We start from the raw sequence: 57,671 nt of genomic DNA on the forward strand, positions 1-57,671 counted from the left end.
CTTCATGGATGGCTAACGGGTTAGGATAGTTGAAGAGTGCTCTTTGACTTTTCTTCAACTATTGGGACAGTTTGTTGAAGAAGGATGTTTTCTGTTTTTAGAGAAATAGAATTTAAAAAAGCCATCCTCAAAAATAGGTGGCTTGTGATATTTGTCATTCTTGTTTTATAAATAAAGAATCTGCTGGCATACCCTCTGTTAATTTTCATGAACAGCAATTTTCCAATTACTTAGGAAACTTTATAAATAATAACACCACTAATCCTGAGATATATTAAAAACAGCAATAATGCAACAATGCATATCGTTCCGATTGAAGCTAAAACATTAAGGATTTTATTTGCTTTTGTACTGAACAGCTTACAAAATACAATATTAACTCCAACTCCGATAATTCCACCTAAAGTATTCCCCATAAAGTCAGTTATATCACTAGCGCCTATAGCAAAGATGAATTGCAATCCTTCAAATAACAAACTAACTCCTGCTATTACTGCAATCTTTTTCAAGAAAGACCAATTTGGTTTTAGCATACTGATATAAATTCCCAATGGGATAAATGCAAGTACATTATAGATTATTTCATTAAAATCTATTTGATTATTAACATTAGCTGAACCAGCCAAAGGGATTAAGTTGATTTCCCTAAAATCCGGCAAGCCTTGGAATGAAAATTGCATTTTAAAGACTATAATCCATGTTAATGCAAATAAATATATGGCCAACAAGCCAGCAGTTACTTTATTTTGATTGTTTTTTGATTTTTCCATATATAGATCCCCAATTCCTAATTCATTTTCAATTTATATTCTATGCTTTAACCTACTTTACACTATGCTATCATCTCCGAAAGTTTTTCGGATCCTCTACTTTATCTTGGGATATCGGTAATAACTTAAAAATAAAAGATAATGCAAAAAACCAATAAAAACCCCCACCTTTTCATTTTTAGTCTCCTCCATGAAGTGACTTGTTTATAGGATAGGAAAAACTTTTAAAATAAAAAGTGGTGTAAACATTAAATTTTTCTTAAATTTTTACTTTGGATTTATTGTTAATCTTCTTGGGGATCCGCCATTGGTAATTGTGTCTTGAAATGCGAAGTTTTGTATAAAGTTGTGATAATTTTCTTTTCAATCAAAGATTTCTACATGAGTTTTGATTAAACTTTTAGAAGACGAAGAGTCCATTCAAAAGGAAAGGAAACCATTGTGATTACTTTTATTAGCCACAGCTTGGAGTTTACAGAAAAAATTTTAATCAAACTTTATTCAAAATGAATTTTGGCATACGGCCAGAGAAATTGTAATCACGTCGATAAAGTTGTTCCGATAAGAATCGCTTTTCTTAATGAACGAACGGGGGCGTTAGCTGAAGAAGACCCGTTTGCTTTATGGTATAGTTCATTAAATTCAGTTTGTAGATTATGGGGAAATTTAGTGACAAATAAGTTGAAATATGTAATGGGATTGTTTTTTGAAGAAAGAGAAAGTACTAAACCATTCATACTGATTAGATATTTAAAGAGCTTAATTTTAATTTCATGAAAAATATATATCTTTTATTAGGAATTGGTTCAATAATGGATGGATTTGAAAGTTTTTTTAAAAAGGAAAATAAGAGGCAGATGTTATTGAATTTTGGTATTGCGTTTATTTGTTTCGTAAAACAATCCAGAACCTAAGTTAAACGACAAAAAGTAGAAATCTTGCGCTGCTTCTTTCGTCATTAGAATTTCTCCTCCTCTTTCTTTTCTTTACTAATACATTATTCTTCGATTCTAACTTTTCGCCTGTTACATACGGTAGTGTCAAAGTGTCATGATTTATAGGTCATGAATATAAAACTATCGGTACTACGCTCTATGTCATGCATGAAGATGACGAAAGGTCACTAGCTACAATGACTTTCCGCTTGCTACACTCGGTTTATACACTGACGAGCTGACCACTCGTTGTGCTGACAAGAAATTTTCAGTCCAAACAAAGGAGAGTCCGAAAATGAAAAAAGCAATCAATACACTCAGTCTCGCAATTCTTCTCACTTCAACTAGCATGATTTCTGCGTGTTCCCCACAATCATTAGAAGTTGGAGAATCAAAACCATCGACATCCACGCCCGATGTCCAAATGACGAAAGCTCCCAATAATGCAAAAGAAATAGAATCTTTTGCTGATCCGTTATTTGAGGAAAAAATGAAGGAGTACAATGTAAACGGTTCAAGTTTTGTCGTCGTCCATGATGGAAAGGTCGTCATCAATAAAGGGTACGGTTATGCAGATAAAGAAAAGAAGATTCCCGTCAATAAGGAAACGGTCTTCCAAATTGCTTCAGTCTCGAAAACTTTTACTGCCTTGGCCGTGATGCAACAAGTCGATAAAGGAAAGCTTAAACTAGATCAAGATGTACAACAATATCTCGGTGGATTGAAAATACCCAATAAAACAGGAAAACCCCTCACCCTGTTTGATATGCTGACCTATACCAGCGGCGTGGATTTTCCCGATATCACTACAATAACCGGACCCGAATACGTTAATCAAGATATCCCGATGAAGGAGTTTTTCTCTAAACATATGCCGACGGTGGTACGGCCGCCCGGTGAAGCTTATACCTATGACAACTTCGCATTTTCACTCGCAGGATATGCAGTGGAGAATGTTACGGGCTCATCTTTCTCAAGATATATGGAAAAGAATATTTTTAAACCATTAGGCATGAAGTCTACAAATGTACGTTTTACGCCTGATCTTCTCAAGAGAATGGCTACACATTACGGTCCCACTGGCGATCCTATTCCAACAAGTGGGCATGGTCTAACAGATGCACCACAAGGAAGCATTTTGTCCACTGGAGAAGACATGTCAAAGTACATGATTATGCAGCTACAGAATGGAAAGTTTGGAGGTAAAGAAATCGTAAGTAAAAGAAGCATGGATATGATGCATGCCTACCAAGTTTTCGCAGATAAGACGATTCCTATTGCGACAGTTGGATTTGAAACGTATTTCAATGATCTTGCTAACGGTCAACACGTGGCATTAAAGGGAGGGAATATGCCGGGACATTCTTCTTTGATGGTTTTGGTTCCTGAACAGAAAACCGCATTTTTCATGTCTTACAATAATGATGCCACTATGATGAGTAAAGACGTGTATGAAGAGTTTATGGATCACTACTTCCCTGCTCACAAGGTGGAGAAACCAATAAATCTCCCGTTAGAGGGAAAAGAAGCTCAAAAATACTTGGGCTTGTACCAAAACACACGGATATTTGCGATTCGTACCCACTTTACCTATGAAAATGGGGCGCTGGTCATGGAGGATGAAAAAACTGGAAGGCATGTCCTCAAAATGATCCATCCGTTGTTGTTTGAGGATTCGGAAGGAAATAAGGTTGCTTTCAAAAAAAATACGGCTGGAGAAATCGCATATTTTTATTACACCAACCCTAAAGGGGTAGGCTTTACCGCTCACTCCCAGAAAATCAACATCAAATCGCCTTTTGCTGATATCCCGCAAAATAGTAATTATAGAAGCCATATCGACAACCTTCATGCTTTAAACATCATGAATGCTAAAGCAGGCAATCTATTCGATCCGATGGGCACCATGACACAAGGAGAATTTGCTGATGCCTTGTTGCTTGCACATGGATGGAGCAATTTCCCAGATGACGCCAAAGAGGCCAAGAAGCAATTTATAACTGGTATACCAGGATATGACCATGCGACTCCGATTACCAGACAAGTCGCAGCAGCCATGATTCAAAACTTAAGGCAGATTCAGTCTGAACAAGCCAATCAAGTAAAATTGCTTGATGCTGCGGATGACTGGGCGGTCCAATCCATTCAAGCACTTGCCTCACAAGGAATCGTAGACCCTGATACTACCATCCACACCGACGGAACCTTTACCTTCCGTCCCAAGGATCTGTTACTACGTCAAGAAGCGAGTGCCTTACTCGATTTGGCTTTTGGTTATCATGCTTTGCCTATTAAGCAGAAGTAAGGATTCATCCAAACATGAGTCATAGCAAATATTTAAGGGGAGTACAATCATTCTTACAATAGGAGGAAAAGTAGCATTTCCTATAGGAGAGATACTTTTCTTTTTCGTATTCCTTCATTTTTCTATAAAACGTGTTAATCTTTTGTTCTAATTTCCATAAACATAACAGCTGTTATTTCTCCATCCTCCATTTTGAATGAGTTTCTTCTATGTTTAATCAATTCAGAAAGACTTAGTATATGATTATGGAAAAAACGCATGCTAAGCCCTCCAAATTAACTGGAGGGCTTTTTGGTAGCTTTGAAAAAAAGTCACGATGTTTTAAAAAAAATGCGATATCAATACTTGATTTTGGTCTTCCGCGTAATGAACTATCGGGGCAGGATAGCATTCCTGTAGTTAATCTATTAAACATTCTGACTTAGATACATATAAAAAGGGTTTAATAAGAACCGTGTTAAAAATAAAAAAACATACAAGGCGCTTAAAAATTTAACTAGTGTGTTGATTCAAGGAGGATTAATGTGCTTTTTTTTGAAAAACAGTTTAAATTTCTATAATTACTCAAACTACTATTATGTGACTTTAATTGTTAAGGTTGATAAACGATTTGATTATTGCGGGGAAGAAGCATTTGAAAAAAACAAGAGAAATATCGAAAAAGTTCTCCTGCTCCTACACGATATTCTCCGTTTGCGCCATTTTTATTGCTTCTTCACGGTTGTTGACGTCGAGCTTCGAGTAGAGCTTCGAGCAGTAATTGCGGACCGTTCCCTCCGATAAAAATAGCCTTGCGGCGATTGACTTGTAGCGCAGGCCGTTTGACAGATGCTCCAGAATCTCCATTTCTCGTTTCGTAAGCCCATACGGGTAGCTTTCCTTACTTGAGCCGATCTTCTCCAATTGCTCGCGTTGACGTTTCATCTCTTCGAAAACTCGCGTAGCGACCGATTGGTCGATCCAGGTTCCACCGTTATAAATAAGTTTCAAGGCTTCCTTCATCTCCCGCGGATGAATCGACTTCAGCATGTAGCCTTCCGCCCCGTGCTCCAATGCAGTTGTCGCCTGCAAGGTATCCTCAAACGTTGTCATGAGCACAATCTTCATATCAGGCCACCGTTGTTTCATCTCAAGTAAAGCCTCAAGCCCGTCCATTTCCTGCATGCGAATATCCATTAGCACGATATCGGGCTGCAATCGCTCACAATGTTCTAATGCTTCGCCCCCGTCCCCCGCCTTACCAACGACGGTGAAATCAGCATGCTGATCCAAAAGTTGCTTCAAACTGTCGGTAATGATCGCCTGGTCATCAACGATCAACAGGCGGATTGTGTCATGTACTGGCTCTGTCTGCAACAGAATATTACATATGACTAAAGTTCCTTGCCCAGACCCGGAATGAATGGACAGCGTGCCGTGAAATAGTTCAAGCCGTTCCTTCATCCCATTGAGCCCAAATCCGAATTGGGTTTCTTCCATTCCGATGCCGTTATCCTCGATCTGTAACCGGACCTGCTGACTATCGAAATGAAGCTGAACGGATATCACGTTCGCCTGGCCGTGCCGAACCGCGTTTGTAAGAGACTCTTGAAGGCAGCGATACAGACAAAAGTTTATTTTTTGCATAACGAGAGTCTCACTGCCAATCACACGAAATTTGACCGTTACACCTGTCGACTTCATAAACTTTTCGGTTAATTGCCGCAGCGATTCACTTAACGAATGGCTTAACGGAGTATGAGAAAGCTGGTGCAGATGCTTTCGGATATCATCCAGACTGTGCTGGGCAATACCGACAAGCGAATCGACTCTCTCGATCTGCGAAGCAGGTACGGAAGATCGCAGCGATTCGACACCGAAGATGTGCGAGGTAAGTGCATGGCCAATCGTGTCATGCAGCTCATGTGAAAGCCGGCTGCGTTCCTCAATCAGTGTAAGCTCCTCAATCCGCCCAATATGCTGCTCCAGCAACTGCTTCTGCTCTTGAATAATTTGGGCTTGCTTATGGGACTGAATTAATATATTAAACGCGATGCCGATGGCAAAACCCAGGGTGCAGCTAATGATAAACTCATACGGGAGACGATCAGCAATCCAACCGTTCAATGCCGGGAATGCGATTCCACAGAGGAGACCTGTCCACATATAGGTTTTTCGACTGCTCGCCAAGCCGATAATCATCACGAGTAAAACGAAAGACCAAAGCAAACCTGGTGCTGCGTAGGCCAAATAAAGATGAAAAATGCCCGCTGCCGTGACATCGACTGCAGGATACCGGTCTTCTTTCTTATAGCGGACGATTAATGGAACGAGGTAAACGAAAAAGGCAAGAGAAAGAACAATCCAAAGAGATGCATCGATTAATGAAGGGTTGATAAAATCAGCGCTTGCGATTATGATCAGCCAAAGCGTTCGTATGGCCAAAAATATCCAATCATACCAGAACCATTTTTTCATTATGGAGAACACGGATTATGTACACCTACTTGTTGTTTTTTTTTTGCAAACCAATTTCGAATGATTCAGAGCTATCATGTACCATAACTACCGATGCGTCAAGCAAAGGAGGGGGGAATGGTTTAGAAATTGGCTGTCAACACGTCACATGAGATTGTTGACAGTTTGTCATGCTATGTAATGAAGGGGTCGAGCGCGATGTCATCAAAAGTTTGGCGGTTTCATCACTGTCCGATTTAACAACTTTGGGGATAAGGTTAGGGAGTGAAGCAACACAACATTCCAAAATAATAGGAGCGATGCATTATGAAATCATTCATCATTCAAAAAGGAGCAGCACTTACCTTAACAGCTATATTGGCGGGTACAATGGTATACCCTAGTTATGGAACTGTACAAGCGGCGTGTACGCCAACCCAACATGCTATCGATAAAGCTGCCAATACCGACAATATTCCAGGCGTTATCAATACCGTAAAGAAAGGAGATTCGAGCTGGTCATATGCTTCCGGTGAAGCGAATATTGAAAGAAACCATAAGGTGGACGCCGACTCCGCTTTCCGGATAGGAAGTACAACGAAGTCGTTTGTCGCTACGGTTGCCTTGCAGCTTGCTGGCGAGAAGAAGCTAAGTCTCGATGATACGGTGGAGAAATGGCTGCCGGGGCTTGTGCAGGGCAAGGGTTACGACGGCAATAAAATTAAGATTCGTCAATTGTTAAATCATACAAGTGGAATTCCAGACTACTTGACTCCAGAACTCAAGACTAAATTACTCGATAATCCAGGCAAAAATTATACACCCGAACAGTTAATTGCCCAGGCCCTGGAGCTAGAGCCGGTAACGGGATGGGCATACTCAAACACGAATGCGGTTATTATGGGGCTCATTATCAAGAAGGTCACCGGGGAAACATATGCCGAACAGATTAAGAAGCGAATTATTGAACCGCTTCAACTTAAAGAAACGTTCCTCCCTGGTAGCTCGGTGGATATTCCGAAAAAAAATGCACGAGGCTACTTGAACAGTGGAGGTAAATTAGTAGATATTACTGTGCTTAACCCATCATTCGCTAACGCCGGCGGGGAAATGATCTCGACAGGGGAAGACTTGACGACGTTTTTCCGCGCTTTATTAGGCGGAAAGCTGTTGAAACCAGAGATACAGAAGGAAATGATGACCAGCACAGTCGACTCCCCATATGGAAAGTATGGACTTGGCATACACGGAACAAAACTGCCGGACGGTACCATCGTATGGGGACATGGCGGCGGTATTCCCGGATTCACCAACTTTGCAGGCGGAACGGAAGACGGTCAACATGTCATCTCTATAAATATCAATGTACTAGGAAATGCGGATAAACATATCAACGAAATTTTAGCGTCGGAATTCGCAAGAGAAGCCAAAAAAGAACTCAAGGGGAAGGAAAAGAAAAGCAAGCATCGGGAAGAAGTCAAATGCGTCATGGATGAGGTTATAACCAACAAAAGAGTCCCGAGTGTCGTGGCTGGAGGGCTACAGGACGGGAAACGCTGGTCCTACGCTACAGGTACAGCCAGCTACGAAGTACCACGCCCGGTGGAGCCGAACTTTTCATTCCGTATTGGAAGCATCACGAAGACGTTCACCGCATCAGTTGTATTGCAGTTGGCTGAGGAGAAACAATTGAACCTGAATGATTCGGTCGAAAAATGGCTGCCGGGTGTCATAAAGGGTAACGGGTATGACGGCAGAAAAATTACGATTCGTCAGTTATTAAACCATACAAGCGGGCTTGCAAGCTATACGGATTCGAATATGCGGGATATTACCTTGCCTCAAAATCCATTTCGTTATTATACCGTCGACGAGCTTATCAGTTTGGCCCTTGCAAAGCCACCTGTATTTGCACCAGGGGAGGGATGGAATTATTCCAACATCAATACAGTACTAGCCGGTCAAATTATTCAGAAGGTAACAGGAGATACGTATGCGGAGCAGATCAGGAAAAGGTTCATCGAACCGCTCGGGCTGACAGGGACATTCGTGATGGGGAATAGTTCCTATATTCCAGGTGAGCATGCCACAGGATATAATATGGACAAATCGGGTCATTTGTATGATTTGACAGAAGTGAATCAATCATGGGCAAATGCAGCCGGAGATATGGTTTCAACAGTCAATGATTTGACTACCTTCTTCAGTGCGCTTTTAGGTGGAAAACTTTTAAATCAAGAGATGATGGACCAGATGCTCACAGCAGTAGATTCACCTATGGGTAAAGTCGGACTAGGGATTTATGAAGGAAAAACGCCGGACGGGCAACCCTATTGGGGGCATGCCGGCGGTACTTTTGGATTTGAAACGAGAGTTGGCGGACCTATAGGCGGGAAGCATATTTTGGTAACGGCCATCAACTCGGTGGCCCCGGAAGTCTCGACGGCTCGCGATAAAATATTCAATAAGGAATTTGGCCGTTAAGTTTAAAGCCGACATCGTGCCCTTTATTCGGGCGGTGTCGGTTTTCTTGCTGAGATTTGCAGTCTGTTCATGTAAGGAAGGGGTACTGCCAACATTTCGGGAATTTTGTAAAGTAAGCAAATTTCACCTTAAAAAAAGCCGTTAAGGAATCAACCTTTTATTTTTCTTGTTGTTCCAAACGTTAAGTTGAATGGTTCTCAAAAAACAAATTATATGTTTTTGTACAATTACCAATGAGTAAAAAGAATGTTCATGTAAAGGTAGCTCTTACAAGGAACATTCATTAAATTATCGTTGTTAATTTTTGATATCTATTGGATTTCATTAAGATACTTCATTTACTAACATGTGCGTACAAAAAAGACTGATTTTTCTTATGCAACTATCGGGGCAGGATAGTTGAAGAACGAATGTGGGTTTTTATGGTAAAATTAACGTAATTATCTTCATTAAGGAGTCTATCTGCAATATAGAAAATAAATTAGGAGTTGTTTTTATGTTTGATATTACCTTGATTTTGATTATAGCTTCTGCTGGGGGAGTTATTGCTATTACCGGCTTCCTCGTTATATTAGGTCGAAGAATTTCAGAACCTAAGAAAGAACTTCAACAAAAAATCGATAAACTAGAAGAAGAGGTTCAAATATTAAAAAATCACAAGTAAAAACTAACTTTAATGAACTAACGGGTGCGTTCGTATTATAAGGTCGACCAGTAAAAATTACTGGTTGACCTTTTTTTAATAGAATCTATTATATCAGTAGCCAGGGTAGGACGTACGGGTGCGTGGGACTTGATCCCGTGAACTAAACTGTCCGCCCCCTACTTGTAGAAACATGTTTGAGGCTGGTTGGGACGCAGATCTCGTATAACAAGCGAAGCTATGACACTACATGGAGGACTAGGGGTACTGGTTAGTAAGTAGAGGAGGAAAAAACAATGAATCCAGTTGTTGGTCTGGATGTGGCAAAAGGAGAGAGCCAAGTTCAGGCATTTTTAGATCAATCTAAACCGTATGGGAAGAGCTTTTCAATGAAGCATATCAAAGAGGAGTTAGATCATTTTTTAGAATTTCTAAAAGAAATGGAAGAGGTGACAGGGCAAATGCCTATGGTCATTTTAGAATCTACAGGGCATTACCATTCTCCTGTTATTCAATACCTGGAGGAACAAGGGATTCCATATATTTTACTAAATCCGATTATTTCTTACCAGGCAAAGAAGTCCAGCTTACGGAAGGTGAAAACGGACGCTATCGATGCGTACCAGTTGTGTGTGCTGTATTACAAAGAGGATTTAGAACCTCATAAAATGAGGGGAATTCAGCTATTAGACCTTCGGAATTTGTCCAGACAACAGGAAATCGTAACGAATATGTATGTGGAAGCTAAACTTCAGTTTCACACCATTTTAGATCAAGTGTTTCCTGAATACCGAAAGGTTTTTGGGGATCTATATTCAAGGATTTCTTTATTGATATTAAAGGAATATCCCACTTCAGAGGCGGTATTAGCAGCCGGGGAAAGTAAACTAGTAGAGAGTGTTATAGAGTTCTGTCCTAGCCGATCGGGTGAATGGGCATGGGAAAAAGCAAAAAAAATAATGGACTCCGCGTCTCGAAATCCATTTCAAATAAACGTGTATCAAAGTCACGTAATCAATCTTCGTATGTATATTGAGTTGCTTTTTCATTACCAGGGACACCTCTCTGAGTTGGAAGATCGTATAGTGGCCCTGGCAAATGAACGGGAAGAATATAAGATCATCCAATCGATTCCCGGTATCGGAGAAAAAATCGCAGCCACGATTATCTCTGAAATTGGTGAAATCGATCGGTTTAATCACCCGAAAAAACTAGTTGCCTTCGCTGGGGTAGATCCAAGTGTTCACTCATCAGGTAAATTTACGGCAACCATTAATCGTATTACTAAAAGAGGTTCGAGCAGACTACGTCATTCTCTGTATCTTGCCGTACTATGTGGCATAAGAAGTTCAAGGAACAAAAAGCTTAAAGCCTTCTATGATAAGAAAAAATCAGAAGGAAAACCGGCCAAAGTGTCAATCGTTGCCTGTATGAATAAGTTGCTTCAATGGATTTACGCTTTATTAAAGAGAAAAGAAGCATTCCTAGATTTAGCCTGATTAACGGTTTTGTGAAAAAGAGAAAAATCCTTCCAAAAGGGTTTTGGAGGGTTATTTGTCATGAACAAAAAAAAATAGTATATCATAAGGGAAATGAAAATTTTAGAGAAAGATATTGACATCCTATTAGCTGGTTTAGTTCATTAAGGAATAGTATTTAGTTTACGTATCTCGATAGACTTATATATAATAGATGAAAACCATTAGGAGTTGACTTTATGCTTAATCGGATTCGAAATAAATCGATCCCCGCACAAGAAACGGTAGAAGAAGTAGATAATATCTACGCTATTTTACCTCCGCCAGGAACCATTATCGAAGAGGCAACTGATGAAGAAATGGAAAAGGCAGCTGAGCTTGAAATTAGACATATGGCTTTCATGAGGTTGCAGGAAATGAATATACAATTCGACGGTTCGTCATATAAAGAACTATTAAAAGAGTTTCAAGATTTTGAAACCGATTCGAGTAAATTTTGGAGAGGTGTAGCAAGCCGTTTATCCGTTCCGTATGAATGGCCAATCAGAATTGATTATGCAAACGGCCCTATTTATATTGGTGAACACGATTTATATGAAGAAGATAATGAAGATTGATATTAAAATCTACGCTTGGCATAGTCATGTATTAGTTATTAATGTATGTTAAATCGATTTTAGAGTGTTGACCAAAAGGGTTAATGCTCTTTTTGTTTACAAAATTAGCAGTATAGTGATGTAAGTGGATCTTTCCGTCTAGTTGAACAAACAGGTGCTTTAGCTGATCGGAGCTGCTCTTAAGGCAGCCTTTTTTTATGCAACTAACGGGGCAGGTTAGTTGCATAAGAAATTAAAGAAAACAGAGTATTATTACTTTTATAAATAACCAAAAAAACGTTTATTATAGGAGTGTTGTTTAAAATTTGAAAAATTAAAGGTGGCAAGACAATTTGAAAAAATGGGAAAATGTAGCGTTTGGTAGTTCAATTTTTATTGTACTAACTTTCCTTCCTCCGTATCTTGATAAAATTGGCTTTTCTCTTTGGCTTAAATCAGTATGTATATTTACTGTACTTTTTGGTGTTCTTTTTATTGTATCTAAAATCAAATTCCTTCAGAAATCGGTAACAAGAAAAGTAGGCTGGTCGACTTTGATTACAGTATTTATTTTTTTAGCTGTTTTGGCTAATTTAATCGACTAACAGGCGCTGTACTTCAATGCCAGAAGCTGAACAGTAGCTCTTTTCTTATAGAACTAAAGGGGCAGGATAGTTTACTAAAAATGTTATTATTAATTAAGTTAATAAAATAGTTATAAATCAAATGAGTGGGAGTAAAAAATGGCAGAAATATGGATTAAAGAAGAAAGAGTTTCAAAGAAGCTTTTAGATGATTTGGGACATTATATAAGTTTAGATGGGGAACTAGATATTGCCTATTTTATTGCTGTTGACGGAGAAGATTATGTAGAAGAAAATAAAAACTTTTTACTGGACTTCTTACTTTTCCAAAACAAGTATCCTCTATTTATTTCCTTCATTGTTTATGAGGATCAGACTGACGAATATATTACTTTCTTAAAAGAAAATAAATTTGATTTTACGTTAAACTACCTTGAAGAAAAAAGAACTTATTATGATTTCCTTGGGAAACACCTATATCATCCACCTTGCTTTACTGCGAAGATAGAAGATTCAAATTCTTTAGCTCTTATATTAAATGAAACTTTTTGGTTACCAGCTCAGAATGAATTTTACTCAATTTCCTTTTCCGATAATTTAATGTTCGAATTAGGGGAGGTTATTGAATGGGGAAGAAAAAGAAAACGGTCGATTCCAATTTTCAAAACAATGGGAGAAACTACATTTATCACTATTTTTCACGATGGAGCAGGGTGTTACTTGTTTTCAAACGATGAGAAATATTTCACCCTAGATAAATTCATTTCTAATTTACCAAGAGGAACAGTGATTACACAAATAAACGATACTTTGGTAAATGGAGATATTCTTGAAGAAGATTAATGCTTATTAAGGTAAAGGGTGCGTTAGCTGAAGATCGGAGCTGTCTTTAAGGCAGCTTTTTTCTTATGGAACTAACGGGGCAGGATAGTTCAATAAGGAATGATATTATTAACCTATCGAGGAACTTATTTTAAGGAGGAAAACATGAGCTTGGACCATGAGTTTTTCCTTATTTCCAAGACAACTATTGTTCAATTGAAAAAGCATCAGTAAAAGTGGATAGGGCACATTTGCTGATGCTTGATTTCAAAAGAAGATATTTCAGAATCCGAATATATAACAAACGTGAACTAATCTATCTTAGCAATCTCTTCAAACTCTTTGCCTAAATATTTATACCTCACCGATATTGAATGAACTTCAACACTATGTTTTATAGACAGCGCATAGACAGAAACAATTTCTTCTTTATTTTTATTCACTACTTTTTCAGGCTCAATTGCTATTGAGTCATAATCTATAAACTCATATCCTGGATTATCGAAAGTATCTGTAATAGCAAATCCTTTACCAGTTTTATTTACTTGAAGCTTAACTTTATTGGGTTTTTGAGTACCGTTAACATGAATATCGAGTAATTGAATATCACGAAATCCCGTGTTTTCTAAAGTGACTAATATGACCTTTTTATCTTCTCCTGTTCCTAATAAATTCGCTTCAAGATTTGGTTGAGCAAGTACTAAATAAAGCGCAATACCTATAATAACTATAATCCCAAACAAAAACCCAATTTTTTTCACTACGGAACCTCCCATCGTCTGAACCTTATCGTAAATATTGAATCCCGAAACATATTTTAATAATTGAACACCCTTACATATATTGTATATCAAAGGCCAAGCACCAACAAAGCTGTGGCTTGAAATAAAGTTTAATAATTTATATATGCAATCTTTATTTCAAATTAACAACAATATATTTGAATCAAAATAAAATCCCTTACATAACCATTGGTCCTGAATGTCAATGGCTAATAGTTGAGTATAGAATCAATCCTTACGGTGCTCTAGCTGAATAAGAGCTGTCTTTAAGGCAGCTTTTTCTTTATGAAACAAACGGGGCAGGATAGTTGAAAAGTGCTGTTTGATCTTTGTTCAACAATTGGGCCAGATTCTTGAGGATTTCTTTCAAAGGGGAGCGTTTAGTTATGTTAAAATATTGCAAGTGAAATACAGAGACAAGAAGGGAGGGTGCAAACATGGATAACGAATCAAATGTAGATAAATTGGAATTAATAAAGTCCTTTCAATCGACAATTAGAAAACTTGAAAACTCCTTGGATACGATGACTAAAAAAGGCGCAAATACTACGTTAGTAAAGAAACGACTCAAAGCTAATTATATCGGCTTGGCCATAATAGAAAACGTTTGGAATCAAAGACCCCATCAATACACCCAGGAAGATTTAGTAGGAGCTCGCAATGTTCTTACTGGTTTACTTCCATCAATTGAGAACAGTTATGCCAAGTTAAAGGCGGGTAGTAGTCCCCAAAGAACGCTTTTGGAACGAAGAATTAAAGCGTTGGAACTGGCTGTTCAAGCGATTGACGAACTTTCCAATGAATAACTGATCTAGCTAAAAGAAACTATCAACTTTAATTGTAAAGATTAAGTTATTTTAGGATTGAAAACACAATTTTGTTATTCAAGATAAGGGCGATTCTTTAATAAGAATAGATTTTCTTAATGAACTACGGGTGCGTTAGCTGAAGATCGAAGCTGTCTTTAAGGCAGCTTTTTCCTTATGGAACTAACGGGGCAGGTTAGTTCAACAAATAACTCAAGAACTATGATTATAATGTGGCTTGATTCATACTAATATCTAGAGATTCCAAATATTAGTATGATACAGTAAATATAAGGAATTTATAGATATCATAACGAGGTGGGACGAGAAATGATAAAAGGTCTTTATGAGGCACATTTACCTGTAAGTAATCTTGAAAACTCAATAAAATTTTATAAAAAGTTAGATCTAGAAATTGCATATCAAAATGATAAATTAGCTTTCTTCTGGATTGAGAAAGGTAAAAGTTGGCTTGGTCTATGGGAAACAAACCAGGTAGAAATTCCATACCATCCTTCAATACGACATGTAGCCTTACAAATAGATATAGAGGATATGACATCAGCAAAAGATTGGTTAAATAGTAAAGGAATTGAAATTCGTACAGCCTTTGATTTAACTGAAGAACAACAACCTTTAGTTCTTGATAACAATCCACAAGCTCACGCAGCTATTTATTTTAATGACCCAGACGGAAATTCTCTTGAATTGATTGCTCCTTTAAGATTGGACTTTGAGGAATCCTTTGGAGAGATGTCATTAGAGGATTGGTATAGACGAAATGCTGATCACAACTAATTCCGTTCTGCTACAGTAAAAGATTTTTGAATTTAAAAAGGGGATTGCTGTGGCAATCCTTTTCTTTAGTGAACTAACGGGTGCTTTAGCTTAAGATCGGGGCTGTCTTTAAGACAGCTTTTTCTTATGGAACTAAAGGGGCAGATTAGTTGTATAAGACATGTGACTATCTATAATTGGTAATATATCATAATTATAGAGGGGTTGAGAACTTGATAGAAGGAATATTTGAAGCACACTTGCCTGTAAAAAATTTAGATGTTTCAGTGGAGTTTTATAAAAAGCTGGGTTTGGAACTTGCATGGAGTGATGAAGAAACTGCTTTTTTTTGGATTCAAAAAGGAAAAAGTTGGTTAGGTTTGTGGGAGGGAAATGAGTATCAAACGCCATACCATCCTTCCTTACGACATATTGCTTTTCGAGTTTCATATGAAAATTTAAAAGAATCTTTAAAATGGTTAGATTCCATTCAAGTTAAAGTCGTGCCCTTTGGTGGTAGAAAATCTATTGAGCCATTTATTCGACCATCTCAAGAAAATGGTTCCGTTTACTTTGAAGACCCTGATGGTAACAGTTTGGAAATGATGTGTTCTGTTGAAGTTCCTAATGCTTTAAAACATATTACTGATAAGCTGTCTATTGAAGATTGGGAGGAATTAGCTAAAAGTGAATTAACAAAAGAGAAAGCATAATTATTTATTTTTCTTAATCAACTAACGGGTGCGTTAGCTGAAGATCGGAGCTGTCTTTAAGGCAGCTTTTTCTTATGGCACTAAAGGGGCAGGTTAGTTGCATAAGGGTTCAATATAGAGGTTATTCAAAATAGACAAAGAATACTAAGGATATAAGTATTTTAGCTTGGGGGATTTATATGTCATTTGAACAATGTCATAGTATTACTTCTTTAATGTAAGGATTTAATAAAACGTGGTTCATTGCAGGTGGTTGGGCAATTGACCTTTTTATCGGTAGAGAAACAAGACAACATCAAGATATTGAGATTGCCCTATTTCGAAAAGACCAATTAAACCTAAAGGAATATCTAAAAGAATGGGACTTTAAAAAGGTTATTAAAGGTAAATTCTATGCTTGGGAAAATGAGTTTTTAGAGTTACCTATTCATGAAGTACACGCTTTAAATAAGTCAAATGGAGATAAATTAGAGGTACTTCTAAATGAAACAAAGGATGATGACTGGAAGTTCAGAAGGGATTTAACGATCTCCTATCCACTTAAGTCAGTTTGGAGTTATTCGGATACCGGGATTCCTTATCTAAATCCAGAAATTGTACTTTTATATAAAGTGAAAAACACAAGAGAAAAAGACGACCAAGACTTTATGGCGATATTAGACAATCTAGATGATGAGAGGAAAAAACGGCTTAAGTATGCCATACAATTGCACGAACCAGAACATAAATGGCTTCAATTCTTAACATAACTTATTGATGAAGAGCTTAAAGAGGAAAAAGCGAATATTAGGTTTAATTCTTATAATGGACAGGGGGAGAGGGATGGATAATTTATTACAAGATATCATAAATTGGGTCAGAATGACTGATGAACAGATTGTTATTGGCATTTCAGGACATGGTGCTGCTGGAAAAACGACGTTTGCCAATAGGCTTGCAATCCTACTAAATCAAAATGGAGTGAATTATATTAATACAGATCCATATATTGTTAGTTCGAACATACGAAAGCATGCAGTTATCGACTATACATATCAAAACGAAAATCATCGTTATAAAATGACGGCTTGCCATCCATCAGCTCATCATTTGCATTCTTTAGAAAGAGATGTTCGGATGGTTAGAGATGGTTTAGATTTATATACAATAGATACGCATTATATGAAAAGTGAGTTAATTTCTTCGAAAAACAAAGTAACGATTGTAGAAGGAATGAGTGTCGCATTTATTAATCCAGATTTATTTGATTTAAAAATTTACTTCTATACAGATGGTGAAACGGAATTAATGAGAAGGTCGAGCCGTGATATTGTTGAGAGAGGAACCAATATCAATTATTTAAGGCAGTCTCATGAAGAACGTCGGACTCAGTACGAAGTATTTATGCAACCATACAGTCAGCGTTTTGATATTATTATCAAAACTTTTGATGAAGCAATATGTCTTGAAAAAAATACATTTGAATTTAAATGCAAATAATCAACTATTTGTTGTGTTTAGAACGGGTGCGTTAGCTGAAGATCGGAGCTGTCTTTAAAGCAGCTTTTTCTTTATAGAACTAACGGGGCAGCATTCCTGTAATAACTGAAAATGAGGTTTGAACGAAAAAAGACCTCCTGATAAGGAATGTGCCCTAAGCTGGCCAGCTAAAAAAGGACAAACATCTATATGGAAGTCTCACCAAGAATTATAACTAAAATCATAAAACCACTCAAATTACTTCTGAAACCTACGGAGTTACATTGCCAAGCACATCATGTAGAAAGAGCACAAGATTTTAGAGGGTTGGAAAATTTTGTTTCTACAATTAATTGGAGGATTAGAAGAAGGAAAGCTATGTATAATTAGAGATGTAAGTTTATGCTTTTTATGTAATAATTATTTTGTAGTAATGTAAAGTTAAAATTCTTACATAGTGAAGGTGGGGATCATAGTGGCAATGGGAACGCATACTGTAGTAGTTCCAGTAGATGTACAAGCAGTTTGGGATTATGTCAGTGATCTCGAAAAATGGGCAACGACAGTACCAGCCTATAAAGAACATGAAATCATAAATGACAAGCAATCTATTTGGACATTTGAAGGTAGTGTGAAAGGTATTAAAAAAACAATACAAGCGCAGGTAGATATTACCGAATGGAATGAACCTTCAAACATCAAGTTTGAACTAAAAGGTTTATCAGATAATTTTACAGGAAGCGGTCACTTCACTGCAGAAGATGTTAATGGTAAAACAATAATGACTTGTACGGTGGAAATCCATGCAGGCGGATTATCTGGTGCGGTGTTAACACCAATTATTAAATGGGCTGTTCCAAAAGTAGCATCTCGTTTAACAGAATCTATCGCACGTAAAATTGCAGTATTCTCATAGTTTTCAAAGATTGAAAGCCAATTCATTTTGGTGATACCTTCTCTGAAGTATAGATGGTAAGATTCTGAAGTAACCAATATAATGATGAGCTCTACTAGAAATTTTATAATTAGCGGAAAGGGGGCTGTCCAAAAAGGATGGCCTCTTTATTTTCAATATTCCAGAATAGCTTTTCTTAATGAACCAACGGGTGCGTTGGTTCAAGACCAGGGCTGTCTTTAAGGCAGCTTTTTCTTTATGCAACTAAAGGGTCAGGATAGTTGAAGAGTGCTGTTAGACCTCTGTTGAACAATTGGACCAGATAATTGAGCAATAAAAAAAGTTAATTAAATTGTCTTTCAAACTCTATCACTCTTACAGAGATTTCATAAATTCTAACATTGTGTTTTGAAACTTATGTTACTTTATTAATGGAGGTGACATTTATGAAAAACAAACCAATCTATGTGGAGATTCCAATTCAGGCAACTATAGACGAGGTATGGCGTATGACTCAAAAGCCTGAACTACATGAACAATGGGATTTGCGTTTTTCTTCTATTACCTATTTACCGAAAAAATCAGAAGATGATCCGCAATCCTTTTTATATGAAACGAATTTTGGATATTATGTAAAGGTCGCTGGCTGGGGTAAAAGTATCGGTACGCATAATAAGAAGGATGGTTCAAAAACATCTTCTCTTCACTTTGGTACCGATCAAAGAATTTCGCCCATTTGTGAAGGAAAAGGATATTGGCAATATATACCGACAGATAACGGAACCACATTTCTCACCCAATATGACTATGATGTACGTTATGGTTTATTTGGACGGTTGTTAGACCTCTTTTTTCGGCCAATCATGGGGTGGGCAACAGCTCTAAGCTTTGATGTGCTAAAACGCTGGATTGAAAAGGGGGAATCGCCACGATCACAGTATGTACGTTTCATTATTAACGCTATAGTAACAATGCTCTTTTTCTTTGTTTGGCTTTATCATGGGTTAATACCGAAGATGATTGCCAAACATCCTGAGGAAGTATCGATGCTATCTAGTTTAACTTCCTTGGAGGGGACTGCTGCTATAAAGGGGGTAGGGATAATAGGCGTTCTAGAGATTTTATTTGCAGTGGTGTGGCTTCTTTATCGGAAGAAAAGACATTTACTTGTTCTGCAGATGATTGCTTTTCCGATATTAACCATCAGTGCCTTGATCGCTAGTCCTTCATTCTCATTACACCCGTTTAACCCTATTACATTTAATGCTAGTCTGTGGGTCCTTTCCATTATTAGCTTCTTACTCGCAACTGATTTGCCATCGGCGACAAGTTGCAAGCGTACGAGAAAGGGTGAATCATAATGACAATCTACCAAGACCTTTTAGGTGAGGATTTTCAAAGACTTCATCCTAAGCTACAAGAGCGTTATGCCCTGCCAATTGATAAACCGTTTAATGGGGTCGGAAAGATGTCAAAGATTGAAACGGGGGCTTTCTGGCTAAAACCCTTTTTAAAATTAGCAACACGCTGGAAATTTCTTTTTCCCGAAAACGGGAAGGATGTGCTGTTTTCAATCAAAAATACCTGTAGATCATTGCCGACTGGTGCGGCAGAAATATATTGGGAGCGTTCTTTTTATTTTGAAGAGATTACTCGGCATTTTAATGCATTTATGACGGTAGATACGAAGCGTGGAGTTGTGAAGGATTATTTAGGGGAGCCGAGCTTATTTTATTCGGATTTAAAGTTTGTGGTGACACCTGAAGGGCGCATAAACATTCGCTCTGGGCCTCAACGTATCATTATAGGAAATCTAGAGTTCCCGATTATTCGGTTATTAGAAGGAGTTGTGAACGTTGAGGAAGGGTACGATGATGCCCGAGAAGTATTTACGATTCAAGTCGATATACGAAACCGAATCGTAGGAAGGTTGATGGCTTATGAAGGCGAATTTAAGGAGCAGACTGTTTAGTTCAATCACCATTGCAGGTGTGTTCCTTTTCATAGCAAGCAGCATTTTGACATCTGAACCCTATTTGTTAATGCTGTCAGCTGCACAGTTGATTTTCGTGCCACTTATGCTCCAGCTACTATTAGAAACAAAGAGGAAACATATTATTTTCAATTGGATTGCTATGCTCTCCATCTTTTTATTGCAAGTTGTCCCATCAAGTACAGGAAAGATGGTACTCGCTTTCATTTATATGATTTTAACCTTTTTTGTGGCGTGTTATGGGCTAAAGCGTTTTTTTCGGCGTGGTTTTACAAACTGGGCAGAAATATCGATTGATATCGGGATGATGTATTTATTTGTAGGCGGACTATGGTTCTTTGCTTATATTGCGGGAATTGATACAGGTTTTAGTCCACTAATCACTTGGTTAACAGCTATTCATTTTCATTACTCTGCCTTCTTATTGCCCATATCTCTTGGATTTTTTGGACGCTTACACGATTCAACATGGTATCGATTAATTGTGCCTATTATTTTAGCAGGTCCCATGCTCGTCGCCATTGGCATTTCATTTTCGCCATTACTAGAATTCATCTCTGTATTGCTATACATATTTGCCATTTACACCTTAATCGTACTTGCATACCGAACACGCTTCCTTTCACACTTGCAGACGATATTGATACGGCTATCATTCAGTGCACTAGGCATCACAATCTTATTTTCATTGCTTTATGCGACAAATAATTCGTTTGGACTTTGGTTTGTTAGTATTGATTTTATGCTAGAATTTCATGGCTTATTTAACTGTTTGATTTTTGGCATGTTAGGCGTACTCGGTTGGGTGCTTGTGCCTCCTAAAACGAAGCAGGATGTCTGGAATTTCCCAGTGAGCCAAATTCGAGGTGCGTTAAAAGGAGCAGGTAAGCAACACCCAGGACTAGTGGATGAACTAAGTGATTTTGTTGATGTCAAAACTTTACCAAAAACAATCGTCCATTTTTATGAGAACACAGATCAGTATCGGTTATTTGCTTCTGTAAAATGGGCAACTTGGTTTATACCGTTTGCGGTGTGCTATAAATTGATAAGTACAAAACTACAGCAATTGAACTTACCCATCTCAAGTAAACGTACTGAAATGACATATAAAATACGTGCTGTTGATCAAACGGTAGATGGGAGGGAAAATCCACGCGCATGGATTCGCCAGGTGAAGGGGAATACCGTATTTATGGCCATTTATTCTCAGCATAAAACGGAGGGCAGGACGTATATGAATATAGCACTTCCTCTTCCCTATTCGTCAATGATTGGTATTTTACAGCTTGACGCTATCGATGGATCACTTATTCTTTCGAGCGATGGAGAAAGTGACTCTGGTATTTATTTAGCAGCTGGCAAAGCGCTTTTCAAGCTTCCGTTATCTGAGCACTTTTTAATTAATGAAACAATTGCAGGAATACTCACAGCACATCATAAAATGAGGATTTTTGGAATTCCTTTCTTACATATTGATTACACCATTAATCAAAAATGATGATGTAGGTTATTAATGCTTTTTTGGAGGGATTTAAAGACGTGAAATTTAATAATTAGATGAATTAAAGAATAGTTTTTTCTAATTATTTATACAAGAATTGATACGACTTATTCCATTAAAGGGAACGATTCTTTAATAAGGATCGCTTTTCTTAATGAACTAAAGGGGCAGCATTCCTGTAATAACTGAAAATGAGGTTTGAACGAAAAAAGACCTCTTGATAAGATGAATGTGTCCTGAGCTGGCCAGCTAAAAAGGACAAAAACATCTATCGGAGGCCTCACAATGAATTATAACCAAAATCATAAAATCACTCAAATTACTTCTGAAACCTTAATTGTCGGAGTTGACATCGCCAAGCACAATCATGTCGCGAGAGCACAAGATTTTAGAGGATTGGAACTGGGTAAAACGTGTTTCTTTGAAAATACGAAAGCAGGATTTCATTCGTTTCTAGATTGGATTAACCAACTTGTTAAAGAGTTCAAGCTAAATCAAGTGATTGTAGGCATGGAGCCAACTGGTCATTACTGGTTAAATCTAGCTCATCTTCTAAAAGAGAATAATATTAAGTTCGTATCTGTCAATCCACTACATGTTAAACGAAGTAAAGAATTAGACGATAATTCACCTACAAAAAATGACGTGAAAGATGCAAAAGTCATCGCACAGTTAGTCAAGGACGGAAGATACGCCGAACCAACAATTCCACAAGGAATTTATGCAGAACTCCGAGTGGCCAAAAAACTTCGCGATCTTCTCAACGTTGATTTACAGGTCGTTCAGGGACAAGTTCATAACTGGCTTGATCGTTACTTTCCTGAATTTTTGACGGTGTTCAAAAGTTGGGAAGGCAAGGCAGCTATTCATTTTCTAAAGCTAGAAGCCTTGCCACATGAACTTGTAAATTATACGGATGAAGAGCTCTTACTTTCCTTAAGACAAGTGGTACAACATTATAACTTTCCTCAGATAAACACTCCTTTACTTTGATATTAAATTAAAACGATAGACGTAAAATACGGCTATCGTTTTTTGGAATCAATTATCTTGAAAGAGTTTGAGAGCGTCTTATCTTTGTCGTTATTCTGCTCTTGTTCTTTAATTTTTCTAGCTATTTCTTGAACACACTTCACTGAAAAGACTTTAGTGATTGTACCTTATCGACTTGTTTTTCTTTAGTTAAGTTATTTGCAACTGTTCTCACTTCTTCCATATCAATTTTTACTTTTGGGGTACCATGCCCATCAAGCTAAGAAAATAGGTCCCCCCAAAAAAAACGATAAATTGAGCTTATAAGTTACAGAAAGTCCAAAATTTCATTCTGGGGGTACTACAAAACTTTAACTTGATGGCAATGGGGTAACATCAGGAAAATGAGTATTTACAACGATAATCATTTTGATACAAGTCATATGGAAATTATGAACTTTATTTTGTAGGGATTGGATTGTGTCTAAAAAGGCTCTACACTATTGAGATTGTGAAAGAATGTACTTAAACTAAAGGGCAGTTTAGTTGAAGAACAATAAGTATCAGTTACTACAAGGATCAGAGACGACTATGTTCTTGGGTATTGCCGACTTAATCGTAGGCGAAGGCAACATCCCACACGTAACCCATCCCATTTACGATGAAAGTAGTAAGGAGAGAAGTAGCTGACCATTGGTGTGTACTACGTAAAGTTAAAATTGTGTTGTTTTATCAGCGAGTTTATCCCATACAAAAAGCTCTCAAACGAATATATTAAAATAAGATTAAAATTACTTTTTTAATCTAAAAAATTTTAATAGAAGGGAGTTTTTTTCGGTAATGAAATTACGAAATGACTTTCTCTACATTGGTGACGGCTCAGACAACACCGTGAAGACTTTCGATGCAGAAACGGGGAGGTTTCTTGGCAGTTTTGTTGCATCCGGCAGCAATGGCTTAAGCGGTCCTCGAGGACTGATTTTCGACCATGTGGGTAATCTCCTAGTCACGAACCAAAACGTTGGACAACCTCAGAATGGTGACGTTTTGAAGTATAATGGACAGACCGGTGCGTTTCTGGGGGAACTTGTCAAATCGAATGCACCAGGCGCCCCGTTTGCACCGCGCGGCATCGTTCTGTCGAAGAAAAATGTCCTGTTTGTGGCGGACATGGGTGACGTAGACGTGCCGGGAGAAGTACGGTTGTATAATGGCACCACAGGGGTGTTTCTTGGAAACCTCGACCACTCCGGCTTCACTGGACAGTTCCATCCTCGTGCTTTGGTCATTGGTCCCGACGGCGTGCTGTATGTATCCGTACGCAATCTGCCACAGCCGGAAGGTGGCGCTGTTCTGCGATTTAATCCGAAAACTGGGAAGTTCCTTGGAGTATTCATTGAGAGCAACACTGTTAACGACCTCAACCGTCCAGAAGGCTTAGTCTTCGGTCCCGACGACAACCTCTATATCACCAGTTTCAGAAGGGACGCGAGTGACACGGACAAAATTCTGATTTTCGACGGTGAAACGGGCAAGTTTCTCGACAAGATTAACCTTGATTTCGTCGGGCAGCCACGAGCCTTTGCGCAGGCAATTCTATTTGGTCCTGATGGAAAACTGTTTGTGCCAATTAATGGTGACGGTCCCGACACAGGTTCGGTGCGGCGATACAACCTCCATCATCATCATAAAACGTTCGATGTGTTCGTGCCACCGGCTTCAGCGGGTGGACCGTTAGGGATGCCGTGGTATCTAACATTTGGCAATACAAACCCCGGTACACTAGCTTACCAGCATGACCAGGAAGAGAGCAGTGACCATCATCACCATCATGTTGACGAGAGTAGTTAATATTTGAATATATAAGGAACGAATGTTCTAACATTTAGACCGGTCTTTTTTGGGCAAGGTGTAACCCTTCTGAAAGGTTATATTTACCATTTCTGTGATTTTTTAAACAATATTCCTTATTTAGCTAACGGGTGCTTTAGCTGAAGATCGGAGCTGCCCGTCCTTTAAGGCAGCTTTTTCTTTATGCAACTATCGGGGCAGGTTACTTGAAGAAGAGCTATGTTAAAAGTACAATCACGTTTACTAATTTATGGTAACATTAAATTAATGAATTTTATTAGGAGAGCTAAATTATGGATATTATACTTTCAATTTTTTACGGCTTTGTTGGTTTAGTTATTCTATTTTTTATTGTTCAATATGCCATAAGTATTGGGATTGACAATTCTAAAGAAGTTAAGGCTTTAAGGTCCGAACTTAAAGAAATAAAAAATCAACTCAAAGATTTAGGTGGAAAATAAACACATAAGAATTTTTCTTATTCGTTAGGTGGTAATTGGAGCTGTCTTTAAGGCAGATTTTTTCTTAATGAACTAACGGGGCAGGGTAGTTCATTAAGAAAATAATATACTAAAAGAGCCATTTCGCTAATAAATCCAGTTTAAGCAACTTATTTCACAATAATTACAAATTATAAAACCAAATTCTATCCTTTTAATGTAGAAAAAGGACTGAAGAATAACAAGAATCGACTTCCTTCAGCCCCATTAGTTAATAATATTTATGCTTATTCGAACGTAACATCTTTCTCCTTTTATTTCCTTTTTCTTTCTATTTCTTTTATAAATGATTCTCCTTCAATATCTAAATTTGGTAGTAGTTTATCTAACCACTTTGGCAAGTACCAAGAAGCTTCTCCCATTATGATCATTACTGCTGGTAAAATAGCCATTCTTACTACAAAAGCATCAAATAGAACGCCAAATGTGAGAGAAAAGCCCATTGCTTTAATTATTGGATCTGGAGCTAACATGAATCCAGTAAATACTGAAATCATAATCAACCCAGCAGCTGTTACTACTCCACCACTATCTCTCATTCCTGCTAGAACAGCTTCGCGTGCATCCCCGGTATGTGTAAATACTTCACGCATTCTACTAACTAGAAAGACCTCATAATCCATTGCTAACCCAAATAAAATCCCTATCACAATGACTGGTAAGAAGCTTAATACAGGATTAACAATGGGAAATCCAAATAAATCAATCAAATTTCCATCTTGTATAACAAATACAGTGAATCCTAATGTTGCACCTAATGAAAGTAAAAATCCTAGAACTGCTTTTAATGGAACTAGAATAGACCTGAATACTAGTACTAATAAAATGAATGAAAATCCAATAATTAATAAAGCGAATATTGGCAATGCATCACTCAATTTCTGTGATATATCAATGTTTACCGCCGTAGTACCTGTAACCATTAATTTTAACTGTTCGGATTTTTCCAAGGTCTTTGCCTTTTCTCTAATATCGTCTACAAGATCTTTTGTTTCTGAATCAGATGCTCCTGTCTCTGGAGTTATAGAAATAAGATACCATTCTCCTGAAGGTCCAGAAATTGCTGGACTAACATTTTTTACATTTGATAATCCACTTAACTCTTCTATAGTATCACTTAATGCTACTTGTGGATTGGTTGTTTCGCTTGATGTTTTAGCGGCTACAATTAATGTTGCATGATGGCCTGGGCCATAAGCTTTGCTAAGTAAATCATATGCTTTTCTTTCTGTTGTCTCTTCATTTTTTGAACCGTTATCTGGTAATGCGAGTTCCATATGGGAAATAGGGATAGCAATTATAGAAAGAAGTATAATTCCAATAACTGCTACCCTCCACGGGCGTTTTGCTATAAAATTTCCCCATCTTTCGGAAATGGTCTGTTTTTTATCGCTTTTAATAATTTTACTTAAAAAAGTATTTTTTCTATCTGGTCCCACTTTATGTCCCATCAGACCTAAAAAAGCCGGAACCACAATTATTGCAATAAATATTGCTAATAATACGCATAGAGCAGCAGATAGACCCATCATTGTTAAAAATGGTATTTTTGCAACAGATAAACCTAAGAGCGCAATGATGACTGTTATGCCAGCAAACACTACAGCACTCCCGGCTGTTCCATTTGCAATTGCTACAGACTCTTGGACAGAATATCCTTCTTTTCTTTGGTGTCTAAAACGAGTCATAATAAAGAGAGCATAATCAATGCCTACTGCCAGTCCCAACATTGCTGCTAACGTTATCGAAACAGAGGTAATTTCCAAATAATTTGTTCCAATCACAATTAGTAAAATTCCTATAGCTAGTCCAATAACCGCCGTAATAATTGGCAACCCGGACGCTAAGAAGGAGATAAAAGTAATTGCCAATATAACATAAGCAACAATTACCCCAATTACTTCTGTGATTCCTCCAATTTCCATTTCAGAAAATAAAACATCACCAGCTAATTCTGTTTGAATACCTGCATCACGTGTATTTTCAATGTTTTCAATAATATTTTCCTTTGATTTTTCCGATACCTTGTCTGCTGCTACATTATAAGTAACAATTGCATACCCTATTTTCTTATCTTTACTTAAATTCCCTAACTCTAATGGGCTTGCTACAGAAACAATATGTCCATCTTTTTCTTTTATCACTCTCAATGTATCTGTAATTACTTTATTAATCTCTTCAGAATCTAAGGTTTTATTTTCAGGTGCTTTTAATACTAACTGTACTTGGCCTCCGGTATTAGAGGGAAATTCCTTTTTAATGAGTTGAAGGGCTTTTTCTGATTCTGATCCAGGTATAGACATGTCTTCAGAAAAATTTGGTCCCAGATTCATTGCAATAATTGCTATCGCAAGGAGAACTGTTAATGAGCCTCCAATTATTTTTTTACTATTGTTTGCCGCCCATTCTCCTAATTTATAAAGATACTTTGCCATCAACAGCTTCCTTTCATCCTAATATTACATACAACACATTAAAACAACTAGTTATTATTTAAACGGTAAGTTATTAATTAAACACTTTGTTGATTTAATGGCATGGACATAGTATATTCAAGCTAATTGAAGGTAACAATAAGCAAAATGAAAACACTTGTTATTAAATAGTCATTTATTAATTTTTTGTTCATTTAAAAACATATTGAAGTGATTTGGTTAATAAGTAGGAGGGAAAAACGTGGTTGGTACACCAGGAAACCGAAGAACATTGTATAGTAAAAAGGTAATTATAGAGGCTTTTTTACTGCTCCTACAAGAAAAAAATTTAAATAAAATTACTGTTACGGAAATTTGCAAAGAAGCAGATATTAATCGCGGCACTTTTTATTCTTATTACAATGATCCGTTTGATTTAATGAGAAGTATTGAAGAAGAAATGATAGAGAAAATGATGAGTGCAATTAATAATTCAGGAGAACAAAATATACTAAATGAACTTTTAAATTTGATACTTATTAATAAGGAGCTCTGTAAAATCATTTTTAATGAAAAAAATAGCTCTCATGTACTAAACACAGTTTTGAATTCTGCTCATGATATAACAATTGCAGAAATAAAAAAACAGTTACCAAATGCTAATGAGACTCATTTAGAATATTTTTTCACTTATTCGACAGGAGGGATCATTGAAGTAATTCGAAAATGGATAAATGATGATATGAAAATTCCAACTGAAGAAGTTGTACAAATCTTAGAAAGTATGAACGTCACCTAATTTTATTAAAAAGTAACTTAATATTATGAATAATTGTCCTTAATGGGTACAGAGATTCACTATAAAAAAAGACCATTATCATTGAGTAATTTGCTTAAAATTATGCTAAATGTTTTTACTGATATGTGCAAAGTTAGCAGTACACCAATAAAGTAATAAGGTATACTTCAGTAAAATAAGGTATATTATATTTGTTGAATAGATTCTCTTTAATGACAAGAAAAGTGGGTGAACAAAGTGGGGAAATATCAATTGGATACCAAAGGTAAGGTAGCTGTGACAAAGTTTCATGAAAAACAGAAGCCTGCCAAATTTGATAAAAAGCAGCAACTTGAAAAAATACGTGCGGAGTATTTGAAAAAGAAGCAAAAACAAACAGATAAATAATATGAATGAAAACATAGGAAGACTAAAATCTCCCTATGTTTTTTTTATTCGAAGTTCTTTTTTCAATTGATGATAGAATGTATTATTGCCATGAATTTCAGATTCGGTAACAAAAAACTAGTCATCAGATATCCATTCCTCACTGAAAATTTCAGTAGCAGAATCAATAGACCAGCCGTTATTTTGGATACACCAGTAATCTCCAGCAGAAATTTTTAAAACACTTGGATACTCACTTGGCTTTGGTAGCTGAATAAAAAGATAAGTCTCGTTCTTTTCAGCGAGATACTTTCTCAACACCCCACACTCAAAGAAAATCAGGGAATACGTGCTTTACATAAATAAGGAAGGTTGTAGAAGCAACCTTTTCTTAATGAACTAACGGGTGTGTTAGTTCATTAAGGATCACAAAAATAATCAATCTTTTTTGTAAAATAACCAAGAAGATTAAAAATATATGTTGTTCGAAAAAGGGGAGGATATAGATATTGCCTTCCCCTTTGTGTTTACAGATAAATTTGTATCTCCAAACATTTATAGATTGAATTGGTGCGGTTTGGAGTGGATTAATAACTCTATGTACTCAAATTCATGTCCCCAATGTACTTAGCTTTGTGTCTTCGTACAAGTGACAATTAAAGTAAACACCGTGGGCAGATAGTGGTGGTTAGCCCTAATGCCCATGAGGTCCGTGGCTCTTTAAACAAACATACTGCCACCGTACGAGCATATCGCCAGGCTCGACCAGGCCGCCGATGGGATCTGGCCTGGTCAAGCCTGCTCACTACCCTGTTTTTAGTCCGCCCATTCAACATCGGTCGTGAACACAATTGTTAACCATCTATCAGTACTTTCCTCGCCGATGGCATTACCGATTTCATCACGGATTGCGTCCCAATCTTCAAGGCATTTTGCCGGCCACCCGCCAGGCACAATAAAGTATAGTTCAATTTGCTTTCCCCGACCAACCTTTGCGACGTAAGCTCGGTAAGAAACGAAGCCGTAGCGCTTCACAAAGTCCCGTGCGACCTCGTCCACATGCTGCTTGAGTGATTGAGGGGTGATCAGCAGGACATCCGCCAAGGCCCGCTTTACCGTTGAAATCGGCAGCGGAATAATCACCAAACAGATCAGCACAAGTACTGCAGGATCAATATAGGGTGAAAGCCATTCCAAATTCGTTCCTTCAAAAGCGTATCCGATGCAAAACGCAATCAAGAGCGCAGCGGTGATGCCACCGGTCATCATCCAGGCCTTAGCGTCAAGGGCAACAAAATCCGAGCTAAGTGTCTTGTTTACGCGTGTTTCGAAAATCGCCATAGAACAGCAAGCGATCATCGTCACAACGGCATAGACGATGGCGAATCCGAACTCGAGATTGCGGCCGCCCGTCATAAGACTACCAATTGCATTAATCAAAGCGTAAACGGCCGCCCCCATGAGCATGACACCGTTGAGACCAAGGACGATTGGCTCCAAGTGCCAAAATCCCATTGTGAAGCGTTCACTCAATTTACCATTCTGCCTATTCGGTGCGGTGGACGAGGTAATCAACTTAGAGACAATGAGCGCCAAGACACTCATGATTGCATCGGTCAGAGAATAGAACCCATCAAAGGTGATAGAGAACGACCCTGATAGCAAGCCGAAAATGATCCCAAAGCAAGCAACGAAGATGGTAACGCCAATGGAGACGCGAAGTATTCTTTGTTCGGTATTCAATTTTTTTCCCCCTAGGATTGCAGCTAGAATAGCCATAGTAGCGTTTCCCCTACTGGACTACTTTAAGTGAAAACATCGCCATTATCTGCTCTTTAACATCATAATAATCTCCCAACCTTTCAAGTATCATTTTTGTCTTAAGGTTCAGAGTTTATACACCCTAAAACTTTCGTGTTCTTGACTGGTTTATGGTTTATAAAAATCGATTAGTCTAATTTGCCTAGAACAAGATAATTAAACAACTTAAAACTACTTTAAATATTATAATTTGCAAACATTGATTTAACAGTGATGGCATATACAAATTATTACATAAATGGACATAGAGTTGAAGAGTTGGTTAACTAAAAGGTACATTGTATGCAAAAAGTGCCTTACAGCATTGAGTTAGATGAGCCTATGAAATTAAAAGACGAATTAATAAAAAGGAGTTAAGGTATCATGTATGGAGTCGGATTTAACTCAAGCTCCAGCTCCAATTAAGGATCGTCAAGATTGCAATCTTGAAGTTGGCAATGAAATTAAAATACCTTAATTAAAGCTAAGTTGGCGCGTGTTTCCTCGATTCTTTAGTGAAAAAACTTCATGTTACTATCTGTTCAAATTAGCGGTGATTAATGACAGAGGTTGCTGAGACAGCCTTTTTCTTTTCATATGGCAATAACGGGTCAGGTTAAAACAAGAGTTTGAATCTTTGTGAAAAACTATGTGGGAGTGGATGCAAAGAGTATATTCCGAGTATCAGGTTATTAATTTTATAATCTCCTATGTACAACGTACCTTTTAATCGGAATAAGATGTGACAGGTATGGGGCGCCACCAGAAAGTAGATTGACCATATAGATAATTAATGGCGTTGTTCTGTATAATGCTGGCGGTACATCATGTAGGATATGTACCTGACGCCACTCTTAAATAAAAATAGAACTATATTGTGTAAGTTTTTGAGAGGATAAAATAAAATGTACAAACCTTGTTAAGGAAAAGTGGTGTTTTTTTATAATAGGGGGTTAATCTATGTCTTGTTTAGTTCATTTCAATAGTCGACTACTTAGTTGGAGAATCTGAATTGACTATTCGTAAAAGTACACGTTTATGAACGGGGAGTATAAGGGTTTTATTTCAACGTTCGCTAAAGTCAAATACTTCTAAAACGTTCGACTTTGATTATATTGGCGAAAATCCGGTAGAATTCAAAAAGCTTGCATTATTTATTATCATTATTATAAAATACTTGTATACAAGTGTACTTGAACTCTATAAGAAGGTGAATTTATGGCTGAATCAAAGGAATTTCTTTATCCTGTAAAATGGCTTTCAAAAGCTTCAGCTGGTGATCGCGTTACATCCGAGCTTAGAATGCGTATTATTTCGGGGATGATTGAAAGCGGTGCCATCCTTTCTGAAAACAAATTAGCTGCTGATTTCGGTGTAAGCCGCTCACCCGTTCGTGAAGCGTTAAAAATACTGGCCTCTGAAAATATCATCCGATTAGAAAGAATGGGTGCGGTTGTCATTGGTTTAACAGAAAAAAAGTATGCAGAAATTTATGATGTACGTATTCTCATTGAAACGTTTGTATTTGAACGTCTAGTGAGGATGAACACGAATGAATTAGTAATGGAACTTAGTAAAATATTGGAAATGATGAAGGTGTCCATAAAATACTTGGATGCGGATGAGTTTTCCTATCAGGATGTTCTATTCCACGAAACGATCATTCGCTCCATCGATCATTCCTACATCCTGATGATCTGGGATAATTTAAAACCTGTAATGGAAAGTTTGATTCTTCTATCCATGCGCAGTCGTTTTAAAGAAAAGTATGAAGACTTTACACGGATCATAAATAATCATCAACTTTATATTGATGCGATCAAAACAAAAGATCGAGACATCATGATTAAGTCGTTACATGAAAACTTTGATGATGTTCAAGGAAAAGTTGAAGACTTATGGATGGCTCAACAGATGCTTTCAAAAGGAGTCGAACAAGAAAATGACTAGCTATATGTTAGGAGTAGACATCGGTACAACAAGTACAAAAGCTGTATTATTCACGAAAAAAGGCGATGTCATCCAGCAAGAGAATATTGGCTATCCCCTTTACACACCGGATATGACAACGGCGGAACAAGACCCTGAGGAGATTTTTCAGGCTGTTCTGAAAGCCTTTTCAAATATAACGAAGCAGCATCCAGATAAAAAACCAACATTTATTTCATTTAGCAGTGCGATGCATAGTGTTATAGCTATGGATGAAAATGACCAGCCGCTAACCGCTTGCATCACTTGGGCAGATAATCGCAGTGAAGCTTGGGCCCATAAAATAAAGGATGAATTAGATGGGCATGAAGTTTACAAGCGAACCGGAACACCGATTCACCCGATGTCACCATTATCCAAAATCGCCTGGATCGTGAATGATCGCCCGGAGATCGCAACCAATGTTAAAAAGTATATCGGGATTAAAGAATATATCTTTAAAAAGTTCTTTGGCCAATACGTTGTCGATTATTCCCTTGCTTCAGCCATGGGCATGTTGAATCTCAAAAACTTGGATTGGGATGAGGAAGCCCTAAGAATTGCTGGAGTTACGCGTGATCAATTATCTGAACTCGTACCGACAACAAAGACCTTTAACGACTGTGACGCGGATTTAGCCAAACAGATCGGGATTGACCCACAAACCCCATTTGTCATTGGGGCAAGTGATGGTGTCCTTTCAAATCTAGGTGTAAACGCTATCCGGAAAGGTGAAATCGCTGTCACGATTGGGACAAGCGGTGCGATTCGGACAATTATTGACGAACCGAAAACAGACGAAAAAGGAAGAATCTTTTGCTATGCCTTAACGGAAAAGCATTGGGTGATTGGCGGGCCGGTAAACAATGGCGGGATGGTCCTTCGCTGGATTCGCGATGAATTTGCTTCTTCCGAGGTGGAAACAGCTAAAAGACTCGGAATCGACGCTTATGAAGTCTTGACCAAGATTGCCGAACGGGTAAGACCGGGCGCTGATGGATTGTTATTCCATCCATATCTTGCAGGTGAACGTGCACCATTATGGAATCCGGACGTAAGGGGTTCGTTTTTCGGATTAACGCTGTCGCATAAGAAAGAACATATGATTCGAGCGGCTCTGGAGGGAGTCATTTACAATTTATACACCGTATTTTTGGCCTTAACCGAATGCATGGACGGTCCCGTGACCCGAATTCAAGCTACGGGAGGCTTCGCAAGGTCGGCTGTTTGGCGGCAAATGATGTCCGATATCTTCGAATCGGAAGTCGTGGTTCCAGAAAGCTACGAAAGTTCGTGCCTTGGTGCTTGTATATTAGGGTTATATGCAACTGGGGAAATTGATTCCTTCGAAGTGGTTTCTGAAATGATAGGCAATACCCACAAGCACACACCGAAAGCTGATTCTGTAAATGAATACAGGCAGCTGCTGCCGATTTTCATTAACCTATCAAGGGTATTGGAAAACGAATATACACAGATTGCGAATTATCAAAGAAACTTAATAAATGCTGCAAAGTAAAGACATGGGGGGATTACAATGCCATTAGTCATTGTCGCTTTAGGAATTGTCGCTTTATTAATTTTAATAATGGGCTTAAAATTAAACACCTTTATTTCCTTGATCATCGTATCGTTTGGAGTGGCTTTAGCCCTTGGGATGCCGCTTGACGGAATTGTCAAAACCATTGAAGCTGGATTAGGCGGAACACTTGGCCACTTAGCGTTAATCTTTGGACTTGGGGCGATGTTGGGTAAGTTGATCGCAGATTCAGGCGGAGCGCAACGCATTGCCATGACCCTTGTTAAGAAATTCGGTGAAAAGAATATTCAATGGGCAGTCGTGGCAGCATCATTCATTATCGGTATCGCATTATTTTTTGAAGTGGGATTAGTATTATTGATTCCAATCGTATTTGCGATTTCAAGAGAATTAAAAGTTTCGATATTGTATCTTGGCATTCCAATGGTGGCGGCATTATCCGTGACACACGGTTTCTTACCGCCGCACCCAGGACCAACCGTCATCGCTGGTGAATACGGCGCAGACATCGGCCAGGTTTTACTTTACGGCTTCATTATTGCGGTTCCAACCGTTATTTTAGCTGGACCAGTATTTACGAAGATAGCGAAAAGATTAGTACCTGAATCATTTACGAAAACAGGCAGCATTGCCTCATTAGGGGAACAAAAATCTTTTAAACTTGAAGAAACACCTGGATTTGGAATCAGTGTATTTACTGCATTACTTCCGGTTATATTAATGTCAATTGCTACGATCATCACTTTGATGCAAAAAACGATGGGATTTGAAGATAATGGTTTACTGGCAGCTATCCGTTTTATTGGTGAAGCCGGTACTGCCATGTTGCTTTCCTTATTATTTGCGGTCTATTCAATGGGAGTGGCAAGAAAGATTCCAATGAAGGATATTATGGAATCATGTACATCAGCGATCCTGCATATCGGAATGATGCTCTTGATCATTGGGGGGGGCGGAGCCTTCAAACAAGTATTGATCGATGGCGGTGTAGGTGACTATGTAGCTGAATTATTCAAGGGAACATCATTATCACCAATCCTGCTTGCCTGGATCATCGCTGCAATCCTGCGTATTTCATTGGGATCTGCTACAGTTGCTGCCTTGACGACAGCTGGTTTGGTTATTCCGATGTTAGGTCAGACGGACGTTAACCTTGCTCTGGTCGTACTTGCTACAGGAGCGGGAAGTTTAATCGCTTCCCACGTTAACGATGCTGGTTTTTGGATGTTTAAAGAGTATTTTGGCTTAAGCATGAAAGAAACATTCGCAACATGGACTTTGCTTGAGACGATCATATCAGTAGCTGGATTAGGATTCATTCTATTACTAAGCTTATTTGTATAGGCTTTCCCGGCAGTAAATCCCCGACTTATGGCAGGGATTTACTGCCTATTATTCTTACATAAGAAGGAGCAGAAAAAATGTTCAATACAATTGGTGTCATTGGTTTAGGGGTAATGGGCAGTAATATCGCGTTAAATATGGCTAATAAAGGAGAAAAAGTAGCCGTCTATAATTACACAAGAGATTTAACGGATCAGCTTGTTGCTGAATTGGACGGTCAGTCAATCCATCCGTATTACGAAATCCAAGAATTTGTTCAGTCACTGGAAACGCCAAGAAAGATTTTTCTGATGGTGACTGCGGGTAAAGCGATCGACTCGGTGATCACTTCATTACTGCCTCATCTTGATTCGGGTGATATCATCATGGACGGCGGTAACTCCCATTACGAAGATACTGAACGCAGATATGATGAATTGAAATCTAAAGGATTCAGTTATGTAGGAATTGGTATTTCCGGTGGGGAAGTCGGTGCGTTAAAAGGACCTTCAATCATGCCAGGCGGAGATAAGGACGCCTATGAAAAAGTAGCTCCGATCCTGACAAAAATCGCAGCCAAAGTAAATGATGCTCCTTGCTGTACCTATATCGGTCCAAAAGGGGCAGGTCATTTTGTGAAAATGGTACATAACGGTATTGAGTATGCGGATATGCAATTAATCGCCGAAGCTTATACGTTTTTAAGAGAAAAACTGCATTTAGAAGTTAATGAAATTGCTGACATCTTTGAAACATGGAATCAAGGCGAACTGAAAAGTTATTTAATCGAAATCACAGCAGAAATATTAAGGAAGAAAGATGAAGTCACGGGCTTACCCTTGATCGATGTGATTCTTGATAAAGCAGGACAAAAAGGCACCGGAAAATGGACCAGCATGCAAGCAATTGATAACGGAATACCAGCATCGATCATTACAGAGTCTTTGTTTGCGCGCTACATTTCAGCTTTAAAAGAAGAGCGGGTTCATGCAGAAAACATTCTAACAGGGCCTGAAAACGTTGAGCAAAAATTAGATAAAAATGAGTGGATTGACTATATTAGGCAAGCATTATATATGGGAAAGGTTTGTGCATACGCGCAAGGTTTCACTCAATATAAAATGAGTTCTGAACTTAACGGCTGGGATTTGCCTTTAAAGGATATTGCGCTTATTTTCCGCGGCGGCTGCATCATTCGGGCAGAGTTTTTAAATGGCATTAGCGAAGCCTATCAAGAGCAGCCGAATCTGGCCAATTTATTGATTTCACCATATTTCGCTGAAAAGGTTGCAAATTACCAGGCAGGATTGCGAAAGGTTGTCTGTGAGGGAATAAATTCCGGGATCTCGTTTCCATGTTTAGGCTCTTCACTTACTTATTACGATAGTTATCGTACAGGCATTTCAAATGCTAACCTCCTGCAAGCACAACGTGATTATTTTGGTGCGCATACCTATGAGCGACGTGATTTAGCTGGGGTTTTTCACACGAACTGGCAGTGATGGAAAGTGACAAAGGAATTAGTCATTTTTACTAACGTTTATGAAGTTGAAACAGGTACTTTACTTCAAAAAAGAGTTGCTTTGGCAGCTCTTTTTTCTTATGTAACAAAAGGTACAGGTGGTTGATAAAGGAATTTTAGTTAGGGCACGTTATTTCGAACTCTGGGTGAACTTCAAAATAGAGAAAGATTGACGGGAACGAATAATATTTTCTGGGGAGGTTTAATACTCAGTTTAAGTGGTATATAAATGATATCGGTTTATAGCATTTTACCCCTCTGCTACCTTAATCTTATAATCAGGGTTCACTATGAAAGAGTATCGTTTCTTGAAAAATGTCGGCAAGTGGCACATATTCTTCTTTTGGATATTTCTAATTATTTCCGCGTGGAAAAGGAGTGGTATATCATGAGGCAAATGTGTATTTACTGTTTTAAATGGGCTGACATAGATACGATGACACCAATTTTTGAACAAGGTAGAGAGTTCGTCAATTATTATTGTGAAGATTGTGTTAATGCTGTTATGGATAATTTGTTTAAACTCCCATACAAACATGCATGCGAACCATCGAGAATCCACTAGCATCAAGATATGCGATTTAATAGTTAAGCGAGTGTGCCGGAACAGCATAACTAAAGGCCATCTCAAACGAGAAGGGCTTTTTTTGTTTTTGAAATATGAACGGGAAGCATATGTAATCATCGGTGCTCACCAAACATGTGAATATCTTAAAAGGTTAAGGCCTCCCACAGTTTACTGATGGGAGGCCTTTTCTTATCAAGTAATCCGGAGGTTTAACCCTAGTTATTTCAACCCACTTAAACAACATGGTCATACCGAATATTATTAAGTGGTACTCATAAGGTAGTATATCGGATTGAGGAAAAATATGAATTGGATTAGATATAAACAATAAAACAGTTAAAGAAACTAAGCATTTAAGGGGAAGATTAACCTGTTAAAGGAATTCTATGTTTGTTATACTCTTGACGCTGATGTTAAGTGGGAGAAAATAAAAAAAGGTTTGAGTAGTAAAAAAGAGGATGTTTTACAAGAAGTCTTAAAAAGGATGGAACACTGTGAGTATTTTATAGTGAAAAGTGAAAGTAAGCATCATATTATTCATTCATCTTTAATACGTTATATACGTATTTTTGATAAGGAATAAGTAATCTCACTACTGATATCTTGGAATATAAGTTATGGTTGCATTCTCCTAACAGTCTATCTGGGAGGGGATTTTTCTATGGCGAAAAAGGGCAAACCTTTTCATATATATACAGAGCGAGTATGGTTGGTTAACACTTTTGAAAGGAGTGTAAAGATGAATAAGGAACGGGATGATGGTTTTATTGAGGCATTGATGGTTTCCCTACAAGACGAAAGAGTCATTGAAAAGATACAAGCAATAGCAGAATCGGGCCCGTATATTCAATTGGGGGAGCATAAGGGGCTGCTGAAAGAAAAGGAAAATGAAATAGCAAAACTTCAACAAGAGCTTGCCTCGAAAAAAGCAGAAATTAGTGAGTATCAAATAATGATGCACCATCTAAATGAGAAAATGGAATCCTATTATAATGAATTGCAAAAGAGAAGAGCGGACTATCGGGAAGCAGAAAAACTTTACGAAGCAGTTCAAAAATTATCCGAAACCACTAAAAGTTCCTTGAAAGGAATCTTCAAGGGCGGTTCCGTGCAGGAATTTATAGTCTGTGGCGTGCAATATGAAAACATTTCATCTTTGTGGGATTTTATCAAAAACGAGATTATGGATGGACGGGAGCAGGAAAGAGAGACTTTGCTCGCCCTTTTTCTGTATTTCTTTCAAGAGTACAGTAAAACGTACGATACCCCTTTATATAAAATACAGGAAGTGAAAATGAATGAGGTCTTCAGAGAGGACTTGTACATAAGGGCCCTCAATAGCAAAATATCCGGGAACATCATGGACGTCCTGCTGCCAGGATATATAAGCATTAATGGTAAAACCATTAAAAAATCCGTTGTGAGAATCTAGCAGGCGAAAAAGAGAATGATAGTAAAGGAGAAATACAATGACATCGATTATCATCCCAGAGATAGAAGAAGGCATTGAAAAAATCCTTCTTGTGCAATGGTATAAACAGCCAGGCGATTATATTACGGTGGGCGAAAGCTTAGCCAAATTCAGCTGTGAGGGCATCGAATTTGACCTCTTTTCAGAAAAAGAAGGTACCCTTAAAGAATTGAACGTAGCGGAGGACACTTTAGTCAAGATTGGTGACCTGATATGTTATTTGGATTCTGGTGATGCAATTTCTGAAGAATTATTAAAAGAAGTTGAAAAACAAGAAACGATGGAAGATAAAGAGCAGATTGAGAACGTAACAAGCTTAGCTGAAAAAAATAACATAGACAGTTCCATATACTTAATGAATAAGAACGAGGAGCAGGTCCTATTCTCACCTGATTCCCAAACCGTTCCGGTCTCTGCCATTTCAATGACGTATAAAGAAGTGAGATCGTTAATCAGCCATTTATATCAGAGTGCAGAAGAAACCTTCTTCAAGGATGAAGCGAGCTTCTTTGAAGACATTAAAAAAATGCTCCGTTCCAGATGGGTTTACATGAATAATGGGAATATTATATATGATCACAACATCGCAGCGGTATTTCCTTATAGAAAATACTATGAATTAATGGACGAGGATTTTGACTACAAAAAGCATCTGGATGTTTCCGGCTTTAAAGGTGATGTCATGACACGGGAAGAGGCCGCGAAAAGCTTCAATACAACCGATCACCCTGTATATAAGAGAATACTCACTTTGGACGATTATTCCGCGAGTAAAAATCCTTCCATTTCAAGGATATTTGCCAATCAAACGGCTAACTCTTCTAAATCGATAGCGTTTAAATCCAACGGGTACGACATTCAAAGCTACGATGTAGTAAATCAAAAAAACAATTTGCTGGGAAAGGGATTTTTCGTTCCCGTTTTCCGATTAAATGGGGAAAATGCTTTTGAAATCAATGACCGAAAGGCTCTCCATCTCTGGCTGGAAAACCGGTTAGTTCCAAGCGGATTAAGCGCAGAACGCCAGAAGGAGTATGATTATTTGCTGGAATTGTATCAATTAAAGGAATTAGATCATGAAAGTTTTCTTAAGGAATTGCCTTCGATCGCTATCGATTCCAACACGTTTTATGAGAAGCTTTTAAACTCTGAAAAAGTAAGAGCTGATATTGATACATATGATGAAAAGATGTTAACAGATCCAAACAGGGGACATTGGGATTTATGGCCTGTCGCCTCTGATGAAAAACCTTTAACGATAAAACTGAACGAAGAAATAATGGCCAGAAACCCTAAAGTGGATATTAGGGAGGACGGCATAATTGGCATTGATTTTGGAACGAAAAGTACAGTGGTCGTTCATCAAGAAGAAAGTGATTTTACTCTTCCCATGCGTATTGGGGTTGGCTACCATAACACGGAAGTACAAGACTGGCATTATGAAAATCCAACCGTGATAGAATTTATTGATTTAGAACATTTCCTGGAGCTTTATCAAGAAAAAGAAGGAAGACCAGATACAAGGTGGCAGGATGTGACGGTTTCCCACAATGCCCTTAACAACTTGATGAATGGAAGGAGTGACCATTATTATTCCATATTGAATAATCTAAAGCAGTGGGCTGGAGAAAAGAATAACGAACTCCGATTAAAAGACAAGAAGGGATATGCCGTTGTACTGCGTTCCTTTTTGGACTTAACCGATCAGGAAATCAACCCAATCGAGTTATACGCCTACTACCTCGGTTTGTATATCAATAACCAGAACAATGGGATTTACCTCGATTACACCCTTTCTTTCCCAGTGACGTATGAAAAAGAGGTAAGGGAAAAAATTCTAAAGTGTTTTGAAAGTGGATTAAAAAAGACGCTGCCTATGCCGATTCAGCAGGATGAAGAATTAATGAAAAAGTTTCGTGTCACCGCTGGGGCGAGTGAACCTGCTGCCTATGCCGTTTGTGCGTTACAGGAATACGGGTTTGAACCGGAAGAGGATGAAAAAACGTACTATGGTGTGTTTGATTTTGGTGGAGGAACGACAGATTTTGATTTTGGGATTTGGCGTGAAGCTGGTTTGAAAGAAAGCAGATATGATTATGTCATTGAGCATTTTGCAGCGGGCGGGGACCGGTATTTAGGCGGTGAGAACATGCTGGAGCTTTTGGCGTTCCAAGTGTTTAAAAACAACCAAAGAACAATGCGTGGGCTAAACATTCCTTTTACCCTCCCAGCGGAATGTGTGAAATTTCCCGGAAGTGAAACACTGATTAATGAGTCACAGGAAGCCTATTTAAATACCAAACAATTGGTGGAAAAATTAAGGCCGCTTTGGGAAAGACATGAACGGTATGAAGAACAGTTTGGAAAAGGCATGATCCGGGCAGATTTGTTTGACAAAGCCGGCCACGCTAAACTCAATGTGGAACTTTTGATCGATCAAGATGAAATGGAACAACAGATTGAGAAAAGAATCGACAAAGGCATTAAAAATTTCTTTGAGTCGTTACGGCGCGCTTTTGCCCGGTCAGAACACAGCAAAATTAATAAAGTGAATATATTGCTTGCGGGTAATTCAAGTAAATCCCCGGTCGTCTTGAATCTATTTAATAAATGGATTGATAGGGAAGTGAAGAACACTCAAAACTGGGGAGAGGTGTCTGGTGATCTTTTTGAGATTCTCCCGCCACTGGGGACAGAAGGCGCTTATTTAAAGCAAGAAGAGAGAAACAGAGTGGTTAACCGGGATATGATAACCGCCCCTACAGGGAAAACAGGGGTTGCCTTTGGGCTTGTACAAAGCAGAAAAGGCGGAAGTATAAAAGTTATTGACCGTGATATGGTGAATGGGGAATCTAAGTTCAAGTATTTTCTTGGCATCGGGAGAAAAGGGAAATTAAAAACAATGATTGATCAAGAAGAAGGGTATAACATTTGGCATCTTTTCATTGATGCGTCAGAAGAAGATTTTGAAATTTATTACACAAGCCTGCCGGAAGCTAGTACCAATCAGCTTGATATTAAGCAAGCGCAGAGGAAGAAGCTTCGGATTGAACATGTAGATGATTCAGCTTTTGTTTATATTCGGACCATCAGCCCGACTGTCATCGAATATGTTGTTGCAGATGAAGGCTCGATTATAAGTGGGAATTATTTAAGTGAAATTACTAAAGTGGAATTAAGCTGATCTTTCGATGGAAAATGAAAAGGCCCCTTCGCAGTTTACTGTGGGGGCCTTTTCATGCTCATCGTTATTCACAGCTAGGTGTTCAACCTGTGGATTCACTTCTTGGGTCCTCCTGTTGTTCCATAATCATTAATAGTTAAGTTTACATCGTAATTGATCGGAGCTTCACTAAATGTTTGGTCCCAATCCTTTTTGACCTTATTCCATACTTTGGGATGCTCGATTCTCAAACGATTTCCGAAGCCGGCGACGTCCACTTGATATTCTTTTTGCATTTTTTCCAATACATTCCCCACCAGGCGTTTCACTTCTTTTTCAGAAGATTTTTCTGCTTTTTTGAGAAATTCATTTTTAAAAGTATCTCCTGGAACTACCCAGTTTTCAGACAGTCTTCCCACTGATTCTATGTTTACATCAAAAGAAATGCTGTCTCCTTTAACTCGTGGTATGATAGTGCTTTTCATGGACTCTATTTCATACACGATCAGCTGGCCGGTTTCTTTATCATAGCTTTTCACCACACCGCCTTTTCCCTTGCCTGTTATCCAAGTTACGCCCTCCAGTTCCTCTTCATTCAAAGTACCAGCCATTTTGTGTGTCTTTCCTTTGATTACGGCAGCTCCGGCAAATTTGACTTCCCCTTTCACTGATAGTACATTTTGCAAAAGAAAACTTGATTCTGAATTGAGCTTGCTCTCTATTTTAATAAGCGACATAGGAGGTAAAATCCTCGTTGTTCGAAAGGCATTTTCTACAATGCCAATAAGTCGAAATGCTGGAATTTCTCCTGCTTTCTTTGTTTCAAGTGTATTGCTTGCTCTTCCATTACTGATCAGCACAATACAGCTTGGTCTAAAGTCATTATCCCGAAAGTTAAGATCAAGTAATTTTTCCAAACCATGTGATTTTGCAAGCTTATCACTGATGACAATCACTTTCATATGGTGAGCAGTTAAAGGTTGTTCGCTTCTCAATGATAATTCACGAGTCATCTGAAGGATAGAATCTCCCGTTTCAGAAACATTCAGATAAGATTTTTGTTGTGGGCCGGCCTGTTTCGTTGTTGAACTTGCTACTTGTGGAGTGATAAGTTGATAGGTTGAAGTAATCAGGTCTTTTCTCAAATACCCCTCCCCTTGTTCATTTAATTCATTCTCAATGAAGGACTTCTTGCCTTTATCAAATGCCATACCTATACCTAAACTTTGCTCTTCAATTTCATGACTGCTCCAGCATCCTGTAAGGGATAAGAACAAAAGAATGGAGAGGGAAATGAAGAGTGGGCGTGTATTGCTATGTGATTGTTTCATGTTTTTTCCCTCCCTTTATTCTTGAGATGATAAGCAGTAGAAGGGGGAGTAAACCAAATAAAAACATGGCGATATTGCCGACGAAATCTCCTTGCTTAAATAGGTCATTGATATTTTTCGGAATCATGGCAAGGATATAGAGAATCGGAAGCAAACCAAACATGAATGGGTGAATGCTTTTTTTCGTAATTTGAGCTAGCCCTAAAGCGGCTGCAAAAAATGTGATCGTAAATGTGGCGAATATTTGCATGATCCAGACAACGAGCAATAAAGATTCAAACCGTTCAAAAATCAACCCGGCGACTTCAAAACTTCGGATAAGATCAAGTGTTGGCCATGTTCTCATGACCACTCCATCAACAGATAATGCCCCGATAACCATTACGACCGTTATCACGTAAAAAATCAATGGAATGGAAACTCCAACAAGCAGGGCTTTTCCTGCTTTTTTTGGCGAATTCATAAATGGAATAAGCAGTAGCATGATTTCAGGCCCTGAAAAAGCGAGAGCCGTTGTTTTTACTCCTTTTAGTACAGGGACGATTCCTTCTCCTAATACTGGACGGAGATTATCGATCTCAAATATTTTTAAGCTCATAAAGGCAACAACCAAAAAAAGGATAACTGTCAAAGGTAAGATAATTTCAAAAAGGCGCGCGATCGGGTTAATGCCGCCGATGATAAGATAAAGACTTACCCACATGAAAATCATGGTGATAGCCCAAGTAGGCGTACTTTCAAGAAGTAAATACTTTATTACTTCCGCCATTGCGCGGAGCTGAAAACTGGAGGTGGTAAGAAAATAACAGATTACAACTAAACTTAGGAACCCGCCCACCCATTTTCCAACAATATCATTGATGTATTGATAGAAGGTCTTTTCGGGAAACCGTTGGCTTAACTTGACCATGATCAGCCCCGCGGTTATAGTGATAACTCCTCCTAAAATAACGCTTATCCATGCATCTGGTGTTTGTACCTTCTCCGTAGATGATCTGGGTAGGGTGAGCAATCCTGTGCCGAGTATGAAGTTGATGACAATGACAGCTGCTTGAGGAGTTGTAATTTTGTCTTTCGGACTGAGAACCATTCTTTAACCACCCTTTCATCGACAGGTTATCCTTTACGTATGGGGCTTTTTGTATGCAACATCTTTGGACGGCGTTTCATCATCATAAGCGGCATGCGGACCATCAGGTCTTTCCACTCACTTAAGCGATAAGGAACGGCTGGACTCAAATAAGGAACACCAAAGCTTTTTAATTTCACTAAATGGCTGGTCATTAAAAGAAAAAAGAGAATGACCCCGTATAAACCGAATGTGGCAGCACATAGCATTGCGGGAAAACGAAGCATCCGTAATGTAATCCCAATACTATAGTGCGGAATGGAAAATGATGAAATGGCGGTTAACGCTACCACAATCACCAAAACAGGACTAACGATCCCTGCCTGAACAGCAGCTTCCCCAATGATTAAACCACCGACTATTCCCATTGCGGGACCGATTGGCTTAGGCAATCGCAATCCTGCTTCCCTCAAAATTTCGATGGCTATTTCCATGAATAATGCTTCGATAAGTGCCGGAAACGGAACACCGGACCTGGTTCCGATAATGGAGATGGCAAGCTTCGTCGGAATCAATCCTGAATGAAATGAGATGAAAGCTATATACAACGACGGTGTAAAAAGGGCCAGAATAGCTGCGAGGTATCGAAGCATACGGATGAATGTTCCCGGAATCCACCTTTCATAATAATCTTCCGGTGATTGTAACATCATGCTCAATGTAACCGGAACGATCAAAGCGAAAGGGGTCCCATCTAACAAGATGGCCACTCGCCCTTCCATCAAAGCAGCGATCACGCGATCAGGACGCTCTGTATTCTGTACCTGCGGAAAAGGACTAAGGTAATTATCTTCAATAAGCTGCTCTACATAACCTGATTCCGGAACACTATCAATATCAATTTTCTTAATTCGATTTTCCACCTCTTGAACTAATTCGGGATCAACAATATCCTTTATGTATGCGACAACCAAATCCTTTTTTGAACGCTTTCCCACTTGGAATTTTACTAACGATAAATTCTCGATTTCACCACTGCACCTTAAAAAAGATGTATTATCACTCAATGATTCAGTGAAACCGATACGGGGACCTCTGACGAGTGCCTCTGATACCGGCTCTTCAATTGCCCTTGTTTTATGTTTTGTAGTTCCAAGGAGCAGTGCATCCAAAGACCCATCAATTAAAAGGGCGGTCGAACCTGTTAGCACTTTAGAGCCTAATTCTTTAATGGAGCGGACAGCTTCTATTTCACTAATGGATAACACTTCATTTTTTATGAAGTCTTTTGAAATGCTCCCTTTGAGGTAGGGAAGGTTATGTTTATATTCTGCTGAAAAATCAACCATCAATGATGGCATGATATGCTTATCAATGAGATCTTTATCCGATAGTCCATCCGCATAAATGATAACCGAGCGTATACCGGTACGCCCTAGATTAAATTCCCGGAAATGGACATCCCAATTATGGCCGATTTCTTGCTTAAGGCATTCAAGATTAAAATGAAGATTATCTGTAAACGGACACGTTGTATCTTGTGAGGCAGGTGCTTGTTTGTCTTTATCGGTACCTTTTCCTTTACTACCAATCTTTGATAGCCACTCTTTCATCATCATCACCCATCCTTTGAGGTGCGAAGCACTTTAAACAATTTGCTGATTAGATACGGAACAATAAATACAATGAAAGCTTGTATAAAAACCTGCCATTCTGGAAGGTAGGAAACAATCGTTTTCCACATTTTCATCACCCTATACTTGTCTCGGATAGCAGCTGAAATTGCTTTATTTCTCAAATAGTATTAATATCTTCTGTGTTTCTTATGCAATGAACTTAAAAGCCATTAGCCGAACTTGCCATACTTCAAAAAGTGATTTTGAATTTAGTAGAGGAGAAATCGACGGTTGGGACTTATCCGGATGACTCATGGATAATAGGGAGCTTAATGAATCATAGGCTTTTCTTCTTAGAACGGGGAGGCTTAAGCTCAAGATTTGAAATATAATTTTAAAAATATCAAGATCAAATTGAAATGATGTTCGAAATAACATATACTGAAAATTGAGAATTATTTGTAAAAATTAACTGATTTTGGGAAATGCCCACATTAATCAACTTGGAATAAGAGATCCGAATCGAACCCGGAACATATTATTGAATTGTGAATCCTGGTGAAAAAAGGACGGAATGAATGAGAATATTATCTTTCGGTAAATTTGTTCTATTTTTCAACGTGATTTCAAAGGAGTGGAAAATGATGAATATATGGACAAGCTGCACACTGAGTTCAATTCTGGCACTTTCCTTATTAGCACCTTCCGTATCTTTTGCTAGTGAAAACCCAAATCATGAAGCCGCTGTGAGTATGGAAACTGCCAGTCAGTATCCAATATTAAAGAAAGTAAATAAACCGGAAGAAGCGGGATTTTCGTCTGAAAAGCTGGAAAAAGTGGATCACCTCATTGAAATGGAAGTGGCGGCCGGTTTCCCCGGTGCTGCCTTGATTGTCATAAAGGACGGAAAGATCGTCAAAAATGAAAGCTACGGGTACAAACAGAAGTTTAATGAACATACACCTCTTAAGAAGTTTCAAAAAATGGGAAATGATACGTTATTTGACCTTGCTTCAAACACGAAGATGTATGCAACCAATTTTGCCATTCAGAAATTAGTCAGCGAAGGCAAGCTGGATATCCAGGCAAGAGTGCAGCAATACATTCCTGAATTCAAAGACACGGAGGGGGATGTGATCATAGGAAAGGACAACCTTAGGGTTATTGATGTTCTACATCATACTGCAGGGTTTAGACCTGATCCGCAATACCATAATCCAAAGGTTTCGAAAGAACTTTATTCCCAGGAGCGGGATAAAACCATCAAATTCATTTCCAAGACACCGCTCACATATGTACCTGGAACACAGAATGTCTACAGTGATGTGGATTATATGCTGCTTGGTGCCATTGTTGAAGAAATAACGGGTCAGCAGCTTGATGTCTATGTTGAAAATGAATTGTACAAGCCGCTTGGGTTGAAAAATACTAAGTTCAATCCTCTGCGAAAGGGCTTTAAGCCAAGGGATTTTGCCGCAACCGAATTGCTTGGCAACACCCGGGATGGCGTGATAGATTTCCCTAACATTCGTACATACACACTTCAAGGGGAAGTGCATGATGAAAAAGCCTTTTATTCGATGGGGGGCGTTTCAGGGCATGCCGGCCTTTTCTCCAATACGAAAGATATGGCCGTCCTTCTGCAGGTGATGCTGAATGGCGGGGGATACGGTAAACATACGTTGTTTGATCAAAGAACAATCGATGAATTCGTCGCACCTTCCGAGATGAATCCTACATATGGACTTGGGTGGAGACGAAATGGCGATGCTAGCATGGAATGGATGTTCAGTCCTCTTGCAAGCGACAGTGCCTATGGTCATACTGGATGGACCGGGACGGTCACGATCATCGATCCGGAAATAGATTTAGGGATCGTTTTACTTACTAATAAAAAGCACTCCCCGCTCGTCAATCCTGTAGCCAATTCCAATCAGTTTTTTGGCGACCTCTTCAAAACGGGAAGCTATGGAAGTGTTGTAACCGCAATTTATGAAGCATTGGAAACGAATGAATAAACGGATATCTTAAGACCTCCCATTAATGTCGGGAGGCCTTTTTTCTTGTTCTATCAGAATGTCTGGAAGCTTTATTCCATACAGTTTGGGCAAGGATCAGGTTTTTATATGCTCCGTCTTGATGGAGCAAATTATCATGGGCACCTTGTTCGATGATTTCCCCATTTTGTAAAACGATGGTGCGATCGGCATGTTTAATTGTCACTAATCTATGGAACCGAACAATTTCATGAAGTCATTAATCTGGTTATCCGGGAAGATCTGGGGACGAAATTGGACCTTTGTATGGGCGTTATTGCCGTGGTTGGTCGTATTGATTACTTTAGCGATTTATAAATCCAAAGTATTGGATGTTTTGCGCTTGGGTGACCCGATTGCCATTGGAGTTGGTGTACAGAGAAAAGGAACGCAGGCTTTTATTGCTGAATTCAGTCGCATTGGCAGGTGTATGCGTTTCGGTGGGCGGAGGCCTTACATTCTTAGGCTGATCGCCCCGCATATAGCCAGTAGATTAGTGGGGGGGAGACGTGCAAACTAATCTTAGGTTCCTTATTGCTGTTATCTTCCAATAATTAGGAAGGGTCATCATGGCACCGATAGAATTGCCGGTGGGGATTATCCTTTCGATAATAGGCGCGCCGTATTTTATCTACTTACTCGTGAAAAACATTTAATCAGAAAAAAGCCCATTTTCAAGGACACTAGTGAAGATGGGCTTTTTTGCAGGCATGGTCGTTTTCTAGAAAGGATATAGATGATGGTTGTTCGACTGCTTTCGGGAGTGATGAATCATCCCCCTAAAAGAACTATTTTAAAAAATATGTTGACCGAACAGCCTGTATCCGCTTACAATAATATTTAGTTATTAGTGTATTTAGAAAATTGTAAAAGAGGTACCTGCATGACAAAGGAATTCGACAGAAGAATTGGGCGCCATGCAATCATGTACGCATTTGCGGACGAAGAGGAAGAAGTCATATTGACGAATGAACTTAAGCGGATGGATTGGCTTTATGGAAAAGGTAAAGTCGGTTCAATGGAGCTGCAGAAAATAGTTGCGGCCATTGAGACATCTGCGAAAAGACTTGGATTGGTCAATCCCGATATGTATCGTGAAATGCATGCGCTGTATCATGCGATCATCGAATCACTCCAAGGAGTGACACGCGGCCAAGTCGAGCTTGGCGGTCTTTTGAGGACTGCGGGCCTTCGGTTTGCAATCGTTCGGGGCAGGCCGTTTAAAAACGGGGCCGAAGGTGAATGGATTGCTGTCGCCGTGTATGGAACGATTGGAGCACCGGTTCGGGGATTTGAACATGAAGCCGTCGGTTTGGGAATTAACCACATTTAAATAATTAAAAGCCTATAGTTATTTAGTGAAATAGGGGGCTGTATTGATAGACTGGATAAGTCTGTCAATATGGCCTCCTTTTGTGTGTTTAAAAAAAGAATAGGGGTGCAGGAAATGATTATGTTAACGGGCCAAACTTTAACGATTGAAGAAGCGAAAAAAGTATTGTATGGAGAAGCATTTGTCTCTGCTTCAGCCGAGAGTGTTAAGAAAGTGGAAAAAAGCCGTGAAGCGGTTGAAAATATCGTGAAACAAAAGAAAGTCGTCTATGGAATCACAACAGGTTTTGGAAAGTTCAGTGATGTTTTGATTGATGCAGAGGACGCTGAGCAGCTACAGTGGAATTTGATTCATTCCCATGCGTGCGGAGTCGGGGAACCATTTCCAGAGGTGGTTTCGAGAGCTATGGTCCTTCTCCGTGCCAACGCTCTATTAAAAGGGTTTTCCGGCGTCCGTCCTATCGTCATTGAACGTTTGATCGATCTTTTGAATGCTCATATCCACCCGGTCATCCCTCAGCAAGGTTCTCTTGGGGCAAGCGGGGACTTGGCGCCGCTTTCGCATTTGGCGCTAGTATTGATGGGAGAAGGGGAAGTGTTTTATAAAGGAGAGCGAATGGAGGCCATCGAAGCTTTATCGAAAGAAGGCATTCTTCCAGTGACACTTAAAGCAAAAGAAGGTCTTGCATTAATTAACGGAACACAGGCCATGACGGGGATGGGCCTCGTAAATTACATTGAAGCCGAACAGCTGGCCCATCAAACTGAAGCGATTGCTTCACTGACTTTAGAGGGATTACGCGGCATTGAAGATGCCTTTGATCCGGATGTTCATCTAGCACGCGGTTACCGCCAGCAAACTGAGGTCGCTGAACGGATTAGCCGCATGATCAGCGGCAGCCAGCTGATCACCAAGCAAGGGGAACTGCGGGTTCAGGATGCTTATTCCCTCCGCTGCATCCCGCAAGTGCATGGGGCATCATGGCAAACTCTTGATTATGTAAAAGAAAAATTGGAAATTGAAATGAATGCAGCGACGGATAATCCGCTTATTTTTGACGATGGGGAAAAGGTTATTTCAGGAGGGAACTTCCATGGACAGCCGATTGCATTTGCGATGGACTTCATGAAAATCGCTGTTGCCGAGCTTGCAAATATTTCAGAGCGCCGGATTGAGCGACTCGTCAATCCTCAGCTCAATGATTTACCGCCATTCTTGAGCCCTTCACCTGGCTTACAATCGGGAGCGATGATCATGCAATATTGTGCAGCTTCACTCGTCTCTGAGAATAAAACACTGGCACATCCTGCAAGTGTTGATTCCATTCCATCTTCAGCGAACCAGGAAGATCATGTAAGCATGGGAACGATCGGCTCCCGGCATGCACATCAGATCATCCAAAACGTTCGCCGCGTATTGGCGATTGAGCTCATTTGTGCCTTACAAGCGGTTGAATACCGTGGAATAGAGAAGATGGCCCCGTTTACAAAAGAGTTTTATACGGAAGCAAGAAAGCTCATTCCAAGCATTACGCAAGATCGTATCTTTTCAAAGGATATTGAAGCAACGGCAAGCTGGTTACTGCAAATTGACTGGAATTCATTTATTCATAGGAGTTTACCTACAACATAATATGAAGCCCGGAATATCCGAATGAACGTTAGGCTTATAGCCCTTTGACCTGGGTTTTAAGCCTAACACCTTTATGTAAATGCTACAAAGATCCCAGAAATCCAAAAAAGGTCTAAGCATTAGAGAAAATGACCTTGAAATAGTAATAAATGCAGGAAATGACTATTGATGGAATGATCGACTTTACCTATTCGTGCTAGATTAAACATGCATTTTTGGAGGGGAATCTAATTTGGAAAATCGGCAATTGCAACCACCTGTCATAAATGAACAAAACCAGCCGTCAAATACTTTACAAAGGAAGCTAAAAGCACGCCACCTTACGATGATTTCGCTGGGCGGTGCAATTGGAACAGGGCTGTTTCTCGGAAGCGGGCCAGCCATTCACTCTGCGGGGCCAGGCGGTGCTCTGGTCGCTTACACCGTAATTGGCATAATGGTTTATTTTATTATGACAAGCCTTGGAGAACTGGCATCATTTATGCCGGTCAGCGGCGCTTTCAGTACCTATGCTTCGCGTTTCATCGACCCAGCATTAGGGTTTGCGCTTGGTTGGAACTATTGGTTCACTTGGGCGATGACCCTTGCCGCAGAACTATCTGCCGCAACGATGGTTATGAAGTTTTGGTTTCCTGACAGCTCGTCTTTTTTATGGAGTTCTTTGTTTCTCGTTTTGATATTCTTATTGAATTACGTATCCGTTAAAGGGTATGGCGAAGGGGAATATTGGTTTTCCCTCATTAAAGTCGCAACCATCATCATATTTATCGTTGTCGGAATATTGATGATATTCGGAATTATGAACGGAGAAGCGATTGGTTTTAAAAACTTCACAGTTGGTGACGCTCCGTTTGCCGGTGGCTTTTTGGCAACATTGGGTATCTTCATTGCTGCTGGATTTTCTTTTCAAGGTACAGAAATAGTCGGTGTTGCAGCTGGTGAAAGTGAAGACCCGGCAAAAAATGTACCTCGTGCAGTTCGCAGCATTTTTTGGAGAATCTTCCTCTTTTACATCCTGGCCATAGTTGTTATCGGATTGATCGTTCCTTATACGAATGGCAATCTGCAGGGACACACGATCATGGTTAGCCCGTTTACGATGGTGTTTGAAAAAGTGGGACTGGCATTCGCTGCTTCCGTGATGAATGCCATCATTTTGACAGCCGTATTATCTGCTGGTAATTCGAGTCTTTACGTGACAAGCCGAATGTTGTACTCCATGGCAAAAGAAGGGCTGGCACCGCGTATTTTCGGGAAGCTCAACAAGCGCGGCGTTCCCATTTGGGGACTGGTTGTCACTTCACTCGTAGGGATGTTGGCCTTTTTTGCTTCCATTTTCGGTGATGGAGTCATTTATATTTGGCTGATGAATGCGGTTGGAGTCACTGGATTTATATTTTGGCTCGGTATAGCGGCAAGCCATTACAGGTTTAGAAAGGCTTATATTGCTCAAGGGCATTCACTGGACGACCTTCCCTATAAGTCAAAATGGTTTCCTTTCGGCCCGATATTTTCCTTTGCTCTTTGTTTTTTCGTTTTATTGGCGCAAAACTATCAGGCCTTCATTGGCGATGACATTAACTGGGCAAGTGTGATCGCTGCCTATCTTGGCATCCCATTCTTTTTGATAATGTGGCTTGGTTATAAGTTCATTAAGAAAACAAAAGTAGTTCCGCTAGAGGAATGCAAAATCGATTTTGATGAACATAGGAATGCCAATTAGTATGTATTGATAAAATGCATCAGCCTTGAAATGGAATTGTTGTTTCAAGGTTTTTTTCTGTATATGTGACACATTCCCATGTGTGTCTGCATTAAACTATAACCTATAAAAAGGTATTAAATTCCAATCTTGCCAGATCTGGAATCGCTAATTTTGCCCGTGATTTATGACTGAAAATCGTTTTTTTCGTTTTTTGGATCATTTCTGATTTTAAAAAAACTGAAAAAAATTTGTAGCGGATGATGGGCGTTAATGATTATAGGAAGCCAAAGTGTTGGTATATCAAGGTTTTTAGAGTCTTCCGTAACCTTTAGAATCGATGGCTTAAATGGGCTTTTTAGGCAAGAATTCCGTCCCACATCATTTGAACTTATATTCATTCTTTGTTAAGGTAATGAAGTACTTTAGGGATACAGGTTCATCCCGTGTATTGGGACTGAACAAAACTCTAAAATAAAAAACCATTATATTTCAGTTGGTATATGCTGTGCCTGTTAGTTTCCTCACTTGTATTGCACCGCTTTTCCCTGCAAAGCTCAAATTAGACATTGGGAATCCCATAATCATATTTCTATGCGTTTTGGTGTTATACTGCACTGCAAGTATCATTCCACCTGGTTAAGGAAATGAAATACATTAGAGGGTAGTCGTAAGTCCATCTGGACAAAACTCTAAGTGGAAATCGTTTATATTAGTTACAGTTGGTATATGTTGTGCCTGCTTGTTTCCTCAGTTGTGATTGCACCTCTTTTTTCCTACTTGAAATGCTCAATTTATCACACATACTATAATCCAAGTAAAGAAGTACTTCTTGGGAATAATAACTATAGATTATTTTTCTATGCACGTTATGCCCTGTGCACTGAATAAGTGTCACTTCAGCTTTTTTTGAAGAAAAAGCATTAGGGTAGAATTTCGGTTATTTCAAGATACTTGTGCATTAATAATCATCACTCGCATAAAACGGGGGAATTCAGCAAAACTGAATATCATATGGGCAACTATTAGAATGAGGTGACTTGATGAAGCCGAATGTAGAAGTCAGAAATGTCTCGAAAATTTTTGGCAAATCTCCAAAAGCAGCAACAGACTTATTGAAGCAAGGCAAAACGAAAAAAGAAATCTTGAAAGAAACGGGACAAACGGTCGGAGTGAATAATGTTAATTTCGAGATTTATCCCGGCGAGATTTTTGTCATCATGGGCCTATCAGGAAGCGGGAAATCCACATTGATCCGCATGTTCAATCGTTTGATCGATCCCACTTTGGGTGAAATCTTAATTGATGATGAAGATATCGTGAAGATGAACGCGGCCCGGTTAAGGGAAGTCAGACAAAAGAAAATAAGCATGGTCTTTCAGAACTTTGCTTTATTTCCGCATAAAACGATACTTGAAAACGCTGAATTTGGGCTCGAAATTCAAAAAGTTGATCCAGCAAAACGTCATGAAAATGCGATGAGGGCTCTTGAGGCCGTTGGATTGAAGGGCTACGAAAACCAGATGCCATCACAGCTTAGCGGCGGTATGCAGCAAAGGGTTGGCTTAGCCCGGGCACTCGCAAGTGATACGGATATCCTATTGATGGATGAAGCCTTCAGTGCCCTTGATCCATTGATTCGTAAGGATATGCAGGATGAACTGATTCAAATCCAAGATCAGTACAAAAAAACAATCATTTTCATTACCCATGATCTTGATGAAGCATTAAGAATCGGGGATAGAATTGCCCTAATGAAAGATGGAAGTGTCATTCAATTGGGTACCCCTGAACAAATCATGATGAATCCAGCCAATGAATTCGTCGAGAAGTTTGTGGAAGATGTTGATCTGTCAAAAGTATTGACAGCGTCTCATGTGATGATACGCCCAGAGAAGATTGCGGTGGACAGAGGCCCGAGGGTTGCCTTGGAAATCATGCGCAAACAAGGGTATTCAAGCATTTTCGTTGTGGATAGGAAGCAGAAGTTATTGGGGGCCGTGACTGCTGAACAGGCACGTCAGGCAATGAGCAATGATCAATCGATTTCTGAAGTGATGACAACTGATATCCCAACTGTAAAAGAGGATGAATTACTTGGAAACCTCATGGATGTTATGGCGACTTCAAGCTTGCCGATCTCAGTGATCGATGATCAGAACAGAATTAAAGGAATTCTTCTTCGCGGTGCCGTCATCGGTGCTTTGGCCGGAAATAAAGATTCCTTGAATGAAATGGAGAGTGAATAATTCAATGAATATGCCGAAAATCCCACTAGGAGCATGGGTCGATTCTTTAGTGGATTGGATTACCATTGTATTTGCTGGATTATTTACACTTATTACGAATGTGATCGAGGGACTACTGGATATCCTGGTCGATGTAATGAGTGCAGGACCTTCGATAATTTTAATCATCGTCCTGACCCTTCTGGTTACCTATACAAGCAAATGGACATTGGGATTATTTACATTAATCAGCTTACTATTGATTAATAATCTTGGTTATTGGGAATCAAGCATCCAAACACTGGCGATCGTTATTTTGTCAGGATTCCTCACCATATTGATCGGGATACCAATCGGAATATGGTGTGCCCAAAATAAAACCGTGCGCAATATCGTTACCCCGATCTTGGATTTCATGCAAACGATGCCTGCCTTCGTTTATTTGATTCCTTCGATTTTATTCTTTGGAATAGGGGTAGTGCCTGGAATCATCGCGTCATTCATTTTCGCGATTGCACCGACAATCCGTATGACCAATCTTGGGATTCAGGAAGTGCCTAATGATCTGATCGAAGCATCGGATGCTTTTGGTTCAACCACCAGCCAAAAGTTATTCAAAGTACAAATACCGTTGGCTACTCCAACGATTATGGCAGGAGTTAACCAAAGCATCATGCTGGCACTATCCATGGTAGTTACAGCTTCATTGGTTGGAGCACCCGGACTTGGGGCGGATGTCTACAGGGCAGTCAGCCAAATTAATGTGGGGCAAGGATTTGAAGCAGGATTATCCATCGTAATCATTGCAATCATACTCGATCGTATCACTCAAAACCTTCGTAAACCAGCTTACGAGCATATCGTTAGCAGGAAAATCATTTTTACAATATTGGCCTTACTAGTTGTGGGTACTGCACTATTCGGTACTTTTACAAAAGAAAAAGCCGTGGACGAGGATCAAAACAGTTTTGCTGCCAAAGCCAATTTTGAAATCATCGGAATTGAACCTGGAGCAGGAATAATGAAGCTGACTAAATCGGCTATAGATGATTATAAGCTAGATGATTGGAATGTGGTTGAAGGGTCATCGGCAGCGATGGTTGCAGAATTGAAAAAAGCAATTGATAAAGAAGAACCAATCGTCGTTACTGGCTGGTCACCGCATTGGATGTTCTCGACATATGACTTGAAATATCTCGAAGATCCGAATGGATCCTTCGGCAAGGCTGAAAACATCAATTCCATTGCCAGAAAAGGACTTGAACAGGATGCGCCAGGTGCCTATAAAATTCTTGATCAATTCTACTGGGAAACAAAAGATATGGAAGATGTAATGGTCAAGGTTGCTGATGGGATGTCTCCTTCAGAAGCAGCAGAAGAATGGATAAAGAAAAATCAGGACAAAGTGTCCAAATGGACCCAAGGAGCACAATCAGGAAATGGTGAAAAGATCAAACTGGTTTATGTTGCCTGGGACACTGAAATTGCCAGTACAAATGTGATTAGCAAGGTACTGGAGCAGAATGGTTATGATGTAACATTAAGCCAGGTTGAAGTGGGGCCAATGTTTGCTGGCGTTGCAAACGGAAGTGCGGACGCAATGGTGGCTGCATGGCTTCCGGGAACACATCTTGAATACTATAATAAGTATAAAGATGACATGGTTGACCTTGGACCAAACTTAAAAGGAACAAAACTTGGTCTGGTCGTACCGGATTACGTCGATATTGATTCAATTGAAGACTTAAAATAATAAGAAAAAAGCGGGAATTTCAGAAATGAAATTCCCGCTTTTTTTATTTTAATGGGGTGATGAGCTTTTTAAATACTTAACATCAATGGATGGTAACGAATTTACTCCTCAATTCCTCTTCCGTTACTTCGATCTTTCCTTTCAAATCTTCTGCCAGTAATACATAACTTTTCACACCAATGAATTCAGAATGCGAGATTAAAAAGAATTTTGTTCCTTTTTTATACGCAGATGGAACATCTTCAATCAACTTAAACATTTTCATCCTTTTTCCACCTTGGATATCATAAATTCGTAACGCATGTACTCATAACTAATTCGTGGCACAACTTCTTCTTTTCACTTTTTATATCATTGATATTTATGGGCGGTCAACTATTTTTACTGGTAGTTACAAGTACCGCCTGTACTTGCCATTTGTTTGTGAATTATGAGTATTCCTAACTTTCTGTGGAACTGGGCTATCGTTGAATGTTAAAATTCAGTTGGAAAACAGTGTTTCTTTATACAAAAGAAAGAGAAAAGAGAAGCGATGAGTTGATAAAGCAAAAAGTGATTTTGGAAGGTGTGGAAATATTGAAACCAATCATATTTGATGTAGATACGGGGATAGATGATGCCATGGCGATGGCATATGCTTTAAATTCCCCTGAGTTGGAAGTGCTCGGATTCACCACTTGCTTTGGTAACGTGCCCGTTGTTGATTCGACCCGTAATACACTTGCCGTCTTGG

General features: G+C 39.0%; 45 protein-coding genes and 3 pseudogenes (1 of these 48 running past the window's edge). 36 read left to right on the forward strand and 12 right to left on the reverse strand.

Features of this window, described 5'->3' with window-relative positions; genetic code table 11:
• Nucleotides 1-230 precede the first annotated feature (230 nt).
• Entirely contained in the window at nt 231-770 is a 540-nt protein-coding gene (locus tag J7I90_RS10990) for a VanZ family protein (protein ID WP_214771502.1), read from the reverse strand.
• A gap of 91 nt (nt 771-861) precedes the next feature.
• Nucleotides 862-946 (reverse strand): annotated as a pseudogene (locus tag J7I90_RS28130) (carboxypeptidase); the annotation flags it as partial.
• 1,054 nt (nt 947-2,000) lie between these two features.
• Between J7I90_RS28130 and J7I90_RS10995 the strand changes: the two are divergent.
• Nucleotides 2,001-4,010, forward strand: coding sequence for a serine hydrolase domain-containing protein (locus J7I90_RS10995; protein WP_214771504.1), 2,010 nt, complete (start codon nt 2,001-2,003; stop codon nt 4,008-4,010).
• 675 nt (nt 4,011-4,685) lie between these two features.
• On the opposite strand, the gene J7I90_RS11000 is transcribed toward J7I90_RS10995, so the two are convergent.
• Nucleotides 4,686-6,479 (reverse strand): helix-turn-helix transcriptional regulator, encoded by a 1,794-nt coding sequence (locus J7I90_RS11000; RefSeq protein ID WP_214771507.1) that lies wholly within the window; start codon nt 6,477-6,479, stop codon nt 4,686-4,688.
• A 294-nt stretch (nt 6,480-6,773) separates the two neighbouring features.
• Here J7I90_RS11000 and J7I90_RS11005 point away from each other — a divergent pair, with 294 nt between their 5' ends.
• From J7I90_RS11005 to J7I90_RS11030, 6 genes are all read left to right on the forward strand, one after another.
• On the forward strand, nt 6,774-8,930 hold the full coding sequence (locus J7I90_RS11005) for a serine hydrolase domain-containing protein (RefSeq protein ID WP_214771511.1): 2,157 nt from the start codon (nt 6,774-6,776) through the stop codon (nt 8,928-8,930).
• A gap of 496 nt (nt 8,931-9,426) precedes the next feature.
• Nucleotides 9,427-9,594: a hypothetical protein gene (locus J7I90_RS11010; RefSeq protein WP_214771514.1), complete on the forward strand. Its 168-nt coding sequence runs from the start codon at nt 9,427-9,429 to the stop codon at nt 9,592-9,594.
• 275 nt (nt 9,595-9,869) lie between these two features.
• On the forward strand, nt 9,870-11,072 hold the full coding sequence (locus J7I90_RS11015) for an IS110 family RNA-guided transposase (RefSeq protein ID WP_214771517.1): 1,203 nt from the start codon (nt 9,870-9,872) through the stop codon (nt 11,070-11,072).
• Nucleotides 11,073-11,290: 218 nt separating this feature from the next.
• Nucleotides 11,291-11,668 carry a hypothetical protein gene (locus tag J7I90_RS11020; RefSeq protein ID WP_214771520.1) on the forward strand — a complete coding sequence of 126 codons (378 nt, stop codon included), beginning with the start codon at nt 11,291-11,293 and terminating at the stop codon, nt 11,666-11,668.
• Between the two features lie 332 nt (nt 11,669-12,000).
• Complete coding sequence (locus J7I90_RS11025; RefSeq protein ID WP_214771523.1) at nt 12,001-12,252, forward strand: hypothetical protein; 252 nt, start codon at nt 12,001-12,003, stop codon at nt 12,250-12,252.
• 138 nt (nt 12,253-12,390) lie between these two features.
• Nucleotides 12,391-13,074, forward strand: coding sequence for a hypothetical protein (locus J7I90_RS11030; RefSeq protein ID WP_214771525.1), 684 nt, complete (start codon nt 12,391-12,393; stop codon nt 13,072-13,074).
• A gap of 290 nt (nt 13,075-13,364) precedes the next feature.
• Here J7I90_RS11030 and J7I90_RS11035 read toward each other — a convergent pair whose 3' ends face one another.
• Nucleotides 13,365-13,814: a hypothetical protein gene (locus J7I90_RS11035; protein WP_214771527.1), complete on the reverse strand. Its 450-nt coding sequence runs from the start codon at nt 13,812-13,814 to the stop codon at nt 13,365-13,367.
• Between the two features lie 458 nt (nt 13,815-14,272).
• Here J7I90_RS11035 and J7I90_RS11040 point away from each other — a divergent pair, with 458 nt between their 5' ends.
• From J7I90_RS11040 to J7I90_RS11095, 12 genes and pseudogenes are all read left to right on the forward strand, one after another.
• The gene (locus J7I90_RS11040; protein WP_214771530.1) at nt 14,273-14,641 is read left to right on the forward strand and encodes a hypothetical protein; all 369 of its coding nucleotides are present in this window, start codon (nt 14,273-14,275) and stop codon (nt 14,639-14,641) included.
• Between the two features lie 330 nt (nt 14,642-14,971).
• Nucleotides 14,972-15,439, forward strand: coding sequence for a VOC family protein (locus J7I90_RS11045; RefSeq protein WP_214771532.1), 468 nt, complete (start codon nt 14,972-14,974; stop codon nt 15,437-15,439).
• A gap of 212 nt (nt 15,440-15,651) precedes the next feature.
• Nucleotides 15,652-16,131: a VOC family protein gene (locus J7I90_RS11050; protein WP_098936073.1), complete on the forward strand. Its 480-nt coding sequence runs from the start codon at nt 15,652-15,654 to the stop codon at nt 16,129-16,131.
• 239 nt (nt 16,132-16,370) lie between these two features.
• A pseudogene (locus tag J7I90_RS11055) lies at nt 16,371-16,880 on the forward strand (nucleotidyltransferase domain-containing protein); the annotation flags it as partial.
• Between the two features lie 73 nt (nt 16,881-16,953).
• A complete protein-coding gene (locus J7I90_RS11060; protein ID WP_214771534.1) occupies nt 16,954-17,610 on the forward strand; it encodes a uridine kinase family protein in 657 nt (218 codons plus the stop codon).
• Between the two features lie 460 nt (nt 17,611-18,070).
• Entirely contained in the window at nt 18,071-18,505 is a 435-nt protein-coding gene (locus J7I90_RS11065) for an SRPBCC family protein (RefSeq protein ID WP_225989259.1), read from the forward strand.
• A 425-nt stretch (nt 18,506-18,930) separates the two neighbouring features.
• Nucleotides 18,931-19,845, forward strand: coding sequence for a DoxX-like family protein (locus J7I90_RS11070; protein WP_214771537.1), 915 nt, complete (start codon nt 18,931-18,933; stop codon nt 19,843-19,845).
• Entirely contained in the window at nt 19,845-20,456 is a 612-nt protein-coding gene (locus J7I90_RS11075; protein WP_214771539.1) for a DUF4166 domain-containing protein, read from the forward strand. Before J7I90_RS11070 ends, J7I90_RS11075 begins: the two co-directional genes overlap by 1 nt.
• On the forward strand, nt 20,425-21,978 hold the full coding sequence (locus tag J7I90_RS11080; protein WP_214771541.1) for a YndJ family protein: 1,554 nt from the start codon (nt 20,425-20,427) through the stop codon (nt 21,976-21,978). The genes J7I90_RS11075 and J7I90_RS11080 overlap by 32 nt, the downstream gene beginning before the upstream one ends.
• A gap of 288 nt (nt 21,979-22,266) precedes the next feature.
• Nucleotides 22,267-22,935 (forward strand): annotated as a pseudogene (locus J7I90_RS11085) (IS110 family transposase); the annotation flags it as partial.
• An 858-nt stretch (nt 22,936-23,793) separates the two neighbouring features.
• Nucleotides 23,794-24,804: a Vgb family protein gene (locus J7I90_RS11090; protein ID WP_214771543.1), complete on the forward strand. Its 1,011-nt coding sequence runs from the start codon at nt 23,794-23,796 to the stop codon at nt 24,802-24,804.
• A 293-nt stretch (nt 24,805-25,097) separates the two neighbouring features.
• On the forward strand, nt 25,098-25,265 hold the full coding sequence (locus tag J7I90_RS11095) for a hypothetical protein (RefSeq protein ID WP_214771545.1): 168 nt from the start codon (nt 25,098-25,100) through the stop codon (nt 25,263-25,265).
• A 293-nt stretch (nt 25,266-25,558) separates the two neighbouring features.
• Here the strand turns inward: J7I90_RS11095 and J7I90_RS11100 are convergent, their stop codons facing one another.
• Nucleotides 25,559-27,739: an MMPL family transporter gene (locus tag J7I90_RS11100; RefSeq protein ID WP_214771547.1), complete on the reverse strand. Its 2,181-nt coding sequence runs from the start codon at nt 27,737-27,739 to the stop codon at nt 25,559-25,561.
• Nucleotides 27,740-27,980: 241 nt separating this feature from the next.
• Between J7I90_RS11100 and J7I90_RS11105 the strand changes: the two genes are divergently transcribed.
• On the forward strand, nt 27,981-28,517 hold the full coding sequence (locus J7I90_RS11105; RefSeq protein ID WP_214771549.1) for a TetR/AcrR family transcriptional regulator: 537 nt from the start codon (nt 27,981-27,983) through the stop codon (nt 28,515-28,517).
• 252 nt (nt 28,518-28,769) lie between these two features.
• Nucleotides 28,770-28,904, forward strand: coding sequence for a hypothetical protein (locus J7I90_RS27775; protein WP_285289427.1), 135 nt, complete (start codon nt 28,770-28,772; stop codon nt 28,902-28,904).
• A 117-nt stretch (nt 28,905-29,021) separates the two neighbouring features.
• On the opposite strand, the gene J7I90_RS11110 is transcribed toward J7I90_RS27775, so the two are convergent.
• Nucleotides 29,022-29,201, reverse strand: a complete 180-nt coding sequence (locus tag J7I90_RS11110) for a hypothetical protein (protein WP_214771552.1) — start codon at nt 29,199-29,201, stop codon at nt 29,022-29,024.
• Between the two features lie 498 nt (nt 29,202-29,699).
• Nucleotides 29,700-30,626 carry a cation diffusion facilitator family transporter gene (locus J7I90_RS11115; protein ID WP_214771555.1) on the reverse strand — a complete coding sequence of 309 codons (927 nt, stop codon included), beginning with the start codon at nt 30,624-30,626 and terminating at the stop codon, nt 29,700-29,702.
• A 1,275-nt stretch (nt 30,627-31,901) separates the two neighbouring features.
• Between J7I90_RS11115 and J7I90_RS11120 the strand changes: the two genes are divergently transcribed.
• The 6 genes from J7I90_RS11120 to J7I90_RS11145 all read left to right on the forward strand — a co-directional run bounded on the left by J7I90_RS11120 (nt 31,902) and on the right by J7I90_RS11145 (nt 42,259).
• Nucleotides 31,902-32,633: a GntR family transcriptional regulator gene (locus J7I90_RS11120; protein WP_048687535.1), complete on the forward strand. Its 732-nt coding sequence runs from the start codon at nt 31,902-31,904 to the stop codon at nt 32,631-32,633.
• Nucleotides 32,626-34,170 (forward strand): gluconokinase, encoded by a 1,545-nt coding sequence (gntK, locus tag J7I90_RS11125; protein WP_214771557.1) that lies wholly within the window; start codon nt 32,626-32,628, stop codon nt 34,168-34,170. Before J7I90_RS11120 ends, gntK begins: the two co-directional genes overlap by 8 nt.
• Before the next feature lie 18 nt (nt 34,171-34,188).
• Nucleotides 34,189-35,535 (forward strand): GntP family permease, encoded by a 1,347-nt coding sequence (locus J7I90_RS11130; RefSeq protein WP_214771559.1) that lies wholly within the window; start codon nt 34,189-34,191, stop codon nt 35,533-35,535.
• A gap of 77 nt (nt 35,536-35,612) precedes the next feature.
• Nucleotides 35,613-37,016, forward strand: coding sequence for a decarboxylating NADP(+)-dependent phosphogluconate dehydrogenase (gene gnd / locus J7I90_RS11135; protein WP_214771561.1), 1,404 nt, complete (start codon nt 35,613-35,615; stop codon nt 37,014-37,016).
• Between the two features lie 1,327 nt (nt 37,017-38,343).
• A complete protein-coding gene (locus tag J7I90_RS11140; RefSeq protein WP_214771563.1) occupies nt 38,344-39,036 on the forward strand; it encodes a hypothetical protein in 693 nt (230 codons plus the stop codon).
• Nucleotides 39,037-39,073: 37 nt separating this feature from the next.
• Entirely contained in the window at nt 39,074-42,259 is a 3,186-nt protein-coding gene (locus J7I90_RS11145) for a biotin/lipoyl-containing protein (RefSeq protein ID WP_214771565.1), read from the forward strand.
• 95 nt (nt 42,260-42,354) lie between these two features.
• On the opposite strand, the gene J7I90_RS11150 is transcribed toward J7I90_RS11145, so the two are convergent.
• The 3 genes from J7I90_RS11150 to J7I90_RS11160 are packed head-to-tail and all read right to left on the reverse strand — an operon-like array spanning nt 42,355 to nt 46,251.
• Nucleotides 42,355-43,569, reverse strand: a complete 1,215-nt coding sequence (locus J7I90_RS11150; protein WP_214771567.1) for a Ger(x)C family spore germination protein — start codon at nt 43,567-43,569, stop codon at nt 42,355-42,357.
• Nucleotides 43,553-44,659, reverse strand: a complete 1,107-nt coding sequence (locus J7I90_RS11155; RefSeq protein WP_214771569.1) for a spore germination protein — start codon at nt 44,657-44,659, stop codon at nt 43,553-43,555. Before J7I90_RS11155 ends, J7I90_RS11150 begins: the two co-directional genes overlap by 17 nt.
• A gap of 26 nt (nt 44,660-44,685) precedes the next feature.
• The gene (locus J7I90_RS11160; protein ID WP_396020113.1) at nt 44,686-46,251 is read right to left on the reverse strand and encodes a spore germination protein; all 1,566 of its coding nucleotides are present in this window, start codon (nt 46,249-46,251) and stop codon (nt 44,686-44,688) included.
• A gap of 647 nt (nt 46,252-46,898) precedes the next feature.
• Here J7I90_RS11160 and pbp4b point away from each other — a divergent pair.
• Nucleotides 46,899-48,272 carry a penicillin binding protein PBP4B gene (pbp4b, locus tag J7I90_RS11165; RefSeq protein WP_214771609.1) on the forward strand — a complete coding sequence of 458 codons (1,374 nt, stop codon included), beginning with the start codon at nt 46,899-46,901 and terminating at the stop codon, nt 48,270-48,272.
• 22 nt (nt 48,273-48,294) lie between these two features.
• Here the strand turns inward: pbp4b and J7I90_RS11170 are convergent, their stop codons facing one another.
• Entirely contained in the window at nt 48,295-48,477 is a 183-nt protein-coding gene (locus J7I90_RS11170) for a hypothetical protein (protein ID WP_214771575.1), read from the reverse strand.
• Between the two features lie 6 nt (nt 48,478-48,483).
• Here J7I90_RS11170 and J7I90_RS11175 point away from each other — a divergent pair, with 6 nt between their 5' ends.
• From J7I90_RS11175 to J7I90_RS27780, 7 genes are all read left to right on the forward strand, one after another.
• Nucleotides 48,484-48,810 (forward strand): iron chelate uptake ABC transporter family permease subunit, encoded by a 327-nt coding sequence (locus J7I90_RS11175; RefSeq protein ID WP_214771577.1) that lies wholly within the window; start codon nt 48,484-48,486, stop codon nt 48,808-48,810.
• A 49-nt stretch (nt 48,811-48,859) separates the two neighbouring features.
• Entirely contained in the window at nt 48,860-48,946 is an 87-nt protein-coding gene (locus J7I90_RS28135; protein ID WP_214771613.1) for an iron chelate uptake ABC transporter family permease subunit, read from the forward strand.
• Between the two features lie 227 nt (nt 48,947-49,173).
• Nucleotides 49,174-49,623: a histidine utilization transcription antiterminator HutP gene (hutP, locus tag J7I90_RS11185; protein ID WP_214771578.1), complete on the forward strand. Its 450-nt coding sequence runs from the start codon at nt 49,174-49,176 to the stop codon at nt 49,621-49,623.
• A 114-nt stretch (nt 49,624-49,737) separates the two neighbouring features.
• The gene (gene hutH / locus J7I90_RS11190; protein ID WP_214771580.1) at nt 49,738-51,255 is read left to right on the forward strand and encodes a histidine ammonia-lyase; all 1,518 of its coding nucleotides are present in this window, start codon (nt 49,738-49,740) and stop codon (nt 51,253-51,255) included.
• Between the two features lie 325 nt (nt 51,256-51,580).
• Complete coding sequence (locus tag J7I90_RS11195) at nt 51,581-52,978, forward strand: amino acid permease (protein ID WP_096340890.1); 1,398 nt, start codon at nt 51,581-51,583, stop codon at nt 52,976-52,978.
• Between the two features lie 1,022 nt (nt 52,979-54,000).
• Entirely contained in the window at nt 54,001-55,206 is a 1,206-nt protein-coding gene (locus tag J7I90_RS11200; protein ID WP_214771582.1) for a quaternary amine ABC transporter ATP-binding protein, read from the forward strand.
• Between the two features lie 4 nt (nt 55,207-55,210).
• Entirely contained in the window at nt 55,211-56,938 is a 1,728-nt protein-coding gene (locus J7I90_RS27780; protein ID WP_214771584.1) for a glycine betaine ABC transporter substrate-binding protein, read from the forward strand.
• Between the two features lie 82 nt (nt 56,939-57,020).
• Here the strand turns inward: J7I90_RS27780 and J7I90_RS11210 are convergent, their stop codons facing one another.
• Complete coding sequence (locus J7I90_RS11210; RefSeq protein ID WP_034306173.1) at nt 57,021-57,203, reverse strand: hypothetical protein; 183 nt, start codon at nt 57,201-57,203, stop codon at nt 57,021-57,023.
• A 311-nt stretch (nt 57,204-57,514) separates the two neighbouring features.
• Here J7I90_RS11210 and J7I90_RS11215 point away from each other — a divergent pair, with 311 nt between their 5' ends.
• Nucleotides 57,515-57,671 carry the beginning of a nucleoside hydrolase gene (locus tag J7I90_RS11215; protein ID WP_214771616.1) on the forward strand. It continues 758 nt past the right edge of the window, so 157 of the gene's 915 nt are visible here — the first part of the coding sequence; it begins with the start codon at nt 57,515-57,517; its stop codon lies off the right edge, out of view.

Source organism: Bacillus sp. ISL-57, assembly GCF_018613135.1.
Classification (GTDB): Bacteria; Bacillota; Bacilli; order Bacillales; family DSM-1321; genus Peribacillus; species Peribacillus frigoritolerans.

Excerpts from the sequence above, each read along its gene's own strand:
- J7I90_RS11100 (WP_214771547.1), bottom strand. The coding sequence starts at position 27,739 with ATGGCAAAGTATCTTTATAAATTAGGAGAATGGGCGGCAAACAATAGT.
- hutH (WP_214771580.1), top strand. The coding sequence starts at position 49,738 with ATGATTATGTTAACGGGCCAAACTTTAACGATTGAAGAAGCGAAAAAA.
- J7I90_RS11065 (WP_225989259.1), top strand. The coding sequence starts at position 18,071 with ATGGGAACGCATACTGTAGTAGTTCCAGTAGATGTACAAGCAGTTTGG.
- J7I90_RS11040 (WP_214771530.1), top strand. The coding sequence starts at position 14,273 with ATGGATAACGAATCAAATGTAGATAAATTGGAATTAATAAAGTCCTTT.
- pbp4b (WP_214771609.1), top strand. The coding sequence starts at position 46,899 with ATGAATATATGGACAAGCTGCACACTGAGTTCAATTCTGGCACTTTCC.
- J7I90_RS11015 (WP_214771517.1), top strand. The coding sequence starts at position 9,870 with ATGAATCCAGTTGTTGGTCTGGATGTGGCAAAAGGAGAGAGCCAAGTT.
- J7I90_RS11030 (WP_214771525.1), top strand. The coding sequence starts at position 12,391 with ATGGCAGAAATATGGATTAAAGAAGAAAGAGTTTCAAAGAAGCTTTTA.
- J7I90_RS11155 (WP_214771569.1), bottom strand. The coding sequence starts at position 44,659 with ATGGTTCTCAGTCCGAAAGACAAAATTACAACTCCTCAAGCAGCTGTC.
- J7I90_RS11010 (WP_214771514.1), top strand. The coding sequence starts at position 9,427 with ATGTTTGATATTACCTTGATTTTGATTATAGCTTCTGCTGGGGGAGTT.
- J7I90_RS11140 (WP_214771563.1), top strand. The coding sequence starts at position 38,344 with ATGAATAAGGAACGGGATGATGGTTTTATTGAGGCATTGATGGTTTCC.
- gnd (WP_214771561.1), top strand. The coding sequence starts at position 35,613 with ATGTTCAATACAATTGGTGTCATTGGTTTAGGGGTAATGGGCAGTAAT.
- J7I90_RS28135 (WP_214771613.1), top strand. The coding sequence starts at position 48,860 with ATGGCACCGATAGAATTGCCGGTGGGGATTATCCTTTCGATAATAGGC.
- J7I90_RS11075 (WP_214771539.1), top strand. The coding sequence starts at position 19,845 with ATGACAATCTACCAAGACCTTTTAGGTGAGGATTTTCAAAGACTTCAT.
- hutP (WP_214771578.1), top strand. The coding sequence starts at position 49,174 with ATGACAAAGGAATTCGACAGAAGAATTGGGCGCCATGCAATCATGTAC.
- J7I90_RS11145 (WP_214771565.1), top strand. The coding sequence starts at position 39,074 with ATGACATCGATTATCATCCCAGAGATAGAAGAAGGCATTGAAAAAATC.
- J7I90_RS11210 (WP_034306173.1), bottom strand. The coding sequence starts at position 57,203 with ATGAAAATGTTTAAGTTGATTGAAGATGTTCCATCTGCGTATAAAAAA.
- J7I90_RS11045 (WP_214771532.1), top strand. The coding sequence starts at position 14,972 with ATGATAAAAGGTCTTTATGAGGCACATTTACCTGTAAGTAATCTTGAA.
- J7I90_RS11200 (WP_214771582.1), top strand. The coding sequence starts at position 54,001 with ATGAAGCCGAATGTAGAAGTCAGAAATGTCTCGAAAATTTTTGGCAAA.
- J7I90_RS11080 (WP_214771541.1), top strand. The coding sequence starts at position 20,425 with ATGAAGGCGAATTTAAGGAGCAGACTGTTTAGTTCAATCACCATTGCA.
- J7I90_RS11120 (WP_048687535.1), top strand. The coding sequence starts at position 31,902 with ATGGCTGAATCAAAGGAATTTCTTTATCCTGTAAAATGGCTTTCAAAA.
- J7I90_RS11095 (WP_214771545.1), top strand. The coding sequence starts at position 25,098 with ATGGATATTATACTTTCAATTTTTTACGGCTTTGTTGGTTTAGTTATT.
- J7I90_RS11060 (WP_214771534.1), top strand. The coding sequence starts at position 16,954 with ATGGATAATTTATTACAAGATATCATAAATTGGGTCAGAATGACTGAT.
- J7I90_RS11130 (WP_214771559.1), top strand. The coding sequence starts at position 34,189 with ATGCCATTAGTCATTGTCGCTTTAGGAATTGTCGCTTTATTAATTTTA.
- J7I90_RS10995 (WP_214771504.1), top strand. The coding sequence starts at position 2,001 with ATGAAAAAAGCAATCAATACACTCAGTCTCGCAATTCTTCTCACTTCA.
- J7I90_RS11020 (WP_214771520.1), top strand. The coding sequence starts at position 11,291 with ATGCTTAATCGGATTCGAAATAAATCGATCCCCGCACAAGAAACGGTA.
- J7I90_RS11005 (WP_214771511.1), top strand. The coding sequence starts at position 6,774 with ATGAAATCATTCATCATTCAAAAAGGAGCAGCACTTACCTTAACAGCT.
- J7I90_RS11070 (WP_214771537.1), top strand. The coding sequence starts at position 18,931 with ATGAAAAACAAACCAATCTATGTGGAGATTCCAATTCAGGCAACTATA.
- J7I90_RS11160 (WP_396020113.1), bottom strand. The coding sequence starts at position 46,251 with ATGAAAGAGTGGCTATCAAAGATTGGTAGTAAAGGAAAAGGTACCGAT.
- J7I90_RS11175 (WP_214771577.1), top strand. The coding sequence starts at position 48,484 with ATGGAACCGAACAATTTCATGAAGTCATTAATCTGGTTATCCGGGAAG.
- J7I90_RS11195 (WP_096340890.1), top strand. The coding sequence starts at position 51,581 with ATGATTTCGCTGGGCGGTGCAATTGGAACAGGGCTGTTTCTCGGAAGC.
- J7I90_RS11150 (WP_214771567.1), bottom strand. The coding sequence starts at position 43,569 with ATGAAACAATCACATAGCAATACACGCCCACTCTTCATTTCCCTCTCC.
- J7I90_RS11090 (WP_214771543.1), top strand. The coding sequence starts at position 23,794 with ATGAAATTACGAAATGACTTTCTCTACATTGGTGACGGCTCAGACAAC.
- J7I90_RS10990 (WP_214771502.1), bottom strand. The coding sequence starts at position 770 with ATGGAAAAATCAAAAAACAATCAAAATAAAGTAACTGCTGGCTTGTTG.
- J7I90_RS27780 (WP_214771584.1), top strand. The coding sequence starts at position 55,211 with ATGAATATGCCGAAAATCCCACTAGGAGCATGGGTCGATTCTTTAGTG.
- gntK (WP_214771557.1), top strand. The coding sequence starts at position 32,626 with ATGACTAGCTATATGTTAGGAGTAGACATCGGTACAACAAGTACAAAA.